Origin of the sequence: Stenotrophomonas rhizophila, from assembly GCF_003651185.1 — a bacterium.
Classification (GTDB): Bacteria; Pseudomonadota; Gammaproteobacteria; order Xanthomonadales; family Xanthomonadaceae; genus Stenotrophomonas; species Stenotrophomonas maltophilia_Z.
Window position 1 is genome coordinate 206,541 of the sequence record NZ_RCDC01000004.1, and the last position, 56,184, is coordinate 262,724.

At 66.6% G+C, this 56,184-nt stretch carries 52 protein-coding genes (1 of these 52 cut by a window edge); 21 read left to right on the forward strand and 31 right to left on the reverse strand.

What is annotated here, in order from left to right; genetic code table 11:
• Positions 1-3: 3 nt before the first annotated feature.
• The 14 genes from BCL79_RS00960 to BCL79_RS01025 all read right to left on the reverse strand — a co-directional run bounded on the left by BCL79_RS00960 (position 4) and on the right by BCL79_RS01025 (position 14,643).
• Complete coding sequence (locus BCL79_RS00960) at positions 4-1,245, reverse strand: flagellin (RefSeq protein ID WP_121036754.1); 1,242 nt, start codon at positions 1,243-1,245, stop codon at positions 4-6.
• A gap of 72 nt (positions 1,246-1,317) precedes the next feature.
• Positions 1,318-2,541: a flagellin gene (locus BCL79_RS00965; RefSeq protein ID WP_121036755.1), complete on the reverse strand. Its 1,224-nt coding sequence runs from the start codon at positions 2,539-2,541 to the stop codon at positions 1,318-1,320.
• 241 nt (positions 2,542-2,782) lie between these two features.
• Complete coding sequence (flgL, locus tag BCL79_RS00970; RefSeq protein ID WP_121036756.1) at positions 2,783-3,985, reverse strand: flagellar hook-associated protein FlgL; 1,203 nt, start codon at positions 3,983-3,985, stop codon at positions 2,783-2,785.
• Entirely contained in the window at positions 3,982-5,862 is a 1,881-nt protein-coding gene (gene flgK / locus BCL79_RS00975) for a flagellar hook-associated protein FlgK (protein WP_121036757.1), read from the reverse strand. The genes flgL and flgK overlap by 4 nt, the downstream gene beginning before the upstream one ends.
• 8 nt (positions 5,863-5,870) lie before the next feature.
• Positions 5,871-7,085 carry a flagellar assembly peptidoglycan hydrolase FlgJ gene (gene flgJ, locus BCL79_RS00980; RefSeq protein ID WP_121036758.1) on the reverse strand — a complete coding sequence of 405 codons (1,215 nt, stop codon included), beginning with the start codon at positions 7,083-7,085 and terminating at the stop codon, positions 5,871-5,873.
• 1 nt (position 7,086) lies between these two features.
• A complete protein-coding gene (locus BCL79_RS00985) occupies positions 7,087-8,175 on the reverse strand; it encodes a flagellar basal body P-ring protein FlgI (RefSeq protein WP_121041040.1) in 1,089 nt (362 codons plus the stop codon).
• Between the two features lie 157 nt (positions 8,176-8,332).
• Positions 8,333-9,025 (reverse strand): flagellar basal body L-ring protein FlgH, encoded by a 693-nt coding sequence (flgH, locus tag BCL79_RS00990; RefSeq protein ID WP_121036759.1) that lies wholly within the window; start codon positions 9,023-9,025, stop codon positions 8,333-8,335.
• A gap of 22 nt (positions 9,026-9,047) precedes the next feature.
• Positions 9,048-9,833: a flagellar basal-body rod protein FlgG gene (gene flgG, locus BCL79_RS00995; protein ID WP_102788470.1), complete on the reverse strand. Its 786-nt coding sequence runs from the start codon at positions 9,831-9,833 to the stop codon at positions 9,048-9,050.
• A 105-nt stretch (positions 9,834-9,938) separates the two neighbouring features.
• A complete protein-coding gene (locus BCL79_RS01000; RefSeq protein ID WP_121036760.1) occupies positions 9,939-10,694 on the reverse strand; it encodes a flagellar basal body rod protein FlgF in 756 nt (251 codons plus the stop codon).
• 32 nt (positions 10,695-10,726) lie between these two features.
• Positions 10,727-11,950 (reverse strand): flagellar hook protein FlgE, encoded by a 1,224-nt coding sequence (gene flgE / locus BCL79_RS01005; protein WP_121036761.1) that lies wholly within the window; start codon positions 11,948-11,950, stop codon positions 10,727-10,729.
• A gap of 31 nt (positions 11,951-11,981) precedes the next feature.
• The gene (locus tag BCL79_RS01010) at positions 11,982-12,668 is read right to left on the reverse strand and encodes a flagellar hook capping FlgD N-terminal domain-containing protein (protein ID WP_121036762.1); all 687 of its coding nucleotides are present in this window, start codon (positions 12,666-12,668) and stop codon (positions 11,982-11,984) included.
• A 26-nt stretch (positions 12,669-12,694) separates the two neighbouring features.
• On the reverse strand, positions 12,695-13,102 hold the full coding sequence (gene flgC / locus BCL79_RS01015) for a flagellar basal body rod protein FlgC (RefSeq protein ID WP_088435081.1): 408 nt from the start codon (positions 13,100-13,102) through the stop codon (positions 12,695-12,697).
• Between the two features lie 3 nt (positions 13,103-13,105).
• The gene (gene flgB, locus BCL79_RS01020) at positions 13,106-13,501 is read right to left on the reverse strand and encodes a flagellar basal body rod protein FlgB (RefSeq protein ID WP_121036763.1); all 396 of its coding nucleotides are present in this window, start codon (positions 13,499-13,501) and stop codon (positions 13,106-13,108) included.
• Between the two features lie 197 nt (positions 13,502-13,698).
• On the reverse strand, positions 13,699-14,643 hold the full coding sequence (locus BCL79_RS01025; protein WP_070471614.1) for a chemotaxis protein: 945 nt from the start codon (positions 14,641-14,643) through the stop codon (positions 13,699-13,701).
• Positions 14,644-14,748: 105 nt separating this feature from the next.
• On the opposite strand from BCL79_RS01025, the gene flgA reads away from it, so the two are divergent.
• The 4 genes from flgA (at position 14,749) to BCL79_RS01045 (ending at position 17,451) form a co-directional block, all read left to right on the forward strand.
• On the forward strand, positions 14,749-15,396 hold the full coding sequence (flgA, locus tag BCL79_RS01030) for a flagellar basal body P-ring formation chaperone FlgA (protein WP_121036764.1): 648 nt from the start codon (positions 14,749-14,751) through the stop codon (positions 15,394-15,396).
• A gap of 109 nt (positions 15,397-15,505) precedes the next feature.
• Positions 15,506-15,808, forward strand: a complete 303-nt coding sequence (gene flgM / locus BCL79_RS01035) for a flagellar biosynthesis anti-sigma factor FlgM (protein WP_088435084.1) — start codon at positions 15,506-15,508, stop codon at positions 15,806-15,808.
• A gap of 2 nt (positions 15,809-15,810) precedes the next feature.
• Positions 15,811-16,143 carry a flagellar protein FlgN gene (locus BCL79_RS01040; protein WP_183073736.1) on the forward strand — a complete coding sequence of 111 codons (333 nt, stop codon included), beginning with the start codon at positions 15,811-15,813 and terminating at the stop codon, positions 16,141-16,143.
• An 84-nt stretch (positions 16,144-16,227) separates the two neighbouring features.
• Entirely contained in the window at positions 16,228-17,451 is a 1,224-nt protein-coding gene (locus BCL79_RS01045) for an ATP-binding protein (protein WP_121041042.1), read from the forward strand.
• A gap of 54 nt (positions 17,452-17,505) precedes the next feature.
• Here the strand turns inward: BCL79_RS01045 and BCL79_RS01050 are convergent, their stop codons facing one another.
• Complete coding sequence (locus tag BCL79_RS01050) at positions 17,506-19,263, reverse strand: EAL domain-containing protein (RefSeq protein WP_121036766.1); 1,758 nt, start codon at positions 19,261-19,263, stop codon at positions 17,506-17,508.
• A gap of 4 nt (positions 19,264-19,267) precedes the next feature.
• Positions 19,268-21,373 (reverse strand): PAS domain-containing sensor histidine kinase, encoded by a 2,106-nt coding sequence (locus tag BCL79_RS01055; RefSeq protein WP_121036767.1) that lies wholly within the window; start codon positions 21,371-21,373, stop codon positions 19,268-19,270.
• A 150-nt stretch (positions 21,374-21,523) separates the two neighbouring features.
• On the opposite strand from BCL79_RS01055, the gene BCL79_RS01060 reads away from it, so the two are divergent.
• Entirely contained in the window at positions 21,524-24,310 is a 2,787-nt protein-coding gene (locus tag BCL79_RS01060) for a bifunctional diguanylate cyclase/phosphodiesterase (RefSeq protein ID WP_121036768.1), read from the forward strand.
• 396 nt (positions 24,311-24,706) lie between these two features.
• On the opposite strand, the gene BCL79_RS01065 is transcribed toward BCL79_RS01060, so the two are convergent.
• The 6 genes from BCL79_RS01065 to BCL79_RS01090 all read right to left on the reverse strand — a co-directional run bounded on the left by BCL79_RS01065 (position 24,707) and on the right by BCL79_RS01090 (position 29,124).
• Positions 24,707-25,003 (reverse strand): hypothetical protein, encoded by a 297-nt coding sequence (locus BCL79_RS01065; protein ID WP_147433823.1) that lies wholly within the window; start codon positions 25,001-25,003, stop codon positions 24,707-24,709.
• 99 nt (positions 25,004-25,102) lie between these two features.
• Positions 25,103-26,293: a methyl-accepting chemotaxis protein gene (locus BCL79_RS01070; protein WP_121036770.1), complete on the reverse strand. Its 1,191-nt coding sequence runs from the start codon at positions 26,291-26,293 to the stop codon at positions 25,103-25,105.
• A 156-nt stretch (positions 26,294-26,449) separates the two neighbouring features.
• A complete protein-coding gene (gene hflD / locus BCL79_RS01075; protein ID WP_121036771.1) occupies positions 26,450-27,064 on the reverse strand; it encodes a high frequency lysogenization protein HflD in 615 nt (204 codons plus the stop codon).
• Positions 27,061-28,200 carry a tRNA 2-thiouridine(34) synthase MnmA gene (gene mnmA / locus BCL79_RS01080; protein WP_121036772.1) on the reverse strand — a complete coding sequence of 380 codons (1,140 nt, stop codon included), beginning with the start codon at positions 28,198-28,200 and terminating at the stop codon, positions 27,061-27,063. Before mnmA ends, hflD begins: the two co-directional genes overlap by 4 nt.
• On the reverse strand, positions 28,197-28,658 hold the full coding sequence (locus BCL79_RS01085) for an NUDIX hydrolase (protein ID WP_121036773.1): 462 nt from the start codon (positions 28,656-28,658) through the stop codon (positions 28,197-28,199). Before BCL79_RS01085 ends, mnmA begins: the two co-directional genes overlap by 4 nt.
• A 1-nt stretch (position 28,659) precedes the next feature.
• Positions 28,660-29,124: a YbjN domain-containing protein gene (locus BCL79_RS01090; protein WP_121036774.1), complete on the reverse strand. Its 465-nt coding sequence runs from the start codon at positions 29,122-29,124 to the stop codon at positions 28,660-28,662.
• Between the two features lie 94 nt (positions 29,125-29,218).
• Here BCL79_RS01090 and clpS point away from each other — a divergent pair, with 94 nt between their 5' ends.
• Together clpS and clpA are read left to right on the forward strand one after the other, a co-directional pair.
• Complete coding sequence (clpS, locus tag BCL79_RS01095) at positions 29,219-29,551, forward strand: ATP-dependent Clp protease adapter ClpS (RefSeq protein ID WP_121036775.1); 333 nt, start codon at positions 29,219-29,221, stop codon at positions 29,549-29,551.
• 374 nt (positions 29,552-29,925) lie between these two features.
• Positions 29,926-32,205, forward strand: a complete 2,280-nt coding sequence (clpA, locus tag BCL79_RS01100; RefSeq protein WP_121036776.1) for an ATP-dependent Clp protease ATP-binding subunit ClpA — start codon at positions 29,926-29,928, stop codon at positions 32,203-32,205.
• Positions 32,206-32,286: 81 nt separating this feature from the next.
• On the opposite strand, the gene BCL79_RS01105 is transcribed toward clpA, so the two are convergent.
• From BCL79_RS01105 to BCL79_RS01120, 4 genes are all read right to left on the reverse strand, one after another.
• Positions 32,287-32,649 carry a hypothetical protein gene (locus BCL79_RS01105; protein WP_121036777.1) on the reverse strand — a complete coding sequence of 121 codons (363 nt, stop codon included), beginning with the start codon at positions 32,647-32,649 and terminating at the stop codon, positions 32,287-32,289.
• A 214-nt stretch (positions 32,650-32,863) separates the two neighbouring features.
• Positions 32,864-33,082: a translation initiation factor IF-1 gene (gene infA / locus BCL79_RS01110; protein ID WP_005409596.1), complete on the reverse strand. Its 219-nt coding sequence runs from the start codon at positions 33,080-33,082 to the stop codon at positions 32,864-32,866.
• 86 nt (positions 33,083-33,168) lie between these two features.
• Positions 33,169-33,918: a leucyl/phenylalanyl-tRNA--protein transferase gene (aat, locus tag BCL79_RS01115; protein WP_121036778.1), complete on the reverse strand. Its 750-nt coding sequence runs from the start codon at positions 33,916-33,918 to the stop codon at positions 33,169-33,171.
• Complete coding sequence (locus BCL79_RS01120; protein ID WP_121041044.1) at positions 33,915-35,042, reverse strand: GNAT family N-acetyltransferase; 1,128 nt, start codon at positions 35,040-35,042, stop codon at positions 33,915-33,917. The genes aat and BCL79_RS01120 overlap by 4 nt, the downstream gene beginning before the upstream one ends.
• 417 nt (positions 35,043-35,459) lie before the next feature.
• Between BCL79_RS01120 and BCL79_RS20190 the strand changes: the two genes are divergently transcribed.
• A complete protein-coding gene (locus BCL79_RS20190; RefSeq protein WP_183073617.1) occupies positions 35,460-36,251 on the forward strand; it encodes an N-acetylmuramoyl-L-alanine amidase in 792 nt (263 codons plus the stop codon).
• 403 nt (positions 36,252-36,654) lie between these two features.
• Here BCL79_RS20190 and trxB read toward each other — a convergent pair whose 3' ends face one another.
• Positions 36,655-37,617 (reverse strand): thioredoxin-disulfide reductase, encoded by a 963-nt coding sequence (trxB, locus tag BCL79_RS01135; protein ID WP_121036780.1) that lies wholly within the window; start codon positions 37,615-37,617, stop codon positions 36,655-36,657.
• A gap of 255 nt (positions 37,618-37,872) precedes the next feature.
• Here trxB and BCL79_RS01140 point away from each other — a divergent pair, with 255 nt between their 5' ends.
• The 6 genes from BCL79_RS01140 (at position 37,873) to BCL79_RS01165 (ending at position 45,182) form a co-directional block, all read left to right on the forward strand.
• Positions 37,873-40,230 carry a DNA translocase FtsK gene (locus BCL79_RS01140; protein ID WP_121036781.1) on the forward strand — a complete coding sequence of 786 codons (2,358 nt, stop codon included), beginning with the start codon at positions 37,873-37,875 and terminating at the stop codon, positions 40,228-40,230.
• Between the two features lie 69 nt (positions 40,231-40,299).
• The gene (locus tag BCL79_RS01145; RefSeq protein WP_121036782.1) at positions 40,300-42,273 is read left to right on the forward strand and encodes a DUF3857 domain-containing protein; all 1,974 of its coding nucleotides are present in this window, start codon (positions 40,300-40,302) and stop codon (positions 42,271-42,273) included.
• Between the two features lie 107 nt (positions 42,274-42,380).
• Positions 42,381-43,019 carry an outer membrane lipoprotein chaperone LolA gene (lolA, locus tag BCL79_RS01150; RefSeq protein ID WP_121036783.1) on the forward strand — a complete coding sequence of 213 codons (639 nt, stop codon included), beginning with the start codon at positions 42,381-42,383 and terminating at the stop codon, positions 43,017-43,019.
• Positions 43,020-43,114: 95 nt separating this feature from the next.
• Positions 43,115-44,416: a replication-associated recombination protein A gene (locus BCL79_RS01155; RefSeq protein WP_259462066.1), complete on the forward strand. Its 1,302-nt coding sequence runs from the start codon at positions 43,115-43,117 to the stop codon at positions 44,414-44,416.
• The gene (crcB, locus tag BCL79_RS01160; RefSeq protein ID WP_121036785.1) at positions 44,416-44,814 is read left to right on the forward strand and encodes a fluoride efflux transporter CrcB; all 399 of its coding nucleotides are present in this window, start codon (positions 44,416-44,418) and stop codon (positions 44,812-44,814) included. The genes BCL79_RS01155 and crcB overlap by 1 nt, the downstream gene beginning before the upstream one ends.
• A gap of 95 nt (positions 44,815-44,909) precedes the next feature.
• Positions 44,910-45,182 (forward strand): hypothetical protein, encoded by a 273-nt coding sequence (locus BCL79_RS01165; RefSeq protein WP_019184750.1) that lies wholly within the window; start codon positions 44,910-44,912, stop codon positions 45,180-45,182.
• On the opposite strand, the gene BCL79_RS01170 is transcribed toward BCL79_RS01165, so the two are convergent.
• Both BCL79_RS01170 and BCL79_RS01175 read right to left on the reverse strand, forming a co-directional pair.
• A complete protein-coding gene (locus BCL79_RS01170) occupies positions 45,175-46,068 on the reverse strand; it encodes a LysR substrate-binding domain-containing protein (protein WP_121036786.1) in 894 nt (297 codons plus the stop codon). The two genes, BCL79_RS01165 and BCL79_RS01170, sit on opposite strands and share 8 nt — an antisense overlap.
• A 53-nt stretch (positions 46,069-46,121) precedes the next feature.
• Positions 46,122-47,141: a helix-turn-helix transcriptional regulator gene (locus tag BCL79_RS01175; RefSeq protein WP_226956560.1), complete on the reverse strand. Its 1,020-nt coding sequence runs from the start codon at positions 47,139-47,141 to the stop codon at positions 46,122-46,124.
• 96 nt (positions 47,142-47,237) lie between these two features.
• Between BCL79_RS01175 and BCL79_RS01180 the strand changes: the two genes are divergently transcribed.
• A complete protein-coding gene (locus BCL79_RS01180) occupies positions 47,238-47,843 on the forward strand; it encodes a glutathione S-transferase family protein (RefSeq protein ID WP_121036788.1) in 606 nt (201 codons plus the stop codon).
• 123 nt (positions 47,844-47,966) lie between these two features.
• Positions 47,967-49,415: an amidohydrolase family protein gene (locus tag BCL79_RS01185; RefSeq protein ID WP_121041048.1), complete on the forward strand. Its 1,449-nt coding sequence runs from the start codon at positions 47,967-47,969 to the stop codon at positions 49,413-49,415.
• Between the two features lie 59 nt (positions 49,416-49,474).
• Here BCL79_RS01185 and BCL79_RS01190 read toward each other — a convergent pair whose 3' ends face one another.
• Complete coding sequence (locus BCL79_RS01190) at positions 49,475-51,643, reverse strand: glycoside hydrolase (RefSeq protein ID WP_121036789.1); 2,169 nt, start codon at positions 51,641-51,643, stop codon at positions 49,475-49,477.
• Between the two features lie 186 nt (positions 51,644-51,829).
• Between BCL79_RS01190 and BCL79_RS01195 the strand changes: the two genes are divergently transcribed.
• Positions 51,830-52,360 (forward strand): hypothetical protein, encoded by a 531-nt coding sequence (locus tag BCL79_RS01195; protein ID WP_147433824.1) that lies wholly within the window; start codon positions 51,830-51,832, stop codon positions 52,358-52,360.
• A gap of 76 nt (positions 52,361-52,436) precedes the next feature.
• On the opposite strand, the gene BCL79_RS01200 is transcribed toward BCL79_RS01195, so the two are convergent.
• Positions 52,437-53,042, reverse strand: coding sequence for an NAD(P)H-dependent oxidoreductase (locus tag BCL79_RS01200; protein ID WP_121036791.1), 606 nt, complete (start codon positions 53,040-53,042; stop codon positions 52,437-52,439).
• Positions 53,043-53,164: 122 nt separating this feature from the next.
• Here BCL79_RS01200 and BCL79_RS01205 point away from each other — a divergent pair, with 122 nt between their 5' ends.
• The 4 genes from BCL79_RS01205 to BCL79_RS01220 all read left to right on the forward strand — a co-directional run.
• A complete protein-coding gene (locus BCL79_RS01205; RefSeq protein ID WP_259462067.1) occupies positions 53,165-53,725 on the forward strand; it encodes a TetR/AcrR family transcriptional regulator in 561 nt (186 codons plus the stop codon).
• A gap of 26 nt (positions 53,726-53,751) precedes the next feature.
• Positions 53,752-54,567: a hypothetical protein gene (locus tag BCL79_RS01210; protein WP_183073618.1), complete on the forward strand. Its 816-nt coding sequence runs from the start codon at positions 53,752-53,754 to the stop codon at positions 54,565-54,567.
• Positions 54,568-54,649: 82 nt separating this feature from the next.
• A complete protein-coding gene (locus BCL79_RS01215; protein ID WP_121036794.1) occupies positions 54,650-55,657 on the forward strand; it encodes an alpha/beta hydrolase in 1,008 nt (335 codons plus the stop codon).
• 122 nt (positions 55,658-55,779) lie between these two features.
• Positions 55,780-56,184: the beginning of a YncE family protein gene (locus tag BCL79_RS01220; protein ID WP_121036795.1), read on the forward strand. Its footprint extends 978 nt past the window's final position; only the first 405 of its 1,383 coding nucleotides appear in the window; the start codon lies at positions 55,780-55,782; its stop codon lies off the right edge, out of view.

Below are 56,184 nucleotides of genomic sequence, written 5' to 3' on the forward strand. Positions count from 1 at the left end.
GGATCAGCGCAGCAGGCTGAGCACGTTCTGCGGCACCTGGTTGGCCTGGGCCAGCATGGCCGTACCGGCCTGCTGCAGGATCTGGGTGCGGGTCAGCTCTGCGGTTTCCTTGGCGAAATCCGTGTCCTTGATGCGGCTACGCGACGCGGACAGGTTTTCGGTCGAGGTCTGCAGGTTGGCCACCACCGAGGTGAAGCGGTTCTGGATGGCGCCGAGGTCTGCACGGGTGCTATTGATCGATTCCAGTGCCTTGTCAACTACTTCCAGGGCGCGCTGGGCACCGACTACAGTGCCGATGTTCAGCGAGGACAAGTTGGCGGCGCTGTCGGTACCCGCGCCGATGTCAGCCGTGACGGCGAATGCGGTTGCAGTGCCGAGGTCGACCTTTGCGGCGGCGACGCCAGCAGTGTCTAGATCAACCTTGACCGAACTGAGGGTGATCACACCAGCAGTAGCTGCGCCGGTGGTGCTATTGACCGCCTGCGCTGCGTGCACGCCCGTCTCGCCGATCTTGGCATTGACTGCTGCGACGACAGCGTTAAGCGCATTCTGCACGGTAGCTGCAGCGGACTCGGTCGCGGCTGCGGTGGTATCCGGGTTGCTGCTAGTGCCCTGTTCGAAGGTGATAGTTCCGAGATCGATGTCGCCGATCTTGACGCCCTCGATCTTGCCGTCGGCCAAGGCTGTCGCCGCGGCCATGGTCAAGGTGCCGTCCGACGAGAAGGCGCCACTTCCGAGCGAGTCGGTCTTCGCGTTCACCACCTTGTCGATGGCAATTGCCTGGCCGGCGTTGGCGCCGACCTGGAACAGCTGACTCGAGAACGAGCCATCCAGCAGCTTGGTGCCGTTAAAGTCAGACTGCTTGGCCACACGGTCGATTTCACTGACCAGCTGGGTGACTTCAGCCTGCAGGGCCTTGCGGTCGCTGGCGGAATTGGTGGCGTTGGACGACTGGACCGACAGCTCACGGATACGCTGCAGGTTGTTGCCGATTTCGCTCAGCGAACCTTCGGCGACCTGGGCCAGCGAGATGCCGTCGTTGGCATTGCGGATGGCCACATCGGTACCGCGGATCTGGGTGCCGAAGCGCTCGGAGATCGCCAGGCCGGCGGCGTCGTCCTTGGCGCTGTTGATGCGCGAACCCGACGACAGGCGCTGGATGGTGGTGGCCAGGGAGCTGCCGCTGGTGCTCAGGTTACGCTGAGCATTCAACGACATCGTGTTGGTGTTGATGACTTGTGCCATGAGGAAGGGTCCTTGAGCAGTTGCACGTGAGTTGGGTTAGCCGCCCCTGACGTGCTTCAGGGGCGTCGCATGTCAGCGCTGCAACAGGCTGAGCACGTTCTGGGGAACCTGGTTGGCCTGGGCCAGCATGGCGGTGCCGGCCTGCTGCAGGATCTGGGTACGGGTCAGTTCCGCGGTTTCCTTGGCGAAATCGGTGTCGCGGATGCGGCTCCGCGAGGCCGACAGATTTTCCGAGGAGGTCTGCAGGTTGGCCACCACCGAGGTGAAGCGGTTCTGGATGGCGCCGAGGTCGGCGCGGACGCTGTTGACGGATTCCAGCGCCTTGTCGACGATTTCCAGAGCCTGCTGGGCGCCGGCAACGGTGTCGATCTTGATGTCAGAGACATGCGACGGACCGCCACCCGCGGCAGGCGTGTTCAAGGCGGCGGGAGGCGTCCCAGCGGAAGTAACGGCCACGTCGGCCACCTTGTTGTCTGCCTTGATCGAGGTCAGGGTAATGACACCAGGAGTGGCAACACCCGCCGCGTCGGTCTGTTGTGCAGCATGCAGACCGGTTTCACTCAACTTGCCGTTGATGGCCGCCATCATGGCCTTGGTGGCGTTTTCCTGATTCTTGGTCGCGGTCGCCGCTTGTTCCGCCGTGGTGCCGGCGGGGACGGTGTAGTCGAACTCGACATCGCCGATGCTGATCTCACCCACCATCACGCCTTCGATCTTTCCCGCTGCAGTGGTAACTGCTGCCGCGTTGAGCGTGATGCTGCCGGCGTCGACGAAGGTGGTGGCGCCCAAAGAGGTCGCCTTTGCATCCACGACGCTGTTGATCGCGATCGCCTGACCCGCATTCGCACCTACCTGGAACAGCTGGCTGGTGAAACTGCCGTCCAGCAGCTTGGTGCCGTTGAAGTCGGACTGCTTGGCCACGCGGTCGATTTCGCTGACCAGCTGGGTCACTTCGGCCTGCAGTGCCTTGCGGTCGCTGGCCGAGTTGGTGGCGTTGGAGGCCTGCACAGCCAGTTCACGGACGCGCTGCAGGTTGTTGCCGATCTCGCTCAGCGAACCTTCGGCGACCTGGGCCAGCGAGATGCCGTCATTGGCGTTGCGGATCGCGACATCGGTGCCGCGGATCTGGGTGCCGAAGCGCTCGGAGATTGCCAGGCCGGCGGCGTCGTCTTTTGCGCTGTTGATGCGCAGGCCCGACGACAGGCGCTGGATGGTGGTAGCGAGCGAGCTGCCGCTGGTGCTCAGGTTGCGCTGAGCGTTGAGCGACATCGTATTGGTGTTGATTACCTGTGCCATGGGTCGTCTCCCTTATTGGAATCCCGGTGGTGAATGGAACGAAGCGCCGCCGTTTTTTTGTTTTTGGCTGTGTGCTTCGCTGTTGCCAAATCAATAACGGCGCTTTGTCAACAACCTTTAGGCGGAGATTCACGCGGATCTGCAGGGGAGGCGGAGGCGGCCCGATTTCACGCCCCAAAACGAAAAAGGCCGCGATGCTCAAAGCATCGCGGCCTTCAGGCCAACCCGGGTTGCAGGGGGGTCAGCGGATCATGTTGAACAGCGACATCGACTGCATCTGCGAGAACAGCGTCTGGGCCGCCTGCAGGGCGGTCTTCTCCAGCTGGTACTGGCTCAGTGCATCGGCGTAGTCCAGGTCGCGCATCTGCGAGAGGGTGGTCTTGAGCGTGACGACGTTCGATTCCCGCATGTCCGAGGCGTTGTCCAGCGCCTTGAGCTGGGCGCCGCCGGCGGCGCGGGAGTCGATCATCCGCTCCGAGGCGCGGGCCACGTCGCGCAGGCCGCTCTGCAGCAGGTTCTGCTGGGCTGCCTGCTGGGCGGGGGTACCGGTATCCATCTTCAGTGCGCCGATCAGCGAATCCAGGGTGCCAAAGATGTCGCGGCTGGACGCGGGGCTGACCTCGACGATATCGCCCGCGGCGGGCGCACCTTCGATGTGAAGGCGCACGCCGTTGACCACCAGGTCGTCGCCGGTCTTGAGCGTGCCGCTGGACACTACGGCGCCACCGGCATCCAGCAGGTCATAGCTGTCGGCGCCAGTGAAGCGCACGCTGAAGCCTTCTCCATTCCAGCTGCCGTCGCTGTCGCGGGTGATGTTGGTCAGCACGGCGCTGCCGGTATTGCCGGGGCTGGCCTTGCCATTCACATGCCCGTCGCCGGTGACGATGCGCATGAAGATCTCGCTGCCGGGCAGGGCGTCCTTCACGTAGGTGTCCGGGCCAACCTCCACCTCGCGCTGGTTCTGGTCGCCGTTGTAGACGATGCGGCCATCCACCTGGCTGAAGGGCGGGCTGCCGTCATCCGTACCACCGAAGAGATAGCGGCCGGTACCGTCGGTACTGTTGGCCACCGCGAGCAGATTGCCGCGGATCGCTTCGATTTCCGTGACCATCGATTGCTTGTCGGCGGCGGCCAGGCCCGGGTTGTTGGCGTAGATGGTCAACTCGGTGATGCGGCCCATCATGTCGCCCACCTGGGCCAGCGCGTTTTCCTGCAGCCCCAGCCGGTTCTGCACGTTGCCGGCGTTGAGCTGCATGCGGTCCAGCGAAGCCAGGGTGCGGTCCAGGCCGACCGCGCTGCCGGCCGAGACCGGGTCGTCCTTGGCCGACACGATCTTGCTGCCGGTGGCGATCTGGCGCTCCAGATGGTTCATCTTCGCCTGCGAGGCGAGCATCAGGGACACCGACTGATTGAACATCATCCCGGTGGAAATGCGGTTGTTCATCGCGAGACGGCTCCGAGGATGGTCTGGAACATGTTGTCGGCAGTGGAGATCAGCTGCGAGGCGGCCTGGTAGGCCTGCTGCAGGCGGAGCATGTCCGAGGCCTCCTCATCCAGGTTCACGCCGGAGATCGAGTCGCGCGCGGCCTGGGCCTGGTCGGTGATCACCTGTTGCGCCATCAGCGAGTACTCCGCAGAGCGTGCGGCCGCGCCGACCTGGGTGGTCAGGCCGCCGAGCGCGCCGCTGAGCGTGACCGTGCCCGCATTGAAGGTCTTGGCCTGCTCGACCTTGGCCAGCAGCAAGGCATTGCTGTTGTCCGAGGAACCGGCCGGGGTCGGCCCGATGTTGAAGGTGTCGCCGGTCTTGGGCGCGCCGTCGAGGACAAAGCTCCAGCCGTTGGCGGTGATGGTCTGGCCGGCGGTGTAGGTGCTGGGGGGGCCGCCATCGATGGTGTATTCGGTGGCACTGATGAACACGATCGCCGCCGGATTACGCAGGGCGGCGTTGTCCGGGTCGGTCACCTTGACCCCGGTGAGCTTGCCGGTGCCGGTGTTCGCCATCGCGGCGGTGCCCTTGATCGGGGCGGCGGCGGCGATGCGCGAGGTATCGGTGATCGCCACGGCCATGCTGCCGGCCACGCCTGCGGTGGGCTGCAGCAGGAAGCGGTCGTCCTTGGCCGGCGTGCCGCTCATGACCAGCGCTACGCCGTTGAGTAACAGCGGGTCGGCTGCGGTGCCGGCGCCGGTCATCGGGATGGCGGCGCCGGTGTCGGCGCGGGTGGCCTGCCACTGGGTGCCATCGAACTTCATCACGATGTTCTGGCCGTCCAGCTTGGAGAGGTCGCCGAAGCTGGCGCTCATGCTGGCGGTGCCGACGTTGGCGCTGTTGGCGGTGATGCGTGGGTTGCCGATGGTGAAGAAGTCACCGCCCATGTTGCCGTACAGATCCGCGCCCTGGCGGTGGACGTCGTTGAAGCTGCTGGCCATGCCGATCGCCAGCTTGCCCAGTTCGGCCTGGGCCGGGGTCAGCACGGTGTCGCGGAACTCCAGCAGGCCACCGATCTGGCCACCGAGCGTCTTGCCCTCGATGGTGATCTTCTGGCCCTGGCTTTCCAGCGCCAGCTGCAGCCGCTCGGGCTGATAGGGATCGGTGACGGTGGTGACCTTGGAGGCCGTGGTGCCGACCACCAGCGCCTGGCCGCCGGCGGTGTAGACGTTCATCAGCCCGCCGTCCTGCATCACCGCGGTGCCGCCGGTGTAGCCGACCAGATTGGCGATCAGCTGGTCGCGGCGGTCGAGCAGATCCGGCGCGGCGGTCGCGGCATTGCCGCCGATCGACCCATTGAGCTGGGCAATCTCCTGGGCCAACCGGTTGATCTCGGTGGCGCCGGCGATCAGACCGTTGTTGACCTCGCCATTGAGGTTGTTGAGCTGGGTGTTGAGCTGCTGGAAGCGGTTGGCCAGGGTCTTGCCGCTGTCCAGCATGTTCTGCCGGTCGGCACTGCCGGAGGCATTGGAGGACAGCCCGCTGACCGAATCGAAGAAGTTGGACCACACCCCGGCGACGTTGGTCGCGGTGTCGGAGAACATCGCATCCACGCGATCGGCCATGGTCGAGAGCTGCTTCAGGCGCGCCAGTTCACCGCTGCCATCGAGCAGCCGCGAGATCGCCAGCTGGTCCGCCACCCGGCGGACGTCGGTGATGCGGGTGCCATTGCCCACGTCGCCGTACCCGTAGTTCTGCGGGTCGGCCGTGGCGAAGTCCACCTTCTGCCGGCTGTAGCCCGGGGTCTTGATGTTGGCGACGTTGTGGCTGGTGGTCGCCAGGGCCCGCTGGAAAGCGAGCAGGGCGCTGGTGCCGGTGGAGAGTACGCTGGACATGGATTACCTCAACGACGGATGACACCCAGCCCGGTCGGGCTGGCGGTGCTGGCAAAGGTGCGGCCCAGGCGCTCGCCGGCATCGCTCACCGCCGCGACGGCGCGCTCGATGGTCGGGCCGCCGGCGATCGCGGCGATCTTGGCCGCGTAGGTCGGGTCGGTGGCGTAGCCGGCGCGCTGCAGCCCCTGCGCGAAGCTGCGCACGTTGCTGCCGGCCTGGAGGGCGTTCTGGTAGCGCGGGCTGGTCTTCAGCAGGCGCACGTAGTCGGCGAAGCTCTCGCCGACCGAGTTGTAGGCGCGGAAGCTCGCCGTTTCGTTACGGCGCACGCCGTTGACGTATTCATGGGTGCCGCTGGTGGCACGTTCGCCCTGCCAGCCGTTGGCTTTGATCCCGAACAGATTGTGCGAGCTGTCGCCACCACTGCGCCGGACCAGCTTGCGGCCCCAGCCGGTTTCCAGTGCGGCCTGGGCGACCAGCGCCTTGGCATCCACGCCGAGTTCGCGTGCGGCCTGCTGGGCATGGCCCCAGATGCTGGCCACGAAGCCTTCCGGCGTGTGCGGGCCGAGCTCGGCGGCAGCCGTGTTGGCCGCCAGGGTATCGGCGGCGCTCGGGCCGGTGGCCGCAGTGCGGTTGACGCCGGTCCAGCGGTCATCGGCCATGGCCCAGTGGGCGCTGGCCGGATCGGTATCGGCGACTGCCGCGTAGGGATCGCTGCGGCCGATCGCCTCATGCATCTGGCTGCTTTCACGGCCGGCAATCAGGTCCAGGGCACGCTCCATCGGCTGCAGCACGGCCGACGGCTCACCACCGCCGAGCTGCTGCAGCAGGTCAACCTCGCGCGGCGCGGCCGGTGCGGTGCTGGCCGGCAGCGGCATGGCGGCGGCCGGTGCATTGAGCTGATAGGCACGCAGGGCGGCGGCCGGGTTGAGCGTGGTATCGACCGGCTTGGCCGTCTCGCCCTCGGCGCCACCCAGCTGGCGCGCGATCATGCTCGACAGCCCCAGGCCACGGCCGCGGGTCATCGCATCGGCGATCTTCTGGTCGTACATTTCGCGGAACATGGTGTTTTCGCCGGGGAACAGCGAATCGCCGAAGCTCGCTTCACGCATGCTCTTGATCAGCATCTGCGCGAACTGGCCTTCCAGCTGCCGGGCGACCTTGTCGACCTTGGCCGGGCTGTTGGGCTGGGCGGGATTGAGTTCCAGGGCCGGTTGAATGCGCATGTCAGATCACCTCGAGTTCGGCGCTGAGCGCGCCGGCCTGCTTGAGGGCTTCCAGGATGGCGATCAGATCGCCCGGGGCGGCGCCCACGGCGTTCACCGCGTGCACGATTTCATCCAGCGTGGTGCCGCCGCTGAACTTGAACATGCGGCTGCCATCGTTGGTCGCGGTGATGGTCGACTGGGGCGTGACCGCCGTCTGGCCGCCGCTGAACGCGCCCGGCTGGCTGACGTTGAGATTCTCGTTGATGGTCACCGTAAGCGAGCCGTGCGAGATCGCGGCCGCGCCGACGCGGACCTGCGCACCGATCACCACGGTGCCGGTCCGCGAATTGACCACCACCTTGGCCGGCGCACTGCCGGGAGTGAGTTCCAGGTTTTCGATACGAGCCAGCAGACCGATGCGTGCGCCCGGATCAGAGGGTGCGTTGACCGCAACGGTGACGCCATCGATCGCGCGGGCGGCGCCTTCACCGAACGCATTGTTCAATGCCGAGACCATCCGCGAGACGGTGGTGAAGTCGTTCTTGTGCAGGTTCAGGGTGATGTCGCCACCACCGCTGAACACGTCCGGCAATGCACGTTCGACGGTCGCGCCGTTCGGAATGCGGCCGACGCTGGGCACGTTGACCGAGACGCGCGAGCCATCCTTGCCCTGCACGCCGAAGCCGCCGACGATCAGGTTGCCCTGGGCGATCGCATAGACCTGACCATCGGCACCGCGCAGCGGCGCCATCAGCAGCGAGCCGCCGCGCAGCGAGACCGCGTTGCCCACCGAGGAAACGGTGATGTCGATCGGCTGGCCGGGCTTGGCGAACGGCGGCAGTTCGGCATGGATCGCCACGGCCGCCACGTTCTTCAGCTGAGGATTGACGTTCGCGGGCACGTTCACGCCGAGTTCGCCGAGCAGATTCTTCAGGCTCTGCACGGTGAAGGGGGCCTGGCTGGTGCGGTCGCCGCTGCCATCCAGGCCAACCACCAGGCCGTAGCCGACCAGCGCATTGCCGCGCACGCCGCCGACCTGGGCCAGGTCCTTGATGCGCTCGGCGGAAGCAGGCGCAGCCAGCGCGAACACGGCCAGCAGCGCCACGATGGCGCGTGTCGTGTAGCGCGACGCCGCGCCCCATGACCAGAGGGCGCCGGTCGGCTCGAGGCGTCGCCACGCGCCCGGATCTGACCGCGCCGCCTCTGGGCACGCTTCGGCGCTTCGCTGACGGCAAATGAGGGAAAGGAAGAAAGTCATGTCAGGCTCAGTACGGCGCCAGCGCCGAGTTGAAGAAGCGGCTCAACCAGCCCATCGCATTGGATTGGGCGATCGCACCGCGGCCGCCGTAGACGATGCGGGCATCGGCAACACGGCTGGAAGGAATGGTGTTGTCCGGGAAGATGTCCGCCGCGCGTACGATGCCCTGCACCTGCACCAGCTCATCGCCGCGGTTCAAGCGCAGGTTCTTGGCGCCCTGTACCACCAGGTTGCCGTTGGGCAGGCGCTGGATCACCGTGACGGTCACGCTGCCCTGCAGGCGGTTGCTCTGCGCGCTGGTGCCCTTGCCGGTGAAATCGCGCGAGCCGGCGGCGCTGGCACTGAGGATGTCCTTGCCGCCCAGCGTGACCGGGGCACCGAAGATCGTCGGCGTGCCGATGCTCAGCTCTGACTCTTTCGAGGTGGAGGTGTTGGCGGTGGTCTGCGCGGTGGTGCTCTCGGTCAGGGTGATCGTGAGAAGGTCACCGACATCGCGGGCGCGCCGGTCCGAGTACAGCTGCAGGCCCGGGCCGGCAGCGTAGATTGCCCCGGCCGTGGCCTGGGCCGAGGGCGGCATGATCGGTTCGACCGGCGCCATGGCCGGGTAGGGCCGGACATCGCCGGCGATCACGCAGCCACTCAGGGTGGAGACGATGACGGCGGCGGCGAGCAGGCGGAGGGTAGGGGCAAGACGCGACATGGCAGGTTCCCGGGTCGACCGATCAGACGTTCTGGTTGAGATAGCCGAGCATCGCGTCGGTGGTGGAGATCGCTTTGGCGTTCATTTCGTAGGCGCGCTGGGTTTCGATCATCGAGACCAGTTCTTCCACCACGTTGACGTTGCTGCCTTCCAGCGCACCCTGCACCACGGTGCCCAGGCCGTTGAGGCCGGGGTTGCCGTTCTGCGCCGGGCCGGAGGCGGTGGTTTCCAGGAACAGGTTTTCACCGCGGGCCTGCAGGCCCGCCGGATTGACGAAGTCGGTCAGGGTCAGCGCGCCGATTTCCACCGAGGCGGCGTCGTCGGCCATCTTCACGCTGATGGTGCCGTCGGTGCCGATGGTGAGCGACTGCGCGCCTTCCGGAATCTGGATGCCCGGCTGCACCGGGTAGCCGCTGTTGGTGACCAGCTCGCCATCCTGGTTGCGCTGGAACGAGCCATCGCGGGTATAGGCCGAAGAACCATCCGGCATCTGCACTTCAAAGAAGCCGCGGCCGTTGACCATCACATCCAGCGCGCGGCCGGTCTGCTGCTGGCTGCCCTGCTCGAAGTTCTTGGAGGTGGCGACCACGCGCACACCGGTGCCCAGCTGCAGGCCCGAGGGCAACTGCGTCTGCGCCGAGGAAGCGCCGCCGGGCTGGCGGACCTGCTGGTACAGCAGATCTTCAAAGCTGGCACGGTCCTGCTTGAAACCGGTGGTGTTGGTGTTGGCGAGGTTGTTGGAAACCACCGACATGCGCGTCTGCTGCGCATCCAGTCCGGTCTTGGCGATCCACAATGCCTGGTTCATGGCGTCATTCCTGTGTTGTAGCGGATGGCCGCGTGGTGCGGCCCTTGCGAAGGGCAATGCATGGCGCGTGCCAGAACCGCGCCGGGATTACGTCACCGGCGATGGTCAGCCGCCCAGGCGCAGCAGGCTGTTGGCGCTGCGGGCGTTGTCGTCGCCGTGCTTGATCACCTTCACCTGCATTTCGTACTGGCGCTGCAGCTGGATCATCTGCACCAGCGCACCGGCGGCATCCACATTGCTGCCTTCCAGCTGGCCGCTTTCCAGCGACTTGCCCTGGGCCTGCACGAACGGCTGCTGCGGATCGGTGTTGCGCATCAGCCCGTCCAGGCCACGCTCCAGCCGTGCGTCGTCGGCCTGCACCACGCGGATGCGACCAACGTTGGCCATCGTCTGCGGGCCTTCGCCCAGCGGAATGATCGAGATCGTGCCGTCGTTGCCGATGTCCATCGCCTGGTGCGGAGGGATCGCGATCGGATTGCTGTTCTCATCCAGCACCGGATGGCCGCCGGCGGTCACCAGCTGGCCATTGGGCGTGATCGAGAGCGCCGCACCCCGGGTATACGCCTCACCGGCATTGGCGCCGGGTGCTTGCACGGCCAGCCAGTTGCCGGCCTGCAGCGACAGATCCAGCGGGTTGCCGGTGATCTGCTGGGCGCCCATGCGCCGGTTGAAGCCGGCGTCCACGTGCAGGGCATCCACGCGCGAGGCGTAGCCGGTCCCCTTGATCGGGAAGGCCTCGGTGTTGGCGAGCGCCTCCTTGAAGCCGGGGGTGTCGGTGTTGGCCAGGTTGTGCGAGAGCGTGCCCTGCGCCTGCAGGGAAGCGCGTGCACCGGTCATCGCGACGTAGAGTGCCTTGTCCATCGGTGTAATCCCGTGTTGCGGTCAGTGGCTCATCAACGCAGGTTGATGATGGTCTGGGTGATCTGGTCCTGCGTGGAGACCATCTGCGAGTTGGCCTGGAAGTTGCGCTGGGCAGTGATCATGTTGACCAGCTGCTCGGTCAGGTCGACCGTGGAGGCTTCCAGCGAACCGGCCTGGATCTTGCCCAGGTTGGAGCTGTCCGGCGAACCGGTGCGCGGGGTGCCGGAGGCGAAACTCTCCACCCACAGGTTGTTGCCCTTGGCTTCCAGGCCCTGTGCGTTGTTGAAGGTGGTCAGTGCGACCTGGCCCAGCGGCTTGTCATCGCCATTGGAGTAGCGCGCGTAGACGATGCCTTCCTCGGAGACGGTGATCTCGTTGAGCTTGCCGGCCGCGTAGCCGTCCTGCTGGGTGTTGCGCAGCGCGAACTTCTCGCCGTACTGGGTGGAGCCGCTGAGGTTCAGCGACATCGACAGCACGCCGGCGCCGGTGGTCGGGGTGAACGGATCCATGACGATCTGGCCGTTGGTCGGCTCGGTCAGCGCGCCGCTGTCGGAGAACTTCAGCAGCGTCGGCGTACCGGCGGCCTTGCCGTCCACGTAGTTGTAGACCTGCCATTCGTTCGGGTTTTCGGTCTTCACGAAGTACGAGGTCTGGGTGTGGCTCACGCCCAGCGAGTCGTACACGGTGATGCCGCCGGTGGAGTGGCTGTAGCTGTTGGAATCGGTCGGGTCGAAGGTACCAACCGTCGGTTCCTTGGCGTTGGCCGGCAGGGTGAAGCTGACATCGACCTTGCCGGTCTGCTTGGGCGGGCTGTCGGTGGTCAGCAGCTGCAGATCGGTCAGGCGGCCGGCATCGAAGTTGGTGCCGTCGGCATTGGGCGCGAACACCTGCAGGCGCGCGCCCTGCGGGTTGGTCACGTAGCCGGCCTGGTCGGTCTGGAAGTTGCCGGCGCGCGAGTACACGCGGGCACCGTTCATGGTCAGGGTGAAGAAGCCCTCGCCGGAAATGGCCATATCCAGGCTGCGCCCGGTCTGTTCGTTGTTGCCCTGCGAGAACTGCTGGGCGACGTTGGTCAGGCGCACGCCCGAGCCGACCGCGTTCTTGGACAGGCCATAGCTGGTGGCCGAGAACAGATCGGCGAACTCGGCGCGCGACTGCTTGAAGCCGGTGGTGTTGACGTTGGCGATGTTGTTCGCCGTGACGTTCAGATCGGCATTGGCTGCGTTGATGCCGGACAACGAGACGTTGAAGCCCATGGGATGCTCCTGTGGATGCGGGTAAGGCGGCTCAGCTGATGCGGAGCACGTAGTCGATCGGGGCCGTGCCCAGACCCTTGAGGTTGAGGTACAGGCCGTCCGTGCCGACCGTGACGCTCTCCACCGGGGCCTGCACGTAGGTGTTGAGCTTGGTCTTGGTGCCGGCGGTATCGGTATGCGAGGCGGCGATGGTGTAGGTGCCTTCGGCCATGCGGTTGCCGTTGGCGTCCTTGCCGTCCCAGTCGAAGGTGACTTCGCCGGAGGCCTTGGCTTCCACGCTGATCTGGTTGACCTTGACGCCGTTGGCATCGGTGATGTCCACCGTCACGAAGCCGGCGCCGGGGGCGGCGACCATGCCGGTGACATCGCCGTCCTTCTCCAGCGCGAGCTTCTCCGACGGCACCAGCACTTCGTGGCCGACCAGGGCCGCGCCGCGCAGGATCTGGTCGCTGGACATCGAATCCTGGAAGCCCTTGACCGTGTTGTTGAGGTCGGTGATGCCCTGGACCTGCGACAGCTGCGCCATCTGCGCGACCATCTGGGTGTTGTCCATCGGCTTGAGCGGATCCTGGTGACGCAGCTGCTCGGTCATCAGGCGCATGAAATCGGCCTGGTCCAGGGTGCTCTTTTTCTTGCTGGTGTCGCTGTTGGGCGCGTTCAGGCCCAGCGCGCTGTAGATGTCGCTGCTGTTCTGGCCAACGCCGTTGGTGCTGCTCATGGGAGGGGATTCCTGCGGTAAGAGGGTCAGCGACCCATGGTCAGCGTGGCCAGTGCCAGTTCCTTGGCGGTGGTCAGCATCTCCACGCCGGCCTGGTAATTGCGCGAGGTCGAGATCAGGTTGACCATCTGCGCGACCGGGTCCACGTCGGGCTGGTAGATGTAGCCATCGGCATCGGCCAGCGGGTGGCCCGGCTCGTAGCGCTGGATCGGCGCGGCGTTGCTCTGGCTGATTTCCTTGACCTGCACCGTGGTGATGTTCGGGTCGGTGCGGCTGGTCACCGACTGGAAGATCGGCTCCAGCGGCTTGTAGACCGCATCGGCCGAACCGGCGACGGTGTCGGCGTTGGAGAGATTGGAGGCGATGGTGCTCATGCGCACGGACTGCGCCTGCAGCGCGGAACCGGCGATATCGAAAATGGGCAGATTGCTCATGGCTTATTGCCCCGTGATCGCGGTGAGCATGGAGCGCACCTTGGATTCGACGAAGCTCAGCGAGGCGCGGTACTCCAGCGCGGCGCGGCCGTAGGCGGCACGCTCGGCATCCGGGTCGACGGTGTTGCCGTCGATGCTCGGCTGCACGCCTTCCTTGGCGATCTGGAACGGGTTCAACCCGCCGCCGATCTCATAGTGTTTTTCACTGGTGGTCTTCAGCAGGCCGTTGCCATCCAGCCCTTGGGCGTTGCGCAGGGCGGCATCGAAGCCCAGGTCCTGGGCCTTGTACCCGGGGGTGTCGGCATTGCTCAGGTTGCTGGCGATCAGCTTCATCCGCTGCTCGCGCAACGGCATGGCCTGGGCATGGACACCCAGATAGTTCGAAATCAGATTGGGCATGACGCACTCCCACGGGACGATGCCTGGGGCAGTGCAAGCGGCGTGCCAGAGGGGCGCCAGAGGGGAGGGGCCGGTGCCCGGCGGCATCATTCACGCCGGGAAAATCCACCGACCCGCAGGGCCGGGTAGATCCACGCCATGCGTGGATGCCGTCAACCCACCGGAGGAAGGGCGCCGACACCAGGGCCGGCCGCCCCTTACGCCGCCATTGCGACCTTGCGCAGGCGGTCCAGCAGGAAGTCCGCCAGCTCATGCGGGGAGTACTTGGCCACGAAGGCGTTCGCGCCGACCCGTTCGACCATCGCGTTGTTGAACACGCCCGACAAGGACGTGTGCAGCAGCACGTACAGGCCGGCCAGACCCGGGTGACGCCGGATTTCCGTCGTCAGGGTGTAACCATCCATCGCCGGCATCTCGATATCGGAGATCACCATGGCGTAGCGCTCGGCCGGGTTTTCGCCCGAGGCGTGGATCTGCAGCAGGTGGTCCAGCGCCTGCTTGCCGTCCGAAAGCAGGGTCGCCCCGACCCCCAGCTGGTCCAGCACGCTGCGGATCTGCTGGCGGGCCACGCGCGAATCGTCCACCACCAGCACCTGCATCGGCGGGGCATCGGGAGGCAAGGCCATGGAGGGGTCCAGCACCGCTTCGCCACGGATCTCGGCGATGTCGGCCAGCACGCTTTCCACGTCGATCACCTGGATAAGCTCACCCTGGAAGCGGGTCACCGCCGTCAGGTAGCTAGATTCGGCGCCCAGTTCCGGTGGCGGGTGGATGTCTTCCACCGCGATGTTGACGATGCGTTCCACACCGCTGACCAGGAAGCCCTGGATGGAGCGGTTGAACTCGGTCACCACCAGGTAGCCCGGCGCCTTGTCGGCATCGGGCTCACGCTCGGGATGTCCGATCGCCAGGCCCAGGTCCAGCACCGGCACCGAGCGGCCACGCACATCGGCCACACCGGCGAACTGGCTGGGCAGCCCGGGCACCTGGAACAGATCCGGGCGCCGCAGGACTTCCTGCACCTTGAACACATTCACGCCAAAAAGCTGACGTCCCCCCAGCCGGAACAGCAGCAGGGCCAGACGATTGTGGCCGGCCAGGCGCGTACGCTGGTCGATGCGGTTGAGCAGGTCATGAGACATGGGCTTGGTATCGGCGGGAGCCGCGGTGACTTGAGCGCCGCGTAGAGGGCGGTTCGGCATGGGGCTTGCATCGTGCTGCGCATGTTCCTTGCCCATGGAGTGCCCATGCGATCTCTTGTCTTTGCCGCGCTGCTGCTGGCGGCGCCCGCCTGGGCGGCCGGTGGTTGGCAGCCGGTGGATAGCATCCGCCAGGCCGCGCTCGGCACCTTGCCGGCCGGCAGCGAGGGCGACACCACCCTGGATTCGGCGCTGCGCCTGCCTGCCTGCGGTCAGCCGCTGGCGGCCCAGCCGACCGGCACCAGTACCGTGGAAGTCAGCTGCCCGGATGCAGGCGGCTGGCGCCTGTTCGTGCCGGTAAAGGTGCGTCGCAACCAGACCGTGCTGATCCTCAATCGGGGCGTGGCCGCTGGAGAAACCCTGTCGGCGGCCGATATCACTACTGGCCAGCGTGATGCGGCCCGGATCGCCGGCGCTGCATTGGCCGATCCGGCCGCCGCCGTCGGCCGCGTGGCGCGCAGGACCCTCAGTGCTGGCAGTCTGATCTCGGCCAATGACCTGGTCGCGCAGCGGCTGGTGCGCCGGGGCGACAGTGTCGCGCTGGTGTCGCGGCGGGGCGGGGTGGAGGTCCGGGTGGCCGGGCGCGCCATGGCCGATGCCGGCGAGAATGAGCGGGTCTCGGTCGAGAACCTGTCGTCCCGCAAGATCGTGCAAGGCACCGTCGCAGCCAGCGGTGACGTTTTAGTGACGCGCTGAACACGATTGTGAATACGGGCCACATTTCCCGTAAAACCTGCAATATTCCCCTAAAGATGGCGCCCGACCGGCCGTTATCCCTTGTGAACCGCATTCCCAGGACAACTCCATGAGCCAGAAAATCGACGGCAACCTGCAGGCCACCGCCCATCTGCGCAGCGTCGCTCCCGGCAACAAGCCGAGCGTCAGCACCGATGCCCCGGCCCGCCCGGTGGAAGCCGCTGACAGCCTGCGCCTGACCGGCGAAGCCACCAGCCTGCAGGCGATGCAGCGCGAACTGTCCACGGCTCCGGCGATCGACGCGGCCCGTGTCCAGGCCGTGCGCGACTCGCTGCAGAACGGCACCTACAAGATCAATCCCGACGCGATCGCCTCGCGCATGCTTGAGCTGGACCAGCAGCTGCAGGGATGAAGCTGGCGATGAGCGAGCCGCTGCAGCGCCTCAGCGATGCCTTGGACGTCGAACGCCAGGCATTGGTCGAGCATGACGTGCAGGCCCTGATCCGCGCGACCGGCGCCAAGCTGGAGGCGTTGCGGGCACTCGAAGCCGCGCTGCCGCTTGGCCAGGCCGAGCGTGTGCAGGAACTGGCAGAGCGCAACCGTGCCAACGGCGTACTGCTTTCACGGCGCCGCCGCGAGGTCAACTGGGCATTGCGCCAGCTCGGCCGCAGCGAAGATGCCGCGTCGTACGATGCCAAGGGCCAGTCGCACACGCTCAACACCCGGCGGCCGCTCGCGGTCGCCTGATCTCCCCATCTGGCGGCCCCAGGCTGCCGATGTGAACGTCACCGCGTATATTGAGCGCCTGTTTCCCGCCGCCTCGATGTGACCGTGACCGTAACTTCCGCCCTTGTCACCGCCCCGTTGCCCCCGCATCCGGTCCTGCTTGCCCTGTTTGAACGGATCAAGGAGGGCGTGCTGCTGTTCCGCGAGGATGGCAGCGTGGCCCTGGCCAATGCCGCCGTCAGCGAGATCCTCGGCCAGGCCGAGCGCGATGCCGAACTGACCCCAGCGCAATGGCTGCGCCAGTTGCTGCCACCGGATGCGCTGGAACAGGCGCGCCTCAACGGCCACTGGAACGGCAGCCTGCCGGTCGGCGAGCGCATGGTCATCGCCCATGTCTACCATCACGACGATGGCGGCCAGCGACACTATCTGGCCTTGTTCCGCCGCATCGAAGGCCAAGAGGATTACGAGCGCGAGCTGCAGCAGCGCCATGCCGAACTGCGCCAGGCGTACCTGCGCCTCAACGGCACCCAGGAAAAGCTGCTGCAGTCGGAGAAGATGGCCTCGATCGGCCAGCTCGCCGCTGGTGTGGCGCACGAGATCAACAACCCGATTGGTTATGTGCACTCCAACCTCGGCAGCCTGCAGGAATACCTGCGCAGCCTGTTCACCGTGATCGAAGCCTACGAGCGCGCCCTGCGAGCACCAGATCCGAAGGCGTTGATCCCGGAAATCGATGACATCCGCCAACGCTTCGACATCGATTTCATCAGCCGCGATCTGCCGCAGCTGATGGCCGAATCACGCGAGGGCATCGAGCGGGTGACCCGGATCGTACGCGATCTGAAGGACTTCTCGTATTCTGGCCGGGATGAGTCGTGGAAGCTGGTGGACCTGCACGCGGGCCTGGAATCCACGATCAACATCATCTGGAACGAGCTCAAATACAAGGTGACCCTGCACCGCGAGTTTGGCCAGCTGCCGCTGGTGGAGTGCCTGCCGTCGGAGTTGAACCAGGTGTACATGAACCTGCTGCTCAACGCCGGCCACGCCATTGCCGACCGCGGCACGATCCATGTGCGCACCGGCGTGGACGGCGACACGGTCTGGGTGGAGTTCGAAGACACCGGCGGCGGCATCTCGCCGGACCTGCGCCAGCGCATCTTCGATCCGTTCTTCACCACCAAGCCGGTCGGCAGCGGCACCGGGCTGGGGCTGTCGATCTCCTACAGCATCATCAACAAGCACCATGGCCGCATCGATCTGGAGAGCACGCCGGGCGTGGGCTCCAAGTTCCGGCTGGTGCTGCCGATCAAGCAGCCGCGCTGAGCCGGCAGCGGTCGCGCCGGCCGCTGGCCCGCAGTCGCGGGCTTTCAGGCAGCCTCAATCCGCGTCGACTGCCGGCAGCGCTGGCGCCGGTGCCGTGTTCGCCCGGCGCTGCTCCTCATGCGTGCGGAATGCCTGGTGGATGTGCTTGCGCAGCTCATCATCGTTCCACGGCTTGGTCAGGAACCGGTAGATCGCGCCACGGTTGATCGCGTCGGTCACGGTGTTGAGGTCGGTGTAGCCGGACAGCACCAGGCGGATCGTATCCGGGTAGAGCATCTTCACCCGGCCCAGGAACTCGGTGCCGCTCATGTCGCTCATGCGCTGATCGGACAGGATCACCTGCACGTCGTTGATGGCCAGTAGATCAAAGGCATCGCGCACGTTGCCGGCAGCCAGGATGCGGTAACCGTCGCGGCGGAACAGGCGCACCAGCGAACGCAGCACGTTTTCTTCGTCGTCCAGCAGCAGCAGCGTGCGGTCAGGACGGGTTTCTGCGAAGGCCTCCGGACGCAGGTAACGGCGGCGCAGGGTCATGCCGGCGGCATCGGCCGACATCGGCTCACCGAACAGATAGCCCTGGAACACATCGCAGTCGTTGCGGCGCAGGAAGCCGAGCTGGGCCTGCGATTCCACGCCGTTGGCGATCACGGTCATGCCCAGCTGGTGGCCCATGGCTATGATCGCGCGGGCGATCGCGGCCTCGCGGTTGCCGGCCGGCGCGCTCTTGATGAAGCTGCGGTCGATCTTGAGCTTGTCCACCGGATACCGGACCAGCGCGCTGAGGCTGGAATCACCGGTGCCGAAGTTGTCCAGGCTCAGGCTGATGCCTTCGTTGCGCAGGTTGACCAGCGTCTCGTGGACGAAGTTGACGTTGTTGGTCAGCGCGCTTTCGTTGATCTCCAGCGTGAGCATGTGCGCCGGCACGCCGGCGGCCTGCAGCAGCGACATCACCTCGGCGAAGAAGTTCGGGCGCAGCAGCTGCAGCGTGGACACGTTCACCGCGATGGTGAAATCGTCGAAGCCCTGGTCGCGCCACAGCTTGGCCTGTTTGAGCGCGCCTTCCAGCACCCAGGTGCCGATCTGCACGATGATGCCCAGGCGTTCGGCGGTGCGCATGAAGCGCTCCGGCACCAGCATGCCCAGCGTGGGCGATTGCCAGCGCAGCAGTGCTTCCATGCCGACCACGTGGCCGTCGCGGGCGCTGACCAGCGGCTGGTAACGCAGCTTGAGCTCGCCATTGGGGATCGCGTCGACAATCTGGCGCGCGATGATGCTCTCGCTGTGCGCGCTGGACGGCGTATCCACGGCGTGGATGCGCACCGCATTGCCGCCTTCGCGGGCGGCCTGGTACAGCGCGTCTTCGGCGTGGTCGAGCAGGCGCGAGACACCGGTGGCGTGCTCCGGGCACAGGCTCACGCCCAGCTTGCCGGTCATGAACAGCGTGTACGGCAGCACCGACAGCGGCAGCTCCAGTTGCTGGCGGATTTCCTCGGCCAGGTCCTCGGGCAGTGGCATGTCGGCCGTACGCGGCACGGCCAGCAGGAATTCATCGCTGCCGTGGCGCCACAGCTTGCCGCGCCCGCGCAGGTGGTGCTGCAGGCGCTGGGCGACCAGCACCAGCGCCTGGTCGCCGACCTCGGCGCTCATGTTCTCGTTGACCGAAGCGAAGTGGTCGATATCCACGTGCATCAGCATCAGCGGCGTGCCGCCGGAGGCGGCCTCGGTCACCATCGCCTGCAGTTCGGGGTTGCCGGCGCCCAGGCGGGGCGGGGCGTCCTCGATGCTGACCAGGGGCAGAGAAGGGTTCCACATGAGCTCAGTGTTCCAGGGTGTCGTGAGCCGTCGCGCCGGTGGCGCGGTACGGCAGGTAAAGGTCGATCAGGGTACCGGCGCCGTGCGCCGATTCGATGCGCAATGTGCCACCCACGCTCTGCGCGCGCTCGCGCATCACGATCAGTCCCAGCCCGCGCGGGCCGTCCGGGTCGAAGCCCTCGCCGTCGTCGCGCACCTGCAGGTGCAGGCCGTGGTCGTCCACATCGCGCAGGTGCAGGTTGACCTGGCTGGCGCGGGCATGGCGCAGCACGTTGGTCAGGCTTTCCTGTGCGATGCGGAAGCACGCCTGTTCGATGTCGCCGGCCGGGCGCCGGGGCAGGGACTGGATGTCCGGCAGCAGTTCGATCGCCGCCGAGCGGAACAGCACGCCGGCCTGCCAGCGCAGCGCCGCTTCCAGACCCAGCGCATCCAGCTGCGGGGGGCGCAGCAGGGTGGAAATGTCGCGCAGCTTGCCGACGGTCGCATCGGCCAGCTGGATGATCTGGGCCAGGTCTTCATCGCGGCGGGCGGCGTCCTGCTCGTCCTGGGCGGCGTAGGCAGACAGTTTCATCGCGGTGATCGCCTGGCCGATATCGTCGTGCAGATCGCGCGAGATCGCCCGGCGCTCGTCCTCCTGCAGCGAAAACAGCCGCCCGGCCATCGCCTGCAGCTCACGGTTGCTGGTTTCCAGCGCCTCGCGGATGCGCTCGGGCTCGCTGAGGTCGCGCACGATCAACAGCTTGCAGTTGCGCCCGCCGTAGCGCACATCGCCAACGGCCAGGCCGGCCTGGAACGCCTGGCCGTTGAAGCGGCGCATGCCGATCACTTCGCCAGCCCCCGCGCTCTGCAGGGGCAACTGGGCGAACAACTGCGCCCGCACCCGGGGCAGGTCGTCGTCGGTGACGAGCGCGGCCAGCGGCTCGCCGAGCAGGGTGTTGTGGCCGTAGCCGAACTGGGTGGCCGCGCAGGCATTGGCGTACAGCACGTGCTCCTCGGACAGGATCACCACGCCATCAGGCAGTACCCGCACCAGCTCGCGGAACTGTTCTTCGCGCTCACGCAGCAGGCGGCGCGACTGCTCGCGTTCGGTGACGTCCTGCAGGGTGCCCAGCACGCGCGGGCGGCCGGCGTCGTCCTGGCCGCTCTCAGCGCGCAGGTGCACCATCAGGGCGCGCCCGTCCATCGCCAGCAGCGGCAGCAGCACATCGATCTGCACGGGCTCGCCGGAGCTCATTTCCTGCAACAGCTGTTCGCTGAGCGCCGCCGTGGCCGGATCGGCCGGCACCAGCAGCTCATCGAACCGGTGCCAGCGCCGGGCTTCGGGTGCGCGCCGCCCGAGCAGGCGATACACCTGATTGGCGTAGCGGCCCAGGCCGGTGGCCGGATCGATCTCCCATGCGCCGATGCGCGCCATCTCGTGCGCTTCTTCCACCCGGGCCAGCGCCTGGTCGCGGCGCAACAAAGCCTGGTCTTCGCGGGTGCGGTCGATCGCGATCAACAGACGCGCGCGGCGGCCGCCGTAATCGATGAAGTTGCTGCGCATTTCCATGCGCCGGGTGCTGCCGTCGCTCAGGCGCAGATCGGCGGTGATCACGCACAATTGCTCGGGATTGGCGCGGATGTGATCCAGCTTGGCCTCCAGCATGGCCTCGTGGCCGGGCGGCCACAGCGCGGTGATCAGCATCGCGGTGAAGGTCTCGCGGCTGAAGCCGAAGAAGCTGGCCGCGGCCGGGTTGACGTCCAGGATGGCCAGCGACTCCAGATCGTAGACCAGGATCGGACCGGGATTGCCTTCGAACATCTGCCGGTGGCGCGTTTCCGAATTCTCCAGCCGCGCGTGGGTGTGCAGCACGTGCTGGGCCAGCGGGCGCAGCAGCAGATAGATCAGTGCCGCGCTGGCGACCACGAAGAACGTGCCCTTGAGGGTCTGCCACTGCGCGGCCGTCTGCAGATCCGAGGCCACCACCTTGACCGCCGCGTCGCTGCTCAGGATCCACACCATGGCCAGTACCAGGTAGGCCACGACCACACGCCAGCGGTCCCGGCGCAGATCGCGTGCCAGCGGGGTCTCGGCAGCGGGTTCGGAAGGGCCTGGCAGGTGGGTCGACATGGGGCAGGGCGGGGCCAATCGGACAAGGCGAGTGTCATCTTACCTGCCCCGGGCGAGGATGCAGGACGCCAGGGAACTCAATAAACCGCAATCTCCGCCGTTAACGATTGCGTTCCCCGGTTGTCGGGTGCGTTATCGGAGTTACAGGGCGTGGACCAAGGGATTATCGCGAGTCTGCTGCAGCACCCATTGGCCTCGGCGCTGGTGATCCTCGACCGTGCCGGTCGCCCGATCGCTGCCAACCCGGCCGCGCGTGAGCATGGCCTGCCTGCAACGGTCGCCGCCTACGGGGAGGTGCTGGAAGACCTGCGCCTGCTCGCCGCAGATGGCGGGCTGGTGCCCTGCCAGCTTCCCGGCGGGCCCGGTGGTCGTTTCGATGGCTGGATGCGCGCCGTGCACGATCCGGATGGGCACCTGCTGGCCTTCACCCTGAGCGTGCCCGAGCCGGTCGCCGCCTACGCGGGCAGCCGCTGGGAGGTGGCCCTGGATCATGCCGGGCATGGGATGTGGGATTGGGATCTGCCCAGTGACAGCGTGCGCCGCTCTCGGCGCTGGGACGGCCAGCCCATCGAGGAGTCACACAGTCACGCCGAAGGTGTCAGCGCGCTGCTGGAGAACGTCCACCCGGACGATCAGCCAGCGGTGCGTGTGGCGATGGATGCCCACCTGCGCGGCGATAGCGAGGCCTATACCACCCAGTTCCGTGCCCGCCACCCCAACGGGGAGTGGCGCTGGGTGCTGGACCGCGGCCGCGTGGTCACCCGCACGGCCGACGGCCAGCCGCTGCGCATGGTCGGTACCCACACCGACATCCAGGCCCAGAAGCAGATGGAAGCCCAGCTGCGCGAGCAGCAGGTGCACCTGCGCGAAGCCCAGCGGATCGCCAGCATGGGCAGTTGGTCGTGGGATCCGGAGGCGCGCCAGTTCTGGTGGTCGCCCGAGTTCCGGGCGCTGCTGGAGACCGGTGACGCACCGCTGCACGGCCGCCGCCACTGGCTGCGTCAGCTGGAGCCGCACTCCCGCGGCCGGCTGCGTGGCGCCTGGCGCCGGATGTGGCGCGATGGCGCGGCCACCACGCTGGAGCTGGAGCTGATCCGTGACAACGGCGGCGCGCTGCACCTGCGCGTGTGGATGCAGCCGTTGATCGGGCCGGACGGGCGGATCCAGCGCCTGCTCGGCCAGGTCCAGAACATCACCGAACAACACCAGACCGATGCGCTGATCCGCTGGCGCACCGAGCTGCTCAACCGCGTCTCCGCGCTGGGCCGCATCGGCGGCTGCGAGATCGAGGTGGGCACCCGCCACATGCAGTGGACCGAGGAGTGCTACCGCATCCACGGCCTGCGCAAAGAGCCGATCAGCCTGGACCAGGCGCTGAGCCTGTACACCCAGGACTCGCGCGACGCCTTCGAGGCCGCGCTGCTGCGGATCGCCGAAGGCGGGCTGCCCGAGCAGCTGGACCTGTGTTTCTACCGGCAGTCCGGGCTGCGCATCTGGGTGCAGGTGCTGATCGAACTGGACCGCCGCGACGGCCTGCCGACCCGCTTCGTGGTGCTGTTCCGTGACATCACCCGCGAGCGCGAAGCCAACGAGCGCATCGAGCTGCTGGCGCATTACGACCTGCTCACCGGCCTGCCGAACCGGATGCTGCTGCGCGAGCAGACCGCCGACGCCATCGAGGTGGCGCGCGATCGTGGTAGCCCGCTGGCGATGCTGTTCATCGATCTGGATGGCTTCAAGACCATCAACGACACCTTCGGCCACGCCACCGGCGATGCGCTGCTCAAGGCGGCCGCCTCGCGCCTGCACCAGAGCCTGCGCAACAACGACCTGTTCGGCCGTTTCAGCGGCGACGAGTTCATCGTGGTGCTGCGCGACCTGGCCGCCCCGGAAGATGCCGGGCATGTGGCACGCAAGCTGATCGCCTCGCTGGCCGAACCACTGCACCGCGGCGAGAGCACGCTGAAGGTCGGCGCCAGCGTCGGCATCGCGATGCTCGACGACAGCCGCCAGGATTTCGAATCGCTGCTGCGCGCTGCCGATGCGGCGATGTACGCGGCCAAGGAAGCCGGGCGCAACACGTACCAGTATTACAGCCAGGACGCGCTGGCCAAGATCCAGCGCAAGCTGGAGATCGAGCACGCGCTGCTTGGCGCGATCGAACGCGAAGAGTTCACCCTGGCCTACCAGCCCCTGATGCATGCCGAGAACGACCAGCCCCCGGCGATCGAAGCGCTGCTGCGCTGGCATCGCCCCGGCATCGGCTACTGCAGCCCGGCCGAGTTCATCCCGATTGCCGAAAAGTGCGGCGAGATCGTCCGGATTGGCGACTGGGTGCTGGCCGAAGCCTGCCGCCAAGCCGCCGCGTGGGATGCTGCCGGCCTGGAGTTCGACCGCGTGGCGGTGAACGTTTCAGCCGTGCAGCTGCGCGACCGCGGCTTTGCCGAGCGCGTGATCGACATCTGCCACGCCCACGGCTGGCCGCCGCAGCGCCTCGAACTGGAGCTGACCGAGTCCGCCCTGATCCGTGACACCGAGGTGCTGCGTCATTGCTTCGATGTGCTGGAGCGCCACGGCGTGCCGCTGGCGGTCGACGATTTCGGCACCGGTTTCTCGAACCTGCATTATCTCAACCGCTTCCCGGTCGGCCGCCTCAAGATCGACCGCAGCTTCGTGCAGGGCATGCTGCACGATGCCGGCACCGCCGAAGTCACCCAGGCGATCGTGCACCTGGGCCACGCGCTGGGCATGAAGGTCGTGGCCGAAGGCGTGGAGACCGAGCAGGAAGAGGCGATGCTGCGCCGCCAGGGCTGCGATGAGATTCAGGGCTACCTGTACTCGCGGCCGCTGGCGCCGCGTGATCTGGCGCTGTGGTTGAAGCTGGGCACCCAGACGCCGCCACGCGAGAGTTATGCGGCGGTGACGCAAAGCGTTTGAGGGCGGCCGACGTCGCCCTGTGCGGGGCTGCCCGCCTGACCTGACACGGTGCGTCAGGCGGGGGTGCCAACGGCGTCGCCAGCCTCACATCCATTGAACGCGGCAAAGCGGTGGAGCGCCCACCTGCAATCGACCCTCCCCGCGGCGGGCCTTGCAGTCGATCCTCGCCACCAACGTGTCTCACAACGGGATGGGCAGGCAGCAATAGCCGAGCGTACGTTTACGTTCGGCTGTGCAGCATTCGATCCGGTAGTAGTCGCGCATCGGCAGGCTCACGCCAGGCAAGGCGGGAGGATATCCATGTTGAATGCCTTTCGCGGATCCGCGACGGAGCAATTGTGCGCCGGCAACTGCGTCGATACAGGCGGATCGGGGGGCGTGGCGGATGCCGCGCCTTCAGCGCGCAGCAGCACCAAGATCATCACCGCTCAAGCCCAGATCCCAGGCCAGGCCGGCGAGGGCAGGGTCGATCGCGGGTGGCAGTGCGGCAAGGGCGGGCGAGGGTCGCTTGACCAGCTGCGCCAGCTCCTGCTGGGCAAGCTGCTCCAGCCGGGCGATCAGGGCGCGGCCCTGCAGTGGCGTTGCCGCAGCGGCAGGTGCGGCAGCGAGCGTGACGGCGTCACTGCCCGGCACCGCCGGCTCCAGCTCGGCGGGGACAACAGATGCAACGGACAGCATGGACGCGTTCAACATCAGGTAATCATCTGCAGCCAAGGCGGGTAGTGCAAGCACAACGGCCCCGGGGTAAACCGGGGCCGAAGGGTGTGCCGGGAGGGGCACGGTACCGCTGGATCAGAACAGCTCGACCGCGCCGGCCGCCATGCTCTGCTGGGCGACGGCCTTGTGCGGCGGGCGCTCCCACTCGGTGCGCATGTCGCGCAGGCGGGTGCCGGTGCGCTGCAGGGCGGTCACGACTTCTTCGTCGAACACGCCGCCACTGCGGTGCAGCAGTTCCTGCAGGGCCACCGCTTCGCGGTTGATCGCGGTCAGGCGATCCAGGTGGGTGTGCACGCCGCCCAGGGCCTGGGTGGCGATGTCCTCGAACTGCAGGGCACGCACGGCTTCGGCGACGCTGCTGTCGATGGCGCGGCCGCACTCGGAGATCTCGCGCATGCCGTCACCCAGCGAGGCGTTGATCTGGGCCACGTTGTCCAGCATCTGCGCCGCTTCATGGCGCGCTTCGCGGGAGCGGTCCATATCGCGCGAGGCCATGTGCGAGACGGTCTCGCGCACCTTGGCGATGGCGTCCTTGGAGCTGTGCGCCAGCTTGCGGATCTGCTCGTTGAAGGTGGTGGAGCGCTCGGACAGGTTGCGGACTTCATCGGCGACCACCGCGAAACCGCGGCCGGCTTCACCGGCACGCGCGGCCTCAATGGCAGCGTTCAGGGCCAGCAGGTTGGTCTGGTCGGCAATCGACTTGACGTCTTCCAGCAGCGCGAAGATGCCATCCAGGTGCTGCGCCATCTGGTCGATGTGCTGCACGGTGGTGCTGCTCTGGCCACTGACCTGCTCCAGCGCCTCGACCAGCTGCTCCATGCGGTGGCTGGCATGCTGGGCGAAACGGGCCACGTCGACGCCGGCGCCACCTTCGTCACCGGCGCGGTCGACGATGCGGGCCAGGGCCTGGCTCTGCTGGCGCGACTTGCGGTTCATGGCATCGAAGCTGCTGCCCAGGCCACCGACCGCATGACGGATCAGATCGCGGGCACGTTCGACTTCGCCACGCGAGCCCTCGATTTCGTTGCCGACAAACGAGCGCAGCTCGGTCAGCAACTGGTCCTGCTCGCGCAGGATGCGGGCCTGCTCAGGCGAACGCTGGGTCTGGGCGCGGGCGCTCCACCAGGCAAACCCGAGCCAGCTGAGCGTCATCGTGCTCAGGATCGCCCAACGCAGGGCGGCTGGCCACTCGAAGCCGATGGCAAAGGGAAGCAGAAGGGTCAGGACCAGGGGGGCGGCCAGACGAATGAAGAGGCGTGAGTACATGGACGTTCTCGGGGAGGTGCACGGATGCTGTATCGGCCGTACCCCGGTTTGCTTTAGCCGTCCTCATGATTTTTCCGCCCGTCGATAGCCACTTGCCTCGATCCAAGGGGCACAACGCTGGGCCGCCGATCCCGTCGGCGGCCCCTCCACGGCGGCTCAGCGGAGCTGGCGCGCGACCGCTTCGAGCATCGTTTTGCGGGAGAACAGGAAGTCCCAGTACTGGCCGCCGGTCTGGCGCCACAGCACCGCCGAGCGGACCGCCGCCAGCAGCAGGGCGCGGATCTCGGCGACCACGCCGGCCTGGCCGAGGTAGTGCGGATTGCCCTGGACCATCACGCGCGGCTTGAGGTTGCTGATGGTGTCTGCGTACAGGCCGCCCAGCGCGGCGAGCACATCCGGGTGGGCGCTGTCGCCGAGTTCGCTGGCCTGGGCCTGGGCGCGCTCGATGCCGGTGCTGACCTTGGCCACGATCTCGTGCTCGCGCACGAACCGCCGCTCCAGCTGCAGCACGGACAAGGCCAGGCGAGGCAGGTGCTCGTCCTGGCCCTGGCTGCTCAGGTAGTTGTGCAGCAGGCGCAGCCCGGGGGCGACATTGCTGGCACTGCCGTAGATCTCCTGCGGGCTGGCCGCGTCAATGCGGAACACGCTCTCCACCGCGGTGCGGACCACGGCGGCTTCGGAGTGGCCGGTTTCGGCGATGCGGCGGACCTGCTGCAGGGCCTGGGCGATGCCGGCCAGAGCAAGAACGCGGTCGTCGACGGAAAAACTCATGCAGCAGATACCTCGAAAGGAGAAGGGGTGGCGCGAAGGCGCTGTTCCAGGGGGGCATCGGTGGCGGCGATGACGGCGCCGCCGAGGCAGACCTCATCGTCATACAACACCAACGATTGACCGGGGGTGACGGCACGCTGCGGGCGGGCGAAGCGCACCTCCAGGGTGCCATCGTCGCGCACCGTGACGGTGCACGGCTCGTCGGGCTGACGGTAGCGGGTCTGGGCGGTGCACTCGAACCGGCGCGCGGGCGGGGCGCCGGCGATCCAGTGGGCGGCCTCGGAGTGCAGCCGGGTGGACTGCAGCCACGGGCTCTCGCGGTCCTGGTCCACGTAGAGCACGTTGCTGGCGACATCCTTGCCGACCACGTACCACGGCGCCGCCGGCCGGCCTCGCACGCCGCCGATGTTCAGGCCCTCGCGCTGGCCGAGCGTGAAATAGAACACGCCGGGATGTTCGGCGATCAGGGCGCCATCCGGATCGCGGATCTCGCCCGTTTTCGCCGGCAGATAGCGGCCGAGGAACTCGCGGAAGTCGCGTTCGCCGATGAAGCAGATCCCGGTGGAATCCTTCTTGGCGTGGGTCGGCAGGCGCGCGTCGCGGGCGATCCGGCGCAGGTCGTTCTTCTGCAGATCGCCGATCGGGAACAGCGTGGCGGCCAGCTGTTGCTGGCCCAGCTGGTGCAGGAAGTAGCTCTGATCCTTGCTGCGGTCGGCACCGCGCAGCAGTGCCCAGCGGCCGCCGGCCTGCGCGATGCGGGCGTAATGCCCGGTCGCGATGCGCTCGGCGCCGAGCTCACGCGCGGCATCGAGGAAATGCTTGAACTTCACTTCGCGGTTGCACAGCACGTCCGGATTGGGCGTGCGGCCGGCGGCGTACTCGGCCAGGAAGTGCTCGAACACCCCTTGCCAGTACTCGCTGGAGAAATCGCGGAAGTGGAACGGGATGCCGAGCAGGCCGCAGACGGCCACGGCATCGCGGCGGTCATCTTCGGCGCGGCAATCGCCGCTGCCGTCATCGGCCCAGTTCTGCATGAACAGCCCGGCCACGGGCTCGCCCTGCTGGACCAGCCGCCAGGCCGCGACGGAGGAGTCCACGCCGCCGGAGACGCCCACCATGATGCGCGGGGTGCTCATGCAGCCTCCTTGACGATGCAGAGCGGGTGGCGCTGGCCTGCCAGGTAATCGGCGACCACCTGCCAGACCAGCGAGCTGCGCAGGCGGCCGGGATCGGCCTTCAGCTCGGCCGGGGTCAGCCAGAGCGCGCGCAGGATGCCGTCGTCCAGCGGCCGGCCGGGATCGTGCGACACCGGTTCGGCCGCGTAGGCAAAGCGCAGGAACGGCGTGCCATCCGGGGCGGTCCACTGGTAGGTACCGATGAAGGCGCTCAGGCACACCGTCCAGCCGGTCTCTTCCAGCGTTTCGCGTACGGCGGCGGCCGCCAGCGATTCGTCAGGCTCCAGGTGCCCAGCGGGCTGGTTCAACACCTGGCGCCCGTCGATCGCCTCCTCGACCAGCAACAGACGCCCATCACGCACCACCACGGTGGCCACGGTGACATGGGGCGTCCAGCGCGGTTCCTGCACGGCATTCACCTCAGTATTCGTCCTGCTCGGTCAGTTCGAGCTCCATCGCATCGGCGGTGCGGACGGCCGCATCGATGGCGTCGCTGAGCTGTTCCGGGGTGGCGGTGGCATCGACCTTGACCACGAACATCGCCAGCTGGTCCTGCTTCACCCAGGCACCCATCTTGGCATCCTGCGAGTCTTCGAGCAGGCGGTTGGCGACGGCGGCGGGGAACTGCTTGCCCGGCGAATTGTAGGCCGGCGACCAGATCTCACGGATCTTGTGCTTGCCGAATTCCTCGACGGTGGAGCGCACGAAGGCCAGCTGGCTGCGGCCATCATCCATGTCGAAGACCATCTTGTAGTCGCCGTCTTCGTCCACCTCGTAGGTGTACTTCAGCGTGTCCAGGGCACGCCCGACCGCCTTGTCCGGCTCGGCCGCATGGGCGCCGGTGGCAGTCACGGCCAGCAGCAGTGCGGCAGCAATCCTTTTCATGAAATCCCTGTGAAGGTCTGGTTGGAGAGTGCAGATTGTGAAGGGCGGCAGGGGGCAACGTCCAATCCGGGGGCTGGAGCCCTATAATGTGGGGATGCCCCGCGAGACTTCCCACGAAACTCATCACGACCATGGCGTGCTGCTTGAGCCTGCACGCCCTGAGGTCGCGCCGCCGCCGATGTACCAGGTGATGCTGTTGAACGACGACTACACCCCGATGGATTTCGTGGTGACGGTCCTGCAGCATTTCTTCTCGATGGATCTGGACCAGGCCACCCAGGTGATGCTCCACGTGCATACCCGCGGCCGCGGCGTGTGCGGGGTGTTCACCCGCGAGGTCGCCGAATCCAAGGTGGCCCAGGTCAACGAGTTCTCGCGCATGAACCAGCATCCGCTGCTGTGCACGATGGAAAAGGCCAGCGGCTGACGTTCTGGCGGGCCTGCACTGCGTGTGCCCGCGATCCGCACTGTTCCACCCACAATGACATCCGGCCCGCAGCGGCCGGCGTGGCCCTGCGCCGGGCCTGCTGCCAAGCCCGTCCTGGCGGTCCGACCATGGCACGCGCGCCACGCCCATCTCCGCGCCACCGGCTGTCGCTGCACCCCCTTGGCTGGCCGTGACATCGCCATCACGGTGAAGCTGCCATTTCGTGGCCGGAAGTTCGTGCATGATGGAGGCTCGTCGAATGGACGGGCGCGATCAGGCAAGTGCTAACGCCGTCTGAACGCACTGATCCGCTAGGGTGATGGAAATCGTGAAGGTTGGCCGCATATTGTTCCTAACTGCCGCCGGAGTTAATCATGTTCAGTAAAGACCTCGAACACACCATCGGACAGTGCTACAAGCGCGCCCGTGAGGCCCGGCATGAATTCATGACGGTGGAACACCTGCTGCTGGCACTGCTCGACAACCCGTCCGCCCAGGCCGTCCTCAAGGCCTGCGGCGCGGATGCCGACCGCCTGCGCCAGGAACTGGAACAGGCCATCGAGGCTTCGGTCTCGCGCCTGGCCGAAGATGATGGGCGCGATACCCAGCCGACGCTGGGCTTCCAGCGCGTGCTGCAGCGCGCGGTGTACCACGTGCAGTCCTCGGGCAAGAAGGAAGTCACCGGCGCCAACGTACTGGTGGCGATCTTCGGCGAGAAGGACTCGCATGCCGTGTACTACCTCAACCAGCAGGACGTCACCCGGCTGGATATCGTCAATTACCTTTCCCACGGCATCGCCAAGCTGGGCGAGGAGGGCGAAGTGCCCCCTGCCGCCGATGGCGAGGGCCGTAGCGAGGGTGCTGAGGGCGAAGGCAAGGGCGATGCCCTGGCCGAGTTCGCCAGCAACCTCAACGAGCAGGCCCGCAACGGCAAGATCGACCCGCTGGTCGGCCGTGCCGATGAAATCGAGCGCACCATCCAAGTCCTGTGCCGGCGCCGCAAGAACAACCCGCTGTATGTGGGCGAGGCAGGCGTGGGCAAGACGGCGATCGCCGAAGGCCTGGCCAAGCGCATCGTGGAAGGCTCCGTGCCGGACGTGCTCGCCGATGCGGTGATCTATTCGCTGGACCTGGGCGCCCTGGTGGCCGGGACCAAGTACCGCGGTGATTTCGAGAAGCGCCTGAAGGGCGTGCTGACCGCGATGAAGAAGCTGCCCAACGCGGTGCTGTTCATCGATGAGATCCACACCATCATCGGCGCCGGGTCCGCCTCGGGCGGCACCATGGATGCCTCCAACCTGATCAAACCGGCCCTGGCCTCGGGCGAGCTGCGCTGCATCGGCTCGACCACCTTCCAGGAATACCGCGGGATCTTCGAGAAGGATCGGGCCCTGGCCCGCCGCTTCCAGAAGATCGACATCGTCGAGCCGACCGTGGGCGAAACCTACGAGATCCTGCAGGGCCTCAAGCCCAAGTACGAAGCGCACCACGGCGTGACCTACGCCGATGACGCGCTGCAGGCCGCGGTGGATCTGTCGGTCAAGCACATCAACGACCGCCTGCTGCCGGACAAGGCGATCGATGTGATCGACGAAGCCGGTGCCCGCCAGCGCCTGCTGCCGGACGGTGAGCGCAAGGAACTGATCGACATCGAGGAGATCGAGACCATCGTCGCCAAGATGGCCCGCATCCCGGCCAAGCAGGTCAGCGCGACCGACAAGGACGTGCTCCAGCATCTGGAGCGCAACCTGAAGATGGTGATCTTCGGCCAGGACCCGGCCATCGAGACGCTGTCCTCGGCGATCAAGCTGGCCCGCTCGGGCCTGGCCAATCCGGAAAAGCCGATCGGCAACTTCCTGTTCTCCGGCCCGACCGGCGTGGGCAAGACCGAGGTGACCAAGCAGCTCGCGCTGCAGCTGGGCATCGAGCTGGTCCGCTTCGACATGAGCGAGTACATGGAGTCGCACTCGATCAGCCGCCTGATCGGTGCTCCCCCGGGCTATGTCGGGTTCGACCAAGGGGGGCTGCTGACCGAGAAGATCGTCAAGACCCCGCATTGCGTGCTGCTGCTGGACGAGGTGGAAAAAGCCCACCCGGACATCTTCAACATCCTGCTGCAGGTCATGGACCGTGGCGTGCTGACCGACACCAATGGCCGTGAGGCGAACTTCAAGAACGTGGTGCTGGTGATGACCACCAATGCCGGCGCGGCCCAGGCCTCGCGGCGTTCGATCGGCTTCACCCGCCAGGACCATGCCACCGACGCGATGGAAGTCATCCGCAAGAGCTTCACGCCGGAGTTCCGCAACCGCCTGGATGCGATCGTGCAGTTCCAGGCGTTGGGCTTCGAGCACATCCTGCGCGTGGTGGACAAGTTCCTGATCGAGCTGGAAATGCTGCTGCAGGAAAAGCACGTCAGCCTGTCGGCCACCCCGACCGCGCGCGACTGGCTGGCCCACCATGGCTTCGACCCGCTGATGGGTGCCCGCCCGATGGCGCGCGTGATCCAGGACAAGATCAAGCGTCCGCTGGCCGACGAGCTGCTGTTCGGCAAGCTGGTCAACGGTGGCAAGGTCAGCATCGACGTCCGCGACGACCAGCTGTTTGTCGAGACCGAGGCCGAACCGGAGCGTCTGTTGCCGGCCACGGTGTAATCGGGCGGCAGGTGCTGTCGAGATGAATACAAAAGCCCCCGAAAGGGGGCTTTTGTTTACCGGGCGTGGGTGCGTGGCCGATCACTGGCGCGCGCGTGCCTTACGTGTGAATTCTTCGGCGGTGATCGGATCAACGGCTCTGATCGCGCAGCTCTGTGCATTGGTACGCAGGTTGCTGGCCCCTGCGCCGCAGAGTTGGCCCTCCCGGCCAGGCGTGACGAAGGCGAGTTTCGGCGACATCGCGGCGCTGCTGCAGGAGCGTTCGAAGCGCACCAGGTAGTGCTGGGCGCCATTGCGCAGCAGCACATCGCGGTCAGCCCTGTTGCGTACCAGCTGTTGATCGGCAGAGAGCGTGATGCAGTCGCCGGGGGCGGTGGGTTCGGCGGCCTGGGCCGACGCGGCGGCCAGACAGGTGATCAGGAGCAGGGGAGACAGGTACTTCATGGCGGGGCCATCGGGTCGTGATCCGGATTGGATCGACCGCCAGCGTGGCTGCTTGCAGGCCGGAGCGAATCTGCATCAAGGCATCCTGACCGACGTCAGGGTGCACTGGGTCAGGGTGCCGCTTGGCAGGGTAAGGCCGCTGCCGGCTGAATGCCGCCCACGCGAAAAGGCCAGCACCTGGCTGGCCTTCTGGCGGGAACAACCCCCGGACCGCTTATTTCATGCGGTAGGTGATGCGACCCTTGGTCAGGTCGTACGGGGTCATTTCGACCTTGACGCGGTCGCCCGTCAGGATGCGGATGTAGTTCTTGCGCATGCGGCCGGAGATGTGGGCGATGATTTCATGCCCATTTTCCAGTCGTACGCGGAAAGTGGTGTTCGGCAGCGTCTCGCTGACGGTGCCTTCGAACTCGATGGAGTCGTCTTTCGACATGTAGTCCTGTGCAGTTCTGTAACCGGCCGAGCTGGCCTGAAGAGCGGGCATTTTACGCGCGTCGGGCGTTTGATGCAAAGTTTTGGTTAAGGCCGGTCCGGATCAGCGATGTCGGCGGCGGCCAGCGTGCCGAACATATCCCCCCAATCGCCTGCGGCGGCTGGCTGTAGGGCCTGTTCACGGACCAGCGCGAGAAAGCGCTGCCGGGGCCAGTGCTCAGCGCCCATGCGCAGCAGATGGTCATTTTCGACCTGCGCATCGATCAGCGGCCACCCCCAGCTGGCCAGCCGATGGGCCAGCCCGGCCAGGGCGACCTTGGAGCCGCCCGATGCGGCACTGAACATGCTCTCCCCAAAGAACATCCGCCCGATAGCCACCCCGTAGATGCCACCGACCAAGGCATCGCCATCGAATACCTCCACCGAGTGCGCGAAGCCGAGCCGGTGCAGGTCGACATACGCATCGCGCATGTCACCCGTGATCCAGGTGCCGTCCTGGCCAGGGCGCGGGCTGGCCGCGCAGGCATCGATCACCTGCTCGAAACACGTATCGGCGCGCAGCGTCCAGGTGCTCTGGCGCAGGGAGCGACGAAAGCGGCTGGACAGGTGCACGCCGTCGGTGCGGAACACCATGCGCGGGTCCGGCGACCACCACAGCAGCGGCTGGCCTTCGGAGAACCACGGAAAGATGCCGCCGGCATAGGCATTGAGCAGCCGCACCGGCGAGAGGTCGCCGCCGAGGGCGAGCAGGCCGTCGGGATCGCGCAGGGCGGTCTCGGCGGGCGGGAAGGGGGCGTCCGGCGCGTCGTCCAGGCGCCAGGGAAGCCGGCGGGTCATGCCGGGTCGGCCTTGAACGGACTGTGCGACGCCAGCACACGTGCGTAGTGGGCGACCTCGGCGCGTTCCTGTGCGCACCACGCCATCAGTGCCTCGGCGAAGGCAGGCTCGGCTATCCAGTGCCGGCTGCGCACCCGGTGCGGCAGGAAGCCGCGCGCCAGCTTGTGCTCGCCTTGGGCGCCGGGCTCGAAGCGGGTCAGACCTTCGCGCAGGCAGTAGGCGATCCCTTGGTAATAGCAGGTCTCGAAATGCAGGCCGGGCAGGGTGGCACCGCCCCAGTAGCGCCCGTACAGGGTGTCCGCACCGCGCAGGCACAGCGCACCGGCGACCGGCTCGCCATCGAGCACGGCCAGGAAGATCACCAGCGCGCGCGGCATCGTGCGGGCGAGATGCTGCAGGAACGGGAGCGTGAGCGCGGGCGAGTTGCCGTACTCGGCGAAGGTCTGCAGGTAGAAGCCATGCATGGCGCGCAGGTCGGCCTCGGTCGCCTCATCGCCATGCACGATGCGATACGTGACACCGCTGCGCGCGAGCTTGGCGCGTTCCTGGCGGATGTTCTTGCGGTGCTTGTGGTCCATCGCGCCGAGGAAGTCGTCGAAGGTCTCCCAGCTTCCGGGGTTGTGCCACTGGAACTGGATGTCCTCGCGCAGCAGCCAGTCCGGGCTGAAGGCGGGGTCTTCGTCGGCGGGGTGGAAGTTGATGTGGGCAGAGGACCACCCCAGCCGTGCCACTTCGCCCGCCAGCATTGCCAGCAGCGCGCCACGATCCTCCGTGGTGCCGGCAAGTAAACGCGGGCCGGTCACCGGCGAATACGGCACCGCGCCCAGCCACTTGGGGAAGTAGTCCAGCCCGTGCTGGGCGTACGCGTGTGCCCAGGCGTGATCGAACACGAACTCGCCGTGGGAGTTGTCCTTGAGGTAGCCGGGGATCGCCGCGACCAGGGCGTCCCCGTCCCACAGGGTGAAGTGGCGCGGGCGCCAGCCCCACTCCGGGCGCAGGCAACCGTGTTCTTCCAGGCCGGCCAGGAAGGCATGCGACAGGAACGGGTTGCGGCCGTCGTGCAGGGCGTCCCAGGCAGCGGCGGGGACATCGGACAGGCGATGCAGGAAACGTGGATCGGGCATGGGCAGAGGATAGAGCAGGTTGACGAAAGGCGCGCTGAGAGAGGTGGTGCCGATGAAGCGGTCGAGCATCATCAATCCTGCGTCTGGGACCTCGCCGATGTTGCGACGACGCTCAAGGTCGGGCATTCACATGTCATCGCAAGCTGGCGGTGCGCTCATCAAGAGTGCATTCATGAGGGATTGGCGATGAAAAAGGATCGACTGCGTGGCAGGACGGCGGCCCTGTGCTTGCTTGTTGCAGTTTTGGGGCTGGCGATAGCGTCGCCTGTGGGCGCGTCCCCGCCCGGAATGGAGAGTGATCGGGAGCTTGATGCGATGTTGTCAGGACTCGCTCAGCGGTCTGTAGATGCCTTGGTGGTCCAGGGAAAGGCGCCTCCAGGGATTCAAATTGAGGCGAGGATGGACCTGGTAACGCGCATGATCATTGTCGATGTGGTGAGGGGGTATGTGCCTGCCAGCCCAGGTGCGGAGATGGAAGATTTTGAAGGCGGCATTACCAATGTTCTATTGGATCTTGCCCGGACGGTGTCGCCTGCATCGGGCACTCTGTTCCGCTACGGTGGGAAAGACCTTTACCAGCTCTTCCCTGCTGAGCAGCCAGTACCGCCAAAGTCGACCTTCCCGCGGGGCGCTCCCGATGCAGTGGCGGTTTCAGCGGGGCACGGAGTTTACTTTCACCATGGTTTCGGTGACTGGCGGTTTCAGCGTGACCCAAGCAACGGAATCATTGAGGACGAGGTGACTTCATCGTATGCGGCCGAGCTGAAGCGTTGGCTGGAGGCGAGGAGTAATGTCAGGGTCTATCGGCTCAGGTCTGATTCGCCGACCCTGCATGGCCCAAGCCTTCAGGAGTGGTGGAAATTGGCTGCGAGATACAGATTGCAACTGCTTTATCCAGGGAATCCGGAGCTATGGAACTCCCTGCCCGGGAGTACTGCGTCTCTACGAGAAAGGGATGAGGACATTCGTAGCCGCCCATTGTTGGCAAATCACATCGGTGCTGCGGCTGTTTTCCACCTTCACACCAATGCAGCGCAACCCTCTGCCACCGGCGCAAGGGTCTTCTACCATGAAGGCCGAGACGATGACGCGTCGTTGGCCAGAAATACGCTTTGTTACATGAAGGAGCTGGTTTCAACCCTAAGTCGATACAAGAACTACTATTTCCCGCAGGAGGGAGATCAGGGCGCCACGGCGAGAACCGCTTAGCTGCGATGCCATCCATCATTGTCGAGATGGGATTTCACACGAACCCCAATGATGCACTGGCGCTCCAAGATCCTTTGTTCCGGACGGCAGCCATGAAGGGTGTTGAAAAGGCGTACCGTCTGCACTCAGAGGGTAAGGGGTGTGAGCCTCTTTCGGTAGAGAGGATCACCGACGTGACGACTTCGTCGGGCTCGAGGGCAGAGGTGGAAGTCCATTTTAAGGGGTAACCGCAGTTTCCCGTGACGCTCGATGTCGAGCCGGCAGTCTGCCAGCCGGGATGGACGTGCTATGGGGGTCAGGTAGTGCTCCGCCAGCCCGCTCAATCGCCACTCCGGTTCCAAGTCGAATGTGGGGCGGGGAACGGAGGAAGTCGCCCGTTCCGCCGCTCCCACCGGGCGGCAGATCAGCTCGCCTGACCCTTCGCATCCAGATAACGCTCGGCATCCAGCGCGGCCATGCAGCCGAAGCCGGCCGAGGTGATCGCCTGGCGGTAGTGCTGGTCGGCCACGTCGCCGGCGGCGAACACGCCCTCCACCGACGTCTGGGTGGCGTTGCCGCCCAGGCCCGAGCGGATGTCCAGGTAGCCGTTGTTCATGGTCAGCTGGCCATCGAACAGGCTGGTGTTGGGGTGGTGGCCGATCGCCACGAAGAAGCCATGGGCCTCGATGTCACGGGTGCTGCCGTCCAGCGTGGACTTGACGCGCACACCGGTCACGCCGGCCTCGTTGCCCAGTACTTCGTCCACCTGGTGGTGCCACACGGTCTCGATCTTGCCGGCGGCGACCTTGGCGAACAGCTTGTCCTGCATGATCTTTTCCGCCTTGAGGGTGTCGCGGCGGTGGACCAGGTAGACCTTGCGGGCGATGTTGGACAGGTACAGGGCCTCTTCCACGGCGGTGTTGCCGCCGCCGACCACGACCACGTCCTGGTCACGGTAGAAGAAGCCATCGCAGGTGGCGCAGGCCGACACGCCGCGGCCCTTGAAGGCCTCTTCGCTGGGGATGCCCAGGTACTTGGCGGTGGCGCCGGTGGCGATGATCAGGGCATCGCAGGTGTACTCGGCGCTGTCACCGATCAGCTTGAACGGGCGCTGGGAGACATCGGCGGTGTGGATGTGATCGAAGATGACCTCGGTCTCGAAGCGCTCGGCGTGCGCCTGCATGCGCGTCATCAGGTCCGGGCCCATCAGGCCGTGCGCATCTCCAGGCCAGTTGTCCACCTCGGTGGTGGTCATCAGCTGGCCGCCCTGCTGCAGGCCGGTGATCACGACGGGCTTGAGGTTGGCGCGCGCGGCGTAGACGGCGGCGGTCCAGCCGGCCGGGCCGGAACCAAGGATCAACAGGCGGGAGTGCTTGGAGTTGCTCATGTAAGCTCGCAATAGAAGGTAGGGCGGGACGCTGGCAGGGTGATTGCGCGGCGTCCGAGCGAAGTCATAGAGTGGCGGCAGGGGCGGGGCGATTCAAGGCGCGCAGTGGAACGCGGCGACCCGCAAAGCACGACGCCCATCCCGGTGCCGGAGTGTTGACGCTGACCGTGCCGGCCAGCGGCCGGCACCTACCGGGGTGGGATCCAGTCGTTTATTATCAAGCACTAACAGTGCATTCCCAAGGTGTGGTCTAAGGTGGCGAAACAGGTCCCGGAACGAGCCAAGGCGTCCGACAGCAAGGCAGCGCCGCGCAAACCGGCTGGCGAGGACAATCCGCGCCGGCAGCGCCTGTGGCGCGACCTGGGGTTGATCGCGGTCGCCCCGGCATTGCTGTATCTGGTCGCCAGTCTGTTCACCTACTCGGCCACCGACCCCGGCTGGTCGCACACCGGCAGCGTGGTCGCGCCGGTCCACAACATGGGCGGTCGCGCCGGTGCCTGGATCGCCGACGTCCTGCTGCAGCTGTTCGGCTACATGGCCTTTGTGCTGCCGATCGTGCTGGGCGCACTGGCCTGGATCGCGATGTTCGGGCTCAAGCGCGAGGCCAAGGGTGAGCATGACCTGGATCCGGCGCTGCGCCTGGTCGGCCTGGTCGGCTTCCTGATCGCCGGCACCGGTTTCCTGCACCTGCGCCTGTTCGTGGCCGATGTGGCCCATGCCGGTGGCATCCTCGGCAAGCTGGTGGGCAGCTCGCTCAGCGTCGGTTTCGGCGCGTTGGGCGCCAACCTCTTCGTGCTGGTCCTGTTGCTGGCCTCGATCACGCTGGCCACGGGCATCTCCTGGTTCGTGGTGATGGAGAAGATCGGCAACTGGGTGCTGGCACTGCCGCCGCTGTTCAACAAGAAGAAAGAGCAGGCCACCGAGTGGCAGCAGACCCGCGCGATGCGCGAGGAACGCCAGGAAGTGCGCAAGGTCGACGCCGAGGTCCGCGCCAAGCGCGAGCCGGTCAAGATCGAGCCGCGCCCGGAGCCGGTGCTGGAGAAGAGTGATCGCGCCAAGCGCGAGACCCAGATTCCCATGTTCCGCGGGGTCAACGGCGATGGCTCGGATGTGCCGCCGCTGGCGCTGCTGGATGATCCCAAGCCGCAGCCCAAGGGCTACGACGAAGGGACGCTGGAGACGCTCTCGCGCCAGATCGAGTTCAAGCTCAAGGACTTCCGCATCGATGCACAGGTGGTCGGTGCCTATCCCGGCCCGGTCATCACCCGCTTCGAAATCGAGCCGGCCCCGGGCATCAAGGTCAGCCAGATCAGTTCGCTGGACAAGGACATCGCGCGCGGTCTGTCGGTGAAGTCGGTGCGCGTGGTCGATGTGATCCCGGGCAAGTCGGTGGTGGGTCTGGAAATCCCCAACGTCACCCGCGAGATGATCTATCTGTCCGAGCTGCTGCGCTCAAAGGAATACGACAAGTCCGCCAGCGTGCTGACGCTCGCGTTGGGCAAAGACATCGCCGGCCGGCCGACCGTGGCCGACCTGGCGCGCATGCCGCATCTGCTGGTGGCCGGCACCACCGGCTCGGGCAAGTCCGTGGCGGTCAACGCGATGGTGCTGAGCCTGTTGTACAAGGCCTCGCCGAAAGACCTGCGGATGCTGATGATCGACCCGAAGATGCTCGAACTGAGCGTCTACCAGGGCATCCCGCATCTGCTGGCGCCGGTGGTCACCGACATGAAGGAGGCCGCCAACGGCCTGCGCTGGTGCGTGGCCGAAATGGAGCGGCGCTACAAGCTGATGAGCGCCGTGGGCGTGCGCAACCTGGCCGGCTTCAACAAGAAGGTCAAGGATGCCCAGGACGCCGGGCAGCCGATGATGGACCCGCTGTTCAAGCCCAACCCGGAACTCGGCGAGGCCCCGCGCCCGCTGGAGACGCTGCCCTTCATCGTCATCTTCATCGACGAATTCGCCGACATGATGATGATCGTCGGCAAGAAGGTGGAAGAGCTGATCGCGCGCCTGGCGCAGAAGGCGCGTGCGGCCGGCATCCATCTGATCCTGGCCACCCAGCGCCCCTCGGTGGACGTGATCACCGGCTTGATCAAGGCCAACATCCCGACCCGTATCGGCTTCCAGGTCAGCTCGAAGATCGATTCGCGCACCATCCTCGATCAGTCCGGCGCGGAAACGCTGCTGGGCCACGGCGACATGCTGTATCTGCCGCCGGGCACCGCGTTGCCGGACCGCGTGCATGGTGCGTTCGTCTCCGATGAGGAGGTGCACCGCGTGGTCGAACATCTCAAGGCCAGCGGCCCGACCGACTACATCACCGGCGTGCTGGACGAAGTGCAGATGATGGGCGATGGCGTCGTGGTCGGCCCCGGTGGCCTGCCCGAGGCAGGCGGCGGTGGCGGCGATGAGTCCGATCCGCTGTACGACGAGGCCCTGCGCATCGTCACCGAAACACGTCGTGCCTCCATCTCCGGCGTGCAGCGTCGCCTGAAGATCGGCTACAACCGTGCCGCGCGCCTGATCGAAGCGATGGAGGCGGCTGGCGTGGTCAGCCCGCCCGAGCACAACGGCGACCGCAGCGTGCTGGCGCCGCCCCCGCCCAAGTAACGCCGGGCCCGGCCTGGCTGCGTAGAACCCGGGCGCGGCCCGGGTGTTGCCGAGCACAAGGAACCTGCAATGAAGCCGATGATCTGGACGATGCTGGGCGCCATGACGCTCGCGCCCGTAGTGGCGTGGGCCGATGCCCAGCCCGTGCCGGCACCCGTGACACCCGTTGCACCGCCCACCCCGGGCGGGCAGAGCGGCCCGGCCGCGGGCGCTGAAGCGCAGGCCAACAACAACTTCAGCTTCGTGCGCTATCGCGCCGACTACGTGGTGCGCCCGGATGCGGGCAATACGCAGACCGAAGCGTACGAGATCCTGCTCAAGACCACATCGGCGGTCGAGCAGTTCAGCCAGGTGCGGCTGAGCTACAGCGAGAAGATGGAAACGCTGGAGGTGCTGCAGGCCTACACCCTCACCGCCGATGGTCAGCGTCGGGACGTGCCGGCCGACCGCATCTACACGCAGGAAAGCTATTCCAGCGCGGCTGCGGCGATGTACGCCGACCGCAAGGTGCGCGTGGTGGTGTTCCCGAATCTGGCGCCCGGTACGCGCGTGGTCTACCAGACCCGGCGCACCCAGAACACGCCGTACTTCCCGGGCTACTTCGGCCTGTGGGAAACCTTCAGCGTGTTCACCCAGTACGACGATGCCCGCGTGACCCTGAGTGCGCCTGCCGATCTGCCCATGCAGGTGGAGCAGCGGGGCGTGCAGGGCAGCCAGGCGCCGCGTGTGCGCAATGGCATGGCACGCTGGGAATGGACGTACCGGCGCACGGATCCGCTGAAGGCGCAGAACTGGTCCGCCGCCGCGTGGGAGTACAGCCCCACCATCATGGCCAGTACGTACCGTGACTGGTCGCAGGTGGCGCAGGCCTACCAGCTCAAGGGTGGCGAGGCCGCCGCTGTCACGCCGCAGATCCAGGCGCTGGCCGACGAGCTCACCCGTGGCATCACCGACCGTCGCGAGCAGGCCGCCGTGCTGTACCGCTGGGTGGCGCAGAACATCCGCTACGTGGCGGTGTACCTCGGCAACGGCGGGCTGGAACCCAACCCGGCGCAGAGCATCCTCGACAACCACTACGGCGACTGCAAAGACCATGTCGTGATCCTGGAGGCGTTGTTGGCTGCGCGTGGCATCCAGAGCACGCCGGTGCTGATCGGTGCCGGCGGTGGGCCGACGTTGCCGGCGATTCCGCTGCTGGGCCGTTTCGACCACGCCATCACCTACATCCCCGAGTTCGACCTGTACCTGGACTCGACCGCGCCTTATGCGCGTGTTGGCCAGTTGCCCGAGGGCGATCTTGGCGCGCCGGTGCTGCACACCCGTCAGGCCGTGGTGGCGCGCACCCCCGCCAACGATGCCTCGCGCAACGGCACCGGGATCGAGGCGGCGTTCCGGTTCGATCCGGCGGGCAATCTGTCTGGCCAGACCGTGCTGCATCCCAGCGGCGTGACCGAAATTGGCATGCGCGGTGCTTTCGCACGGCTCAACGCGCAGAACCGGGCGCGTGCCGAAGAATCGATGATGGCCGCCTCCGGCTTCGACGGCAGTGGCGCACTGACACTGCTGGGTGACCCGCAGGACCTGACCCGGCCGTTCAACTTCCGCTATGACTTCCTGGCCAGCGACTATGTCGATTTTGGCGTGGTCGGCGGGATGGTGCTGCCTGACGCACCGGGCAGCCAATCGTTTCGTGATCTGTATGCCAGCACGTCGGCGCCGGAAAACGCCACGCCGTTCTATTGCAACGACAGTCTGCGCGATGAGCGCTACCAGCTGACGTTCCCGGCGAACGTGCCGATCGTAGCGATCCCGCGCAGCCAGCACTTCGCCAATGCGGCGGGTGAGTATCTGGTGGACTGGACGCGCGAGGGGCAGGTGATCACCGCGCACCATCGGCTGCACCAGCGGGCCGTGCGCGGGGCGGATGCGCTGTGCCAACCGCAGGATTACGCCGCCTTCCGCGAGCTGTACCAGCAGGTGCGGCGCGGGTTCCGCGGGCAGTTGGTGTATGGGGATCTGAAGACGGTGCAGGCCGGCCCATGAGGGCCCTCGAAGTGCCCCGTTTCCAGCGCATAATGTGTCCCTGATCGCCCATTCAGCATTGAATGGGCACACTGCCTTCCATCCTTCCCATTCGCCTGGATACCCGCATGCACACCACTTTCCGCCGCTCCCTGCTTGCTGCCACCCTGGTCGTCGCCAGTGTCGGTTCGGCGTCGGCCTGGGCCGGCGCCCGTGATGAGCTCAATCGCTTCACCCAGGGCCTGAAGGGCCTGGACGGGCAGTTCAGCCAGCAGGTGTTCGACAGCAAGGGCAAGGTCAAGGAGAACACCAGCGGCCGCGTTGCACTGTCCGCGCCGCGCCTGTTCCGTTGGGAGTACATCAAGCCGCACGAGCAGCTGATCGTGGCCGATGGCAAGAAGGTCTGGGTCTACGAGCCGGACCTGGAGCAGGCCAGCGTGCGCCCGCAGGGGCAGGAGGAGCAGAACAGCCCGCTGACCGCGCTGATCAATCCGGCCCTGCTGGACAAGCAATACGACGTCAGCGAAGAGGCCGCCGTGCGCGATGGCCTGCAGTGGCTGTCGCTGAGCCCGAAGCGTGAGACCGACACTGCCTTCCAGTACGCCGCGCTGGGCTTCAATGGCCAGGGCCTGGCCCGCATGGAAGTAGTAGATGCGGTTGGCCAGCGCACGGTGATCAGCTTCACCGGGTGGAAGCGCAACCCGAGCTTCGCCTCGGGCACCTTCAGCTTTACCCCGGCCAAGGGTGTGGACGTCATCGGCGAGTAAAGGCCGCGGGCGTTCGGCCGCGATAGAATAGACACGTGGCCAGAAACCGAACGACTTTCAACGGGCCCGATCTGCTGACCGTGGATCGGGACAACATGCGCCCGCTTGCCGAGCGGATGCGCCCGCAGACGCTGGATGAGATGGTGGGCCAGAAGCGCCTGCTCGCACCGGGCAGTGCGCTGCGCCGGGCGGTCGAATCCGGCCATGTGCACTCGATGATCCTGTGGGGTCCGCCGGGCTGCGGCAAGACCACCCTGGCGCTGCTGCTGGCGCATTACGCCGATGCCGAGTTCCGTGCGATCTCCGCCGTGCTGTCCGGCCTGCCGGAGGTGCGCCAGGTGCTGGCCGAGGCCGCGCAGCGCTTCGCCGAGGGGCGCCGCACGGTGCTGTTCGTGGACGAGGTGCACCGCTTCAACAAGGCCCAGCAGGATGCGTTCCTGCCGCATATCGAACGCGGCACCATCGTGTTCGTGGGCGCCACTACCGAAAACCCCTCGTTCGAACTGAACTCGGCGCTGCTGTCGCGCTGCCGCGTGCACGTGCTGGAGTCGGTTTCTCCAGCGGACATCGTGGAGGCGCTGGAGCGTGCGCTGCAGGACGCCGAGCGTGGCCTGGGCGCGGAGCAGCTGCAGGTCGCGCCGGAGGCGTTGCTGGAGATCGCGACCGCCGCCGATGGCGATGTGCGCCGGGCCTTGACCCTGCTGGAGATCGCGGCCGAGCTGGCCAGTGGCGACGGCGGGCGGATCAGCCCGGAGATGCTGGTGCAGGTGCTGGCCGATCGCACCCGTCGCTTCGACAAGGGCGGCGAGCAGTTCTACGACCAGATCTCGGCGCTGCACAAATCCGTGCGCAGCTCCAACCCGGATGCCGCGCTGTACTGGCTGACGCGCATGCTCGATGGTGGCTGTGATCCGTCGTACCTGGCACGTCGCCTGACCCGGATGGCGATCGAGGATATCGGGTTGGCCGATCCACGCGCGCAGTCGATGGCGCTGGAGGCCTGGGACATCTACGAGCGCCTGGGCAGCCCGGAGGGCGAGCTCGCCTTCGCGCAGCTGGTGCTGTATCTGGCCAGTACCGCCAAATCGAACGCCGGCTATGCCGCCTTCAACAAGGCCAAGCAGGAAGTGCGCGAGACTGGCACGCAGGAGGTGCCGCTGCACCTGCGCAACGCGCCGACCAAGCTGATGAAGGAGCTGGGCTACGGCAAGACCTATCAATACGATCACGACGCGGACGGTGGGATTGCGCTGGATCAGACCGGCTTCCCCGATGCGATGGGCGAGCGCGTGTATTACGAACCGGTGCCGCGCGGGTTGGAGATCAAGCTGAAAGAGAAGCTGGATCGCCTGCGTGCCGCACGTGCGCAGGCGCGGGCCGAGAAAGGCACTGACTGATGGAAGGCCTGGGCGTCTGGTGGCAGCAGCTCGGGCTGGTGATGGCTGGTGGCGCACTGGGCGCGGCGCTGCGTTTCATGATCGGCGATGCGATGCTGCGCCAGTTCGGCACTGGCTTCCCGTGGGGCACGCTGACGGTGAACCTGGTCGGCGCCTTCGCGGCGGGTTACGTGATGATCTGGCTGCAGAGTCGTGGCACGGCGGCAGTGTACTGGCGCGCCTTTCTGATCGTGGGGATCGTGGGCGGGTTGACCACGTTCTCCTCGATGATGCTCGAGTCGCTGGTGTTCACCCGTACCGATCGCAGCCTGATGGTGCCGCTGTACCTCGGGGTGAGCCTCGTCGGCGGGATGCTGCTGGTGTGGGCGGGCGCGCGCGTGGCAGAGGCGTGGCGCTGACGCGTGCGTCGCAAATGCAGAAATCCACGGAAAATGCTGGATTAAAGTGATGTCTCACGATATCGTGCGCGCCCCCGTTTGCATCCTCGTCCGTCATGCGCGATGAACAAGACCCCGGAACACTGGAACTGACGCTGCCGCGCAAGCGCGGCCGTCCGCCCACGTTCGGCTACGCGATGACCGATGCGCAGCGAGCGGCCCGTTACCGTGCGCGTCGCGCCGGCCAGGCCGGGCATGCCGATGTGCGCAACTGCAGCGACATGGTGCTGTTGGACAAGATCCGCGCCTCGATCACCAGCAAGGACCCGGAACTGACCGGCTTCCTTGTGCACGTGCTCTGGCAGCGCTACCCGCTGCAGCTCAAGTAAGCGTGCCCGCCCGTTCCTGATCGAGCAGCCCCGCCAGGCGCAGTGCCAGCGTCTTGACCAGCGGGTCGGCCGTGGTGCGGTGGAGCAGGGCGATTTCGAACGTATCGATCGGCGGCAGGCCCTGTTCGGCGCCCAGGACGGTGTGCTCTCGACTCAAGGCGCGCGCCGGCAGCAGGCTGATACCCATGCCATCGGCGACCGCGCCCTGGATGCCGCTCAGGCTGGAACTGGTGAAGCTGATCCGCCAGCGGCGGCCGAGTGCTTCGATGGCATCGATGATGTCGTCGCGGTACAGCCCGCGCGGCGGAAAGGTGACCAGCGGCACCGGGTCCAGGCCGATGCAGCCATTGCGGGCACTGTCGATCCAGACCATGGTCTCCGGCCAGCAGGCCACGGCGGCGCGGCTGTTGCGGCGCTGCTTGACCAGGATCAGATCGAGTTCGCCGTGATCGTAGCCATTGGCCAGGTCGCGGCTGAGGCCGCTGGTCACTTCGAGCTTCACCTGGGGGTGCTCGCGGTTGAAGGCGCCGAGCAGCTGGGTGGTCGCGGCGCTGACGAAGTCCTCCGGCACGCCCAGCCGCACAGTGACGGCGACCGTGGTGCCGGCCAGCGCTTCCAGCAGCTGATCGTTGAGCGCCAGCAGTTGGCGTGCATGACCGAGCACGAGCTGCCCGGCATCGGTGGGGTGCACGTCGCGGTTGCCGCGCACCAGCAGCGGATGGCCGGCCATCTCTTCCAGCCGGCGGATCTTCTGGCTGATGGTGGACTGGGTGGAGTGCAGGCGCGCTGCCGCGGTGGTGAAGCTGGCGCAATCGGCCACCATCACCATGGCGCGCAGCAGGTCCAGATCGAACAGGGTGCGATTCGGTTTTTCACTTGCGGTCATGCCGTCATTGTGAATCGCAATGGCTGTCGGCGCCAACACCGACGCGCATGCGGTCAGGTGCTGTTGGTGCCTGCCGAGGCCTCCGACGGTTCGCTACGGGCCAGGCTGCGGCTGATCCGCTCACCTGCCTCGCGCATGGCCTGGTGCAGTGCAGGGGGTCCCAGTACCTCGAAATCCAGACCCAGTGCCAACAACCAATACACCACCGTGCCCAAGGGGTTGGCGGCGCAGCGCAGCAGGCAGCGCCGGTCATCGACCGCCTCAAGTTCTCCGGCTGATGCCGGGATCTGCTGGCGCATCACCGACAGCGGTGCGTGCAGGATGATCCGCGCCAGGTCGTGGTGCTGGCCCAGCGAGAGCGCGCGGGCGACCCACTGGCGCAGATCGCCCTCGCCGGGCCCTGCGCGCGGCGCGAAGTGCGCACCCACCACCGGTGCGCTGGCGATCCGATCGATGCGGAAGGTGCGCCAGTCGTTGCGCCCGGTGTCCCAGGCGACCAGATACCAGCGGCGATCGGCATGCACCACGCCCTGTGGCTCGACCTGGCGTGTGCTGGAGACGCCCTCACGGTCGGTGTAGTCGAAACGGAGTTGTACCTGGTCGCGGCAGGCACAGGCCAGGGTGGTCAGCCGCCCGGCATTCACCTGCGGGCCGATCGGGTTGGCGGGCAGGAGCGCCGAGCGCAGTGCGGCCAACCGGGGCCGCAGTCGCGGTGGCATGGCCTGTTCAATCTTCACCAGCGCCGTGATCGCGGTCTGCTCGATGCCGCTGATGGTGCCGGTCACGGCGGTACGCAGCGCAACCGCCGCCGCCAGCGCTTCCTCGTCATCCAACAACAGCGGCGGCAATGCACGCCCCGGGCGGAACGCATAGCCGCCGGCGACGCCGGTGCTGGCGTGGATGGGGTAGCCGAGCTGGCGCAGGCGATCAATGTCACGCCGCAGCGTGCGCGGATGGATGGCCATGCGCTCGGCCAGCTCGCCGCCGGCCCAGTGCGGGCGGGATTGCAGCAGCGAAAGCAGGCTCAGCAGGCGGGCGGAGGCGGTCAGCATGCGCGGCAGCGTAGCAGTCATTGCGGGCCGATTCTGTCCGCAATGCTGCCTAGTCTTGAGCGCACGGTGCAGCACCGGTTCCGCCGCACCTTTCCACCCCTCTCAAGGAGTTCTTCGATGTCCCTCGTTTTCTATTGGCACCCCATGTCCAGCGCCACCCCGGTCGCGTGCGCCCTGGCCGAGCTGTCCGTCCCGCACGATCGGGTCAAGATCGACATCCGCAACGGCGAACAGCGCACGCCGGCGTATCTGGCGATCAATCCGAACGGCAAGGTCCCGTGCCTGGTGGTGGACGGCACGCCCCTGTTTGAAGGTCTGGCGATCCACCTGTGGTTGGGCGAGCAGTACGGGGTGGGCCAGGGCCTGTGGCCGGTGGTGGGGACCCCGGCTCGACTGGAGGCGATGTCCTGGTGCACGTGGGCGTACGTGACCTACGCAGCAGTGCTCGGGCGGGTATGGCTGGCGACCGTGGACGATGCGCTGCGCAGCGTGGAGCATGCTGCGGCGGGCATCCGTGCCGCCAACGAACTGCTGGATCTGCTGGAGGCGCGCCTGTCGCAGCAGTCGTGGATGCTTGGTGAGGCGTACTCGTTGGTGGATCTGGTGGTAGGCCAGGTGGTGGGCTACGGCACCCATCTGGGAGCGGTGGTGGATGCGCATCCGGCGGTGGCCGGCTGGCTGCAGCGGGTGCAGGCCCGCCCGGCGATGCAGGGCGAGAATTGACGCAGCCGGATCCGGCAGCGCGCAGCATCGCAATCATGCATGTGCTTCATTCTGAAATTTAACTGGTGAATGTGCCGGGCCTGACCGTAAGGTGGCCCGGTTCTCTTTTCCGGTATGCACTCCATGTCTTTGCGTCTTGCCATCCCGGTGCTGCTTGCACTGACCACCCCTTCCGCATTCGCGGCCGAGCAGGCGGATCTGATGATCCGGCATGCCACCGTGGTCGACGTCGAGCACGCCACGACGCTGGCCGACCAGACGGTCGTGGTCCGTGGTCAGGACATCGTCGCCGTCGGCACCGACCGGGCGATGCGCAAGGCATGGCGGGCCAGGCATCAGGTGGACGGCAAGGGTCGCTATCTGATCCCCGGGTTGTGGGACATGCACGTGCACTTCGGGGGTGGCCCGGATCTGATCGAAGAGAACAAGGCGCTGCTGCCGCTGTATATCGCCCATGGCATCACCACCATCCGTGATGCGTCCGGCGATCTGCCCGAGCAGGTGCTGCAGTGGCGCGGGGAGATCGCCGACGGCCGCCTGGCTGGCCCGCAGTTGTTCACCTCGGGCGCCAAGATCGAAGGCATCAAGCCGGTCTGGAAGGGCACCATTGAAGTGGGTTCGCAGGCGGACCTGGATGCGGCATTCGTGCGCCTCAAGCGCGACCGCGTCGATTTCGTCAAGATCACCGACAGCACGCTGACGCCTGAGTTGTTCCTGGCTGCCGTGCGCGGGGCGCGCGCCAATGGGCTGCGTGCCTCCGGCCACATCCCGATGGCGTTGACCGTGCAGCAGGCCGTCGATGCCGGTATCAGCTCGATCGAACACCTGGACTACGCCTACAAAGCCGGGGTCAAGGATGAGGCGGCCATCGCGGCGGACTTCGCTGCCAAGCGGATTGATCGTGCCCAGGCCAACGCACGGCTGGATGCTGGATTTGATCGTGATACCGCCATGGCCGCCTACCGCGGCTTTGCGGCGAAGGGGGTGTTCGTGACGCCGACCCTCAATGGCGGGCGCATCCTGGACTTCCTGGATCAGGACGACCATCACGACGATCCCTACCTGGCCTATATCGGGCCGAAACTGCAGGCGACCTACACATGGCGGGTCGAGCGTGCCGCCAAGGCAACCCCGGCGCAGATCCAGGCCCGCCATCAGGAATACCACCAGGTCGCCGCCGTACTACCGATGCTGCAGCAGGCCGGCGTCACGATCATGGCCGGCACCGATGCGGGCTTCCTCAACTCGTTCAACTATCCGGGCATCGGCCTGCATGACGAACTGTCACTGTTCGTCAAGGAAGGGCTGAGCCCGGCGCAGGCACTCTCGGCGGCCACGCGCGCGGGCCCGGCCTGGTTCGGTACGCTGGACCGCTACGGCGCGGTCGCGCCGGGCAAGGCTGCCGATCTGGTGTTGCTGGAGCGCAACCCATTGGAGGACATCGAGGCCACACGTGGCATCCAGTACGTGGTGCTGCGCGGGCAGGGGTATGACCGCAAAGCGCTCGATGCGCTGCTGGCCCAGGCCAGGGCGAAGGTAGCGGCGTGGAAGGCGGAAGAAACGAAGGAGTAATGGAGGGGAGCGCGCTCACCGGTGCGGTGGGCGCGCACCGGTCTGGACAATGCGCCGGGTTACGGCAGTGTCGGCGAGGTGAAGTTGAAGGTGCGGCCGTCGGCAAGGCGCGCGGTCGCGCTGTGCGGGCGCAGGGTGTGCGCATCGACCTGCTGCGGTTGATTGGAGAAGTTGGCCACGATCACGCTGCCATCGGCGAACGTAGTCTGCTGCACCTGGCCGGCGGTATCGCGCCAGCGGAAGTCGACCAGCGCCTGATCGAACAGGGCCTGATGCAGTGGCCGGAAGAAGGCGTCCAGATGGCGCAGGTAGGCGATCCGTGACGCGGCGGTGGCCACGCTGAGATTGAGCAGCGGTGGTACGTTGTACAGCTGCTGTAGCAGCTCGGTGGTGCTGCGGCTCTCGCGGAACTTGAGGCTGTCCAGGGTCCAGTGATGGGTGCTGACCACGCTGTCGTGGAAGGCCGCCTGCAGCAGCGGCAGGCGTCGCGACGGGTTGAAGTAGAGCTGCTGGTAGCGCGGTTTGAGCTGGCTCTGTCTGAAGAAGAAGGCCGGCTGATGCTCGGGCGCCCACGCGCCGAGGTAGTAAGGCGACGCGCGTTCACGGCGCATCTGCGGGTCGCCCCAGCCGAAGCCGGCGGTCTGCGCACCGTGGGCAAAGGCGACGTGGCGATTGACCGTCGCTGCGCCGACTTCCGAGCCGACCACGAGCTTTTCGCTATCGGCCAGCCAGGCCAGCGCGGCACTGCGGTTCGCCGCGTCCTGCGCCTGCGAAGTGGGCTTGGCCGGGTCGCTGTCGTCAAACAGCATGCCGGTGGCAGCGACATCGAGGAACCAGCTGTTGTAGGGGGTATCAACGCGCAGGGCGCGTACGCGGCGTTCCATCAGCGGGCGGACGCAGGCGGCATTGGTGTACACCCCGTTGCCCTGGAAGCCTTTGATGCGCTGGCCGTCGGGTTTCATGATCCCGCAGCGTTCGAATGCGTCCTGCCCGAGCTGTGCTGAGAGCCAGGAAGGAGTGTCGTTACCGTCGGGCAGGGCGGTGTCATAGGAATCGTAGGGCGCGACCAGATAGCCTGCCTGTATGGCCGTGTCCACCGCGCCCGGGCTCGCCCAGGCGGCGGTCCAGTCCGGCAGCCCGAGCCAGAGTCGTGGCAGACCCGCGGCCTGCAGCGCGTGTATCATCCGCGGCGATGCCGTGTCGCCGCGTGCTGCTTCCGGCTGCAGGGCCTTGCCCAGCGTCGCGTCCAGCGTGTGTCGACGCTGCTGGATGGCGTCGGCGGTCTCACCGGGGAACTGCTCGGCCAGTGCGGCGTTGATGGTGCTGACCAGCACCTGCTGCACATAGGGGCCGCTGTGCGGGGCGGTCACTGCCTCGCGTGCCTCCTTGTCCTTGCCGACCCACGCGTGCGGCAAGAGGGCTTTCAGCTGGCGCCAGTCGCGCACGTCCTGTTCGGCCAGTACCCGGTCGCCCCAGAGGTACAGGTGGCTGGCGCCGATCAGTTTGTCGCCGTCCGGCACACGCGCCAGTTTGTCCTTGAGCGCGATGAAGCCGCCTTGCGCCTGCAGCCATTGCCGGTAACGTTTGGCTGGCGCCAGCCAATCCGGGGCATCCAGGTTGACGATCACAACATAGGGGTCGGTCTGGTTGAGGGGATGGAAGTCGTGCTCTGCGGTGAGCGCGAGGGACGCCCCATCGGCGCTGAAGCGCACGGTGTTGTTGAAGGGCGTGGCGAACAGGATCGACAGCACCCGGTCCGGCCAGGCGAGGCCGATCACGGGCAGGGTCAGGTCTTCGGTGGTATTGACCTCCCCATAGGCGCTGAGCAGTTCATCGCGCCAGGCGGTGTCGCCGGCGGGAATGTAATAGCCCTCGTGCAGCGGAAGCAGCAGCGCGCCGGCACCGGTCGGCAGCGTGGGCCATGTCACCACACCGGCGGAGCTGCGCTCAAAGCGCAGCTGCAGGGCGTCCTGCTCCAGTGTGGCGTGGATGGTGGTGGCGCCGCCGCGCTGCCACTGCGCACTCACCGGTGTCTGCACCAGGTCCAGGATGGTGTCGCGCGCTGTGGCGGAGGAGATCACGGTGTCCACGCCGTCGCGGGTGGTGGCGGTGACTGCAAGCGTCGCCGGGTCGATGTCCACCTGCCAGCGTGCATTGGCCAGCGTGAGTGCGTGGGCGGCGGGTGAGGCAACCAGCAGGAAAAGGGCAAGCAGCCTGGCGGCGGGCATGGGACATCTCAGTTCAGGGTGTGGTGGCCTGCCGTCGCGTCACAGCGACCGGAGGGTGGGCCGAATCGGTGTCGAGCCTAGCGCTGATTCGGCAGCTGCCGAGCGCGGCCCATCACAGTTGCACGCACCGAAGGCCGCAGATGTGCTGGAATTGTGATCCGGTCAGGTAAAGCAGGGTGTAGAGCGATGCGCAAGCTTGCTGCTGCGGCTCCCCGTTTGAGGCGTATTCCTGTTGTTTCCGTGCTGACGGGGATCGCGATGGCGATCACAATGCCTGCGTTCGCTGCGACGGGTGATCCTGCGCGCGCGGTGGTGGACGCGCTGTATGGGTTTCGTGCGACACACGGCCCGGCGTATCCAGATGCATTTCCGGCGTTGCGGTCGATGCTGAGCCCCGGATTGCTGGCGCGATGCGTTCGTTACCAGCGGGCGCTGGACGCGCCGGGCGCACCGACGGATCTGGTCCCGACCATCAACTACGACCCGTTGACCGGTTCACAGGAGGCGCTGTCGTCATCGTATCCCGCGGCCGAAGTGGCGCGGCGGAAGGACTGGGTCCGCTACCGTATCCGTGCGACCTACCCCGATGGCGCGGCCTGGAATGACATCGATGTGCAGGTGGTGAAGTTGAGTTCAGGGCAGTGGCGCATCAGCAACATCAATCGGCTGCGGCAGGATTGTGCGCTGGGGCCGTATCCGGATGTCCCTGGCCGATAGGAAGCAGGCCCCGCGTTTGCAGGGCCTTGTTTATTGCGCGCGCGATGCCTGGGCTTTGCAGTGGCAACGGGTCGTCTCAGTGGGCTCCCGCGCCAGGCAGGGTGGCAATGCGCTGCCCCAACGCATGCGCCGTCTGCAGATGGGCGTGTGCATCGCCGTGGTCCGTGTCCAGCAACAGCGTGGAGGACAGCACCGGCGCGCCGCAGTAGTCGAAGATGCCGGTGTCGATCTGGGTCTTCATCGCCTCGGTATAGCCACGCTTCTGCCACGTGCGTTCGTCGGCGCCACCCAGGCCGACCAGGTGGACGGGCAGGTGCCCGAGTTTCTTGAGGACGCCCTGGCCGCTGCTGTCGTCGTAGGCCCAGCCACCGGTAAAGACCCGGTCGATCCACCCCTTCATCAGCGCCGGCATGCTCCACCAGTAGACCGGAAACACGAGGACCAGCGCGTCAGCGCGGTCCAGGCGGGCCTGTTCGGCCAGAACATCGGCGGGAAAGGGTGCCTGGCGATGATGGCCCTTCAGGTCGTTCTGGGTGAAGCGGGGGTCAAAGCGCTCTGCAGCGAGGTCGGCCAGTTCGACGGTGGCGCCGGTGGTTCCGGTGATGCCGTCGGCAATCCGGCGGGCGACGGCATGGGTCAGTGCGCCGGGATCGGGATGGGAGGTGACGATGAGGGTATGCATGAAATTCCTGGAGGCGGGGGAGGCTGTATACTTTTGGTACGTTACGGTCCGTAAGCTACGATTGGTATATAGCGATGTCAAGTCCACACGCTCCAGCAGCGTCTGCCGCCCCTCGCCGCCGGATGAGCCGCGACGACCGCCTGCGCCAGTTGCTGGAAGTGGCCTGGCGGCTGATTCGCGAGGAGGGCACGGACGCGCTGACGTTGGGGCGCCTTGCCGAGCAGGCCGGGGTGACCAAGCCGGTGGTTTATGACCATTTCGGTACCCGGGCCGGCCTGTTGGCGGCGCTGTACCAGGATTTCGATGCGCGCCAGGGCGTGGTGATGGACGCGCGGTTTGCCGACAGCGGTTCGACGCTTGCGGAGAAAGCGCAGGTCATCGCCGATGCCTACGTGGCCTGTGTGATGAAGCAGGGGCGTGAGATTCCCGGCGTGATCGCCGCGCTGGCCGGTTCACCCGAGCTGGCGCGCATCAAGCGCGAGTACGACGTGGTGTTCCTCGAACAGTGCCGCGCGCTGCTCTCACCGTTCGCGCCGGCGGGCGCGCTGCCCTTGGCAGGCCTATGGGGCATGTTGGGCGCGGCCGAAGGGCTCTCGTCTGCGGCGACGACGGGCGACATCAGCCCTGAGCAGGCCGTGCGCGAACTGGCGGCGACGATCGTTGCGATGGTTGCGCGCGGCTGAGCGCTCTACGTCTGTTTGGCAGTGTCATGCTCGGCGCCGCGGAGGATCAGGCGCGTATGATGTCCCGCCCTGTTGGACTCGATGCCATGCGCGTTTGCCTGCCTGTTCTTGCACTTGCCGCCGCGATCGGTGCGGCGTTGCCGGCGACCGCTGCGACGGTTTCGTTGAATGCGCGCCTTGAGGCGGCCTCGAGTGTGCAGGTCAACCAGGTGCCGGCGAGCGGCGCAGCACTGGTCGGGCGTGTGCAGCAGTTCCGCAACGGCGACAGCCTGATCAGCCTCGGCGACGGTGAGGGTCAGCCGGTCGTGCTGACCCTGTGCAAGGGAAAGGCACATCTGAATCTCGAGGCGAGCTGGCCGGGTGCGCCTGCGGCGAAGACCCCGGAAGAGAAGCAGATGCGTGCGTACGGCATGTCCATGGCGGTGATGGGGGGCATGGCGATGGTGCAGGGGATCACAGGTGATGCCCTGGCGCTGCCTGCCGAAGGACAGACATCGACAGCGCAGCGCGAGACGTCCTGGGCCTATGGCAAGGAGCTGTACGCGGTAGCGATCACCCATGCGGCCGGCGGCGAGATCCGGGTCAAGCTGACCAAGACGGAGAACACCACCAGGACGCCGCCGTCCGGCTCGGATGACACCGTCAGCACCGACGGTGACAAGGCGGCACGCCTGGCCGAACTGGATCCGGTAGGTACATCGCGCGAACTGGCGATCGCTGCGGCGCCCATGGCGGAGAGCGTGCCGGACACGATGTCGTTGAAGGGCTGGATGTCCGCCAGTGGCAAGGGCGGCGCGACGGTAGGTGCGGCGCGCGAGGCTTCGGGCGATTGCGCGCGCTGAACCCGGTGGCGCAACGTCAGTGATACCCATTCTCATTTGAGTTACACTGGCGCGATAGCACCGTCCCTCGCTCCGGGTAGTCATGATTGTTTCGTCGTCGCTGATCTCTTCCGTATCGCCGTGGTTGCGCACGCTGGGCGTAGCGACCGCCATCGGCATGGCGGCGCTGTCGCCGGTCTCGGCGCAGCAGCGCAATCCCGAGCAGAAAGTCGGTGAGACGGTGCTGGACCAGCCGGCGCAGAGCTATCGTTTCGAACACTTCGTGCTGGACAGCCCCGATCACGCCCGCCGCTGGCGGGTGAATGTCGGCATGCCGGCGAAGGCTGCAGCCACGCCGGCGCCGGTGCTGTACATGCTCGATGGCAATGCCGCGGCGATGGTGCTCGACCAGGCGATGCTTGTCGACTTGGCCGCGCATGCCGCGCCGGTGCTGGTGTTCATCGGCTACGACAACGACCTGCGGATCGATTCCCCGGCGCGCACGCTCGACTACACCGCGTGGATCGATACCGCCGATGACGAAAACGGCACGTCGCAGTCCAGTGGCGGGGGGGCGTATGCGTTTCTCGATCTGATCGAGCGCCGGATCAAGCCGGAAGTGCAGCGCCGTGCCAGCATCGATCTGCAGCAGCAGTCGCTGTGGGGCCATTCGCTGGGCGGTTTGTTCGTGGTCAGCACGCTGTATACCCGCCCGGCCGCGTTCCAGCATTACGTGTCGGCCAGCCCGTCACTGTGGTGGAGCCAGGGCGCCCCGCTGGGCGACATGGAGCGCCAGTTCATCGCCAACGCCCAAGGCCAGCCGGCACAGGTCACGGTGATGCTCGGTGGTGATGAGCGCACCGGCAACCGCGGCGTGCGTGACATGACCAATCCGCGCGTGGTCGCGCATCTGCGCCGCATTGGTGGCGCCACCCCCGATGCAGCGCAGCAGCTGGCCACCCGCCTGGCCAAGGTGCCGGGCCTGACCGTGCAGTACCGCGAATTCCCCGGCCTCGGCCATGGGCCGATGCTGCCGGCATCGCTCAAGGCGACGCTGAGCCAGTTGTATGGCATCGCCGATCGCAGCGGCACGCCCGCGCCGGCCCCCTGATTTTTTCGATACCCAGGCAGTTCCGTGGCCCTGTGCCACCGCCGCAACGGACCGCGGCCACGCCAAGGCAAGCACTGTGACAACGCGCCAACCGGCGCGCCCCCAACAGAAGGAGTCTGCTGATGTACACCCTGAAAACCCTCCCGCGCGTCGCCACCCTGGCCCTTGCGCTGTCGCTGGCCAGCCCGGCCGTGTTCGCCCAGCCGGTGTTCGATGCCCCAGCCAACGGTTTCCGTGGTGAAGTAGTCAGCCGCGGCCAGAACGTGGTGCCGGGCAGCGATGCCGAGGTGATCGGCCGCCAGTTCGTGCCGGGCCAGCAGGTCACCCTGCTGCGCGGTGAGACGGTGCTCAATGCCACCCCGTACGTGGTCGATGCCGAGGGCAACTTCAAGGGCAACGTCGCGATTCCGGCCGATGCCGTGCCCGGTCAGCAGCCGGTGATCGTGCGTGCCAGCCAGCCGTCCGCGGCGACGGTGCTGTCGCTGCGCGTCTCGCCGAACCTGCCGCTGAGCGGCCAGCAGAACTTC

Bases quoted from the DNA above. Each gene is read 5' to 3' on its own strand.
- BCL79_RS00960 (WP_121036754.1), bottom strand. From the start codon at position 1,245: ATGGCACAAGTCATCAACACCAACACGATGTCGTTGAATGCTCAGCGT.
- BCL79_RS00965 (WP_121036755.1), bottom strand. From the start codon at position 2,541: ATGGCACAGGTAATCAACACCAATACGATGTCGCTCAACGCTCAGCGC.
- flgL (WP_121036756.1), bottom strand. From the start codon at position 3,985: ATGAACAACCGCATTTCCACCGGGATGATGTTCAATCAGTCGGTGTCC.
- flgK (WP_121036757.1), bottom strand. From the start codon at position 5,862: ATGTCCAGCGTACTCTCCACCGGCACCAGCGCCCTGCTCGCTTTCCAG.
- flgJ (WP_121036758.1), bottom strand. From the start codon at position 7,085: ATGCGCATTCAACCGGCCCTGGAACTCAATCCCGCCCAGCCCAACAGC.
- flgH (WP_121036759.1), bottom strand. From the start codon at position 9,025: ATGTCGCGTCTTGCCCCTACCCTCCGCCTGCTCGCCGCCGCCGTCATC.
- flgG (WP_102788470.1), bottom strand. From the start codon at position 9,833: ATGAACCAGGCATTGTGGATCGCCAAGACCGGACTGGATGCGCAGCAG.
- BCL79_RS01000 (WP_121036760.1), bottom strand. From the start codon at position 10,694: ATGGACAAGGCACTCTACGTCGCGATGACCGGTGCACGCGCTTCCCTG.
- flgE (WP_121036761.1), bottom strand. From the start codon at position 11,950: ATGGGCTTCAACGTCTCGTTGTCCGGCATCAACGCAGCCAATGCCGAT.
- BCL79_RS01010 (WP_121036762.1), bottom strand. From the start codon at position 12,668: ATGAGCAGCACCAACGGCGTTGGCCAGAACAGCAGCGACATCTACAGC.
- flgC (WP_088435081.1), bottom strand. From the start codon at position 13,102: ATGAGCAATCTGCCCATTTTCGATATCGCCGGTTCCGCGCTGCAGGCG.
- flgB (WP_121036763.1), bottom strand. From the start codon at position 13,501: ATGCCCAATCTGATTTCGAACTATCTGGGTGTCCATGCCCAGGCCATG.
- BCL79_RS01025 (WP_070471614.1), bottom strand. From the start codon at position 14,643: ATGTCTCATGACCTGCTCAACCGCATCGACCAGCGTACGCGCCTGGCC.
- flgA (WP_121036764.1), top strand. From the start codon at position 14,749: ATGCGATCTCTTGTCTTTGCCGCGCTGCTGCTGGCGGCGCCCGCCTGG.
- flgM (WP_088435084.1), top strand. From the start codon at position 15,506: ATGAGCCAGAAAATCGACGGCAACCTGCAGGCCACCGCCCATCTGCGC.
- BCL79_RS01050 (WP_121036766.1), bottom strand. From the start codon at position 19,263: ATGTGGAACCCTTCTCTGCCCCTGGTCAGCATCGAGGACGCCCCGCCC.
- BCL79_RS01055 (WP_121036767.1), bottom strand. From the start codon at position 21,373: ATGTCGACCCACCTGCCAGGCCCTTCCGAACCCGCTGCCGAGACCCCG.
- BCL79_RS01065 (WP_147433823.1), bottom strand. From the start codon at position 25,003: ATGTTGAACGCGTCCATGCTGTCCGTTGCATCTGTTGTCCCCGCCGAG.
- BCL79_RS01070 (WP_121036770.1), bottom strand. From the start codon at position 26,293: ATGTACTCACGCCTCTTCATTCGTCTGGCCGCCCCCCTGGTCCTGACC.
- hflD (WP_121036771.1), bottom strand. From the start codon at position 27,064: ATGAGTTTTTCCGTCGACGACCGCGTTCTTGCTCTGGCCGGCATCGCC.
- mnmA (WP_121036772.1), bottom strand. From the start codon at position 28,200: ATGAGCACCCCGCGCATCATGGTGGGCGTCTCCGGCGGCGTGGACTCC.
- BCL79_RS01090 (WP_121036774.1), bottom strand. From the start codon at position 29,124: ATGAAAAGGATTGCTGCCGCACTGCTGCTGGCCGTGACTGCCACCGGC.
- clpS (WP_121036775.1), top strand. From the start codon at position 29,219: ATGCCCCGCGAGACTTCCCACGAAACTCATCACGACCATGGCGTGCTG.
- clpA (WP_121036776.1), top strand. From the start codon at position 29,926: ATGTTCAGTAAAGACCTCGAACACACCATCGGACAGTGCTACAAGCGC.
- BCL79_RS01105 (WP_121036777.1), bottom strand. From the start codon at position 32,649: ATGAAGTACCTGTCTCCCCTGCTCCTGATCACCTGTCTGGCCGCCGCG.
- infA (WP_005409596.1), bottom strand. From the start codon at position 33,082: ATGTCGAAAGACGACTCCATCGAGTTCGAAGGCACCGTCAGCGAGACG.
- aat (WP_121036778.1), bottom strand. From the start codon at position 33,918: ATGACCCGCCGGCTTCCCTGGCGCCTGGACGACGCGCCGGACGCCCCC.
- BCL79_RS01120 (WP_121041044.1), bottom strand. From the start codon at position 35,042: ATGCCCGATCCACGTTTCCTGCATCGCCTGTCCGATGTCCCCGCCGCT.
- BCL79_RS20190 (WP_183073617.1), top strand. From the start codon at position 35,460: ATGATCATTGTCGATGTGGTGAGGGGGTATGTGCCTGCCAGCCCAGGT.
- trxB (WP_121036780.1), bottom strand. From the start codon at position 37,617: ATGAGCAACTCCAAGCACTCCCGCCTGTTGATCCTTGGTTCCGGCCCG.
- BCL79_RS01145 (WP_121036782.1), top strand. From the start codon at position 40,300: ATGAAGCCGATGATCTGGACGATGCTGGGCGCCATGACGCTCGCGCCC.
- lolA (WP_121036783.1), top strand. From the start codon at position 42,381: ATGCACACCACTTTCCGCCGCTCCCTGCTTGCTGCCACCCTGGTCGTC.
- BCL79_RS01155 (WP_259462066.1), top strand. From the start codon at position 43,115: ATGCGCCCGCTTGCCGAGCGGATGCGCCCGCAGACGCTGGATGAGATG.
- crcB (WP_121036785.1), top strand. From the start codon at position 44,416: ATGGAAGGCCTGGGCGTCTGGTGGCAGCAGCTCGGGCTGGTGATGGCT.
- BCL79_RS01165 (WP_019184750.1), top strand. From the start codon at position 44,910: ATGCGCGATGAACAAGACCCCGGAACACTGGAACTGACGCTGCCGCGC.
- BCL79_RS01170 (WP_121036786.1), bottom strand. From the start codon at position 46,068: ATGACCGCAAGTGAAAAACCGAATCGCACCCTGTTCGATCTGGACCTG.
- BCL79_RS01175 (WP_226956560.1), bottom strand. From the start codon at position 47,141: ATGACTGCTACGCTGCCGCGCATGCTGACCGCCTCCGCCCGCCTGCTG.
- BCL79_RS01180 (WP_121036788.1), top strand. From the start codon at position 47,238: ATGTCCCTCGTTTTCTATTGGCACCCCATGTCCAGCGCCACCCCGGTC.
- BCL79_RS01185 (WP_121041048.1), top strand. From the start codon at position 47,967: ATGTCTTTGCGTCTTGCCATCCCGGTGCTGCTTGCACTGACCACCCCT.
- BCL79_RS01190 (WP_121036789.1), bottom strand. From the start codon at position 51,643: ATGCCCGCCGCCAGGCTGCTTGCCCTTTTCCTGCTGGTTGCCTCACCC.
- BCL79_RS01195 (WP_147433824.1), top strand. From the start codon at position 51,830: ATGCGCAAGCTTGCTGCTGCGGCTCCCCGTTTGAGGCGTATTCCTGTT.
- BCL79_RS01200 (WP_121036791.1), bottom strand. From the start codon at position 53,042: ATGCATACCCTCATCGTCACCTCCCATCCCGATCCCGGCGCACTGACC.
- BCL79_RS01205 (WP_259462067.1), top strand. From the start codon at position 53,165: ATGAGCCGCGACGACCGCCTGCGCCAGTTGCTGGAAGTGGCCTGGCGG.
- BCL79_RS01210 (WP_183073618.1), top strand. From the start codon at position 53,752: ATGCTCGGCGCCGCGGAGGATCAGGCGCGTATGATGTCCCGCCCTGTT.
- BCL79_RS01215 (WP_121036794.1), top strand. From the start codon at position 54,650: ATGATTGTTTCGTCGTCGCTGATCTCTTCCGTATCGCCGTGGTTGCGC.